Here is a 57,671-nt window from a genome sequence, read left to right on the forward strand (position 1 = left end):
GCCTCACTTAAAGCAATTTTTGCTCCAAATGAGGCATTTTTTATATTCTTTTGCTAATAAAATACAAGCCTACACTGCATTACATATTTTCAGGAAGACCCTCATAAGTTTCGGGCATATAAAAAACCTCACAGCTTTTAATCTGTGAGGTTTTTTAATTTGTCCTTCTTGCTCCTTATCTGAAGATAAGCAAAAACCGAGCCCAAAGGATCATTTTTTTAATTTATCTTTAAATATGCTACGAAATTTATCCACTTTTGGCCTGATTACCATTTGACAGTATGGATTTTTATTCTCATTGTTATTAAAATAAGACTGGTGATAATCCTCTGCGCGGTAAAACTTCGTAAAAGGTTTGATTTCAGTTACGATAGGATGATTAAAGGCGCCGCTTTTATCTAAAGCATTTTTATAGTATTCTGCTTTTTCTTTTTGATTTTCATTGTGATAGTAAATGCCGCTTCTGTATTGCGTGCCTATATCATTTCCCTGCCTGTTAAGCGTTGTAGGATCGTGAGTTTTCCAGAAAACTTCCAAAAGCTCGTCAAAGGAAATGACAGCCGGATCGTAAACAATCTGCAGCGCTTCTGCGAACCCGGTAGTACCAGAGCATACCTCTTCATAAGTAGGATTTTCAGTTTTTCCATCGGTGTAGCCGCTACTTACACTTATCACGCCTTTTACATCCTGGAAAATAGCTTCTGTACACCAAAAGCATCCATTAGCAAAAGTGGCGGTATCTGTTTTTTGTTCCATAACTGATGGTTTAGATTCGGGGGCAGCAAATTTTACTACGCCTGCTTTTTTCTCCTTTTGTGCACAGGCAGTAAAAGACCACAAAATAACAAACAATGCCGGGAACAGGAACTTATTCATAGCTTTTCGATTTATCAATAATGGTTCGTACAGGTTTGTCTATGCCCATTTGCTGCCTTATGAAAAATACATTTTATCTTTCAGATATAACAATGGCTATTCATTAAAGTTTAAACCTGATGATCGCTTAATAAAAGTTTCTCAAAAAGTTGTATGCACCACCTGCACGACGCAAACGAATCTTAAATTGAGCCTGGCTATTCATTTGGCAACCGCTTCAGGGCAAGCAATGGCTGCAAACAACCCTGAAAGCGCACCGGCAAATTCCATAGAAATGACATTCAAAGCATAGCAACCTGCAAAATCAGATGCACTTGCCCTGGCAACTTAGAATTAATATGAACCAGAGAAGTTTAATAGCATTAATTTTGCAGGTTTTTTACAGAGTAATATCAGGCATGAAGTTATATCCCGAATCAGCAGCAGTTCAGCTGGAATTTAACAAGATAAAAGAGCTTTTAGCGGCGCATTGCCAGGGTCATTATGCACAGGAAAAAGCGAGGGAACTGCGTATTCATACCCATAAAAGATTTGTAGACACCGATTTACGGCAGTCACATGAGTTCAGGCAGCTATTGGTAAACGGCATTTATTTTCCTAATGATCATGTGCTGAACCTGACCAAAGAGCTCAGGCTTTTATCTATTGCAGGCGCTGTTTTACAGGGCGAGGATCTGATACAGATCCGCAGGCTGGCGGAGAGTATAGAGAAAATTTTTCGTTGGTTCAACGAAGAAAGGAGTGTAGCGTATCCCGGATTACTGGAAATTATTCAGCACACCTACTACGAAAAGGCTATCGTAGCGCTTATTGATGAAATTGTAGATGAGTTGGGTAATGTTAAAGATTCGGCTTCTGAAGAGCTCAAAGAAATAAGGCTGAACCTTTACCGAAAAAGAACAGAGCTCAGACGGGTATTCGACCGCATTATTTCTAAGCTGAATAAGCAGGGATACCTTGCCGAGATAGAAGAAAGCTTTATGAACGGCAGGAGGGTGGTAGCCGTTTTTGCAGAGCATAAACGTGCCGTAAAAGGGGTATTGCATGGAGAGAGCGACAGCCGGAAAACCACCTTTATAGAACCTGAGGAAACCATGCACCTGAATAACGAGATCAGCGATCTTGAGAACCAGGAGCGCAAAGAAGTGTACAGGATATTAAGGCAGCTAACTTCCAGGTTGTCTCAGCATGCTGCACTGCTAAACATATATTATGCGGTTGTAGGCGAATATGATTTCGCAAGGGCCAAAGCAAAGTTTGCCATAGATATTAATGGCGAATACCCGGTAGTGCACGATAAAGCTTTTGTGCATCTTGTAAATGCCTGTCACCCACTTTTATATTTATACAATAAAAATACTGATAAACCCACGATCCCGGTTTCCATCAGCCTGGATGAAAATCGCAGGATATTGGTCATCAGCGGTCCTAACGCAGGCGGTAAAACGGTTACGATGAAAACTATTGGCCTGTTGCAGATGATGCTGCAAAGCGGGCTTTTGGTACCTGTGCATCCTTCCAGCGAATTTGGTATTTTTAAGCAGCTGATGATTCATATCGGCGATACTCAAAGCCTGGAGTTTGAGCTAAGCACCTACAGCAGCCACCTGATACATATGAAGCATTTTATGGAAAATGCCAGTGGTAAAACACTGTTCTTTATAGATGAGCTGGGTAGCGGCAGCGATCCCAACCTGGGTGGCGCCTTTGCTGAAGTAATATTACTCGAATTGCTCAGGAAGCATTCCTTTGGAGTTGTAACCACGCATTATCTCAACCTGAAAATAATGGCCGGAAAAACTGCCGGTATTGTTAATGGCGCCATGGCTTTTGATGAAAAAAGGTTGCAACCCCAATACCAGTTAATAGTAGGCAAGCCGGGAAGCTCTTATACATTTTCGATTGCAGAAAGAATAGGACTTGATAAAAGACTGATTGAAAAAGCCCGTGGTTTAGTGGAGGAAGATCAATATCGGCTGGATAAGCTGCTGAACCGGACAGAGCAGGACCTGCGGGATATTGCAAAAAAAGATAAAGAGCTGCAACGGCTGATAAAAGAAAATGAGCGCCTGGAAAAAGAAATGAGGCAGGTAATGGACCGCGAGCGGCATAAACAGCAGGTGGCCGTGCTGAAAGAGCAGAACAGGATCAGCGAACAGCGCATTGCCTATCTGAAAGATATGGAGCGGAAGCTGAAACAGATCATTATTGAGTGGAAGAAGGAGGATGATAAGCCCAGGCTTATTAAGCAGATTACTGCATTGCTTTTTAACCAGGGAGACACCAAAAAGGTTAGCAAAATGCAGAAAAAAATAGAAAGCAAATACAGCGAGGTAGGGGGTGAGATAAAAGTGGGGGATAAGGTAAAAATGAAACGCAACCACCAGATAGGTGAAGTGCTTGAAATAAAAAGTAAAAGGGCTGTTGTAAAGATCGGCTTATTACCCATGCAGGTAGAGCTGAGTGACCTGGTAGTAGTGAAGGAAAATGTACCGGCATAAAAACCAGGGTTCATTATTCTGCAGAATTTGCAATAGTATCTGGAGTTTTATTCTTATTGAATATAGGTAATGCTACCATGCTTAATCCGCCCACTATCAGCACTACTAGCACCTGTAATAACCATAGGATCCAGCCCAAAGCCAGTCCAACCGCGGTGTTTAAATGATAAAGTGTCATCGTTTTTTGTACAAGGAAAGCATAAGCGCCTATTCCACCGGGTGTAGCTGCCATGGCCAAACTACCTGCACATAACACAGTGAGCGCTTCTTTAATACCATAAAGCCGGGTTTCTTCCAGCATTAAAAAGCCTACATAAATGCTGCCCGCATATAAAGCCCAGATAGCGATGCTTAAAAGTACAAATTCCCGGCGTCTGTTTAATGATCTGATAGCAATAATACCCTGCCATACATGCAGGGCTATTTTTTTTAATAAAGCCAGCAAACCGGTAAATTTCTTTTTAGTGGTAAACAGCCAAAGAACAATTATTATCATAAAGGCAGCCATACACAATGCCAGGTAAAGCAAAAGGTTCGATTCCCTACCATCTTGCCCGGGCGGGAAAAAAGTAGTGAGAATGGTTGGGTATAGATCGGGCTGCAATAGTAACGCAAGTACAAACGCGGTCAGCAGCGTGATGATATCTACCAGTCGCTCCAGTATAACGGTACCTGCCAGTTTGTCGAAGGGTATTTTTTCGTATTTGGTTAGTGTGCTGCATCGCAGTACTTCTCCTAACCGTGGTACTGCCTGGTTGGCAAAGTAGCCCACCATCACCGCAAAAAACGTATTGAGAATGGAAGGAGAGTATCCCAAAGGCTGAATGATCAGCCGCCAGCGCACTGCCCGCAGCCAGTGACTTAAAACCGAAATAGCCAGACCGGGCAGTATGAGCCAGAAATTTCCTTTTCCAAGCGCCTGGAAAATATGTGTTTTATCATCAGCCGTAAGCCCTTTTAACGACCATCCTATCAAAAAAACACCTAATCCCAAAAAGAAAGCATACTGGAATATGGTAGCTCGTTTTTGGGCCATTAAATTTTTGCAGATTTTTAAAGCTTATTGCCTGATTTAGGAAAGATCACTTGAGGCCGGTGTGTTTTAGCTTCTTCAAAATCCATAATAGCGTAAGAGATAATCACAATAATATCACCGGCCATCCCTTTACGGGCGGCAGGGCCGTTCAGGCAAACTGTGCCGCTGTTGCGCTTGCCACGAATCACATAAGTTTCAAGCCTTTCGCCATTATTTACGTTCACCACCTGTACTTTTTCGTTCTCAATCAAACCGGCAGCGTCCATTAAATCTTCATCAATGGTAATGCTACCCATATAATCCAGATTAGCCTCGGTAAGGGTAACGCGGTGGATCTTGGATTTTAAAACTTCTATTTGCATAGCGGCGCAAAAATAATCATTTGTTATGGAACTACCTTTAGATAACGTAAAGGAAGCGCAAATGTTCGTTTAAGGTTACAGGCAAACGGCTCTGTCATGTTAATCCTTATTGGGGGCACTTTGCAGGAATAAGCCCGATTTTAGCTTTTTTGTTAACAAACAACCCTTTCAATACAACAAAGTTTGTTGTAAATTCGCAACCATTAATTGGGATCAGATATGAAGAAATATTTTTTACTGGCAGGATTTGTTATAACATCAGGATGGGCAATGGCCCAAAATGCAAAGCTCATTGCAGAAAGGTCAGGTAAAGGTGCTGTAGTGATACACGAGGTACAACCTAAAGAAGGACTATACTCATTAAGCCGGATCTACGGTATAAAAGTGGCAGATATAGCTGCCGCTAATGGCTTTGACAGGGATAAGGGACTGGCAGTAGGGCAAAAAGTGAAGATACCTTTAACTTCTGAAAACCTGTCTGCTAAAAAAGGCAAGACACCTGTGTATTATACAGTTGCTGATGGAGAATCTTTAACCGGCATCAGCAACCGCTTTAATAAAATATCTGTAAAAGATCTGAAAAGCTGGAACAGGATAGAGGGTGACGGAGTAATTAAAGGTAAAGATATCATCGTGGGGTATTTTACAGGAACAGCCCCGGCTGCATCAACAGATAAACCGGCAGATCAGAGATCGAATATTCTGGGTTCAAAAAATACAGCTAAAACCCAACAGGCTTTAATAGCAGGGACCAATATCAACATTCGTAAAGGGCCGGCTACAGACCAGCCGGTTGTGGCAACTGCCCAGCAGGATGATGTGGTAGACATCATTAAAAAAGTAAATAATGAGTGGACCTCTATCCGTACCAAAGATGGTGTTGAAGGCTACATAGCCTCGCAGTTTTTAAAAGCATCAGCAAAAGCAGACCCGCCTAAGAAAGTGACCCCTGTAAAAACAGCCACAGTTTCAGGCACTAATATCAATGTACGCAAAGGACCCGCTACCGACCAGGAAGTGGTAGGGATACTGCAGCAGGACGATGTGGTGGATATTATAAAAGAAGTGAACAGTGAATGGACCTCTGTACGTTCTAAAGATGGGGTGGAAGGATTTGTAGCTTCCCGCTTTCTTCAGCCGGGAACTGTAAAAGCCGAGCCGAAAAAGGTGGCAGAACCTGCAAGAACAGTAAAAGCTTATGGTACCAGGATCAATATACGTAAAGGGCCGTCAACTGACCAGGAGGTTGTTGGCCTGGCAGAGGCGGAAGAAGAACTTACTTATCTTAGAAAAGTGGATAATGACTGGTCTGAGGTACGCAATGCCGGTGGAACTACAGGATTTGTAGCTTCTCGCTTTTTATCGTTCGATGGTAAGCCTTCTGTTGCTGCTATAGAAGCAGAAAAAATGGCGCAGGCCCAGGCAGAAGAGGCAAGGAGAATAGCGGATGAGGCCGTCGCTAATGAAAAAGCTATCGCTGCTGCACAAAAGAAGGACGAAGATAAAAAAGCAGCTGCTATCGTGTCGGAAAAAATTACTGCTAAAAATGATGCTGAAGCAACAGCTGTAGCAGATGGAGCAGGATATTTTAAATCAGATTTTGAAAAGTATAAAAATCCCAATCTTATTTCCGAGCATACCCTTTCTTCAGGTATTTTTAAAACCGACAGGGGCTGGAACGATGGTAAGTATTACCTGCTGATGGATAACGCAGCCCCCGGAACTATTGTAAAGCTTACCAATCCTGATAATAACCAATCAGTGTATGCAAAGGTCTTGGGTAAAATGAAGGGTGTACAATACAGCGAAGGTTTTGATATCAGGATCAGCGAGGCAGCGGCAACTAAGCTTAAAACCAATAATCCTGATAAGTTTAATGTAAAGGTGATGTATTAGAATAATGTGATAATAAGCCAATGTGCTAATATGCTAATGAACCAATAAGCTGATGCAAGGAGCTGCCGCTCCGTTTCCCTGTCCGCACGAAACGGAAAGGAGTGAAATGGTAGATATTGAAACCCTTCTTGCGCTAGCCTCCCGGCTAGTGTATTACCGTCACTTTGTCGAAAACAAGCAATATTAGTTACAGTACCTTTTTATTCGCTCTATTTTCTTCTGTCTGACGAGAGAGTAAACATTTTCTGCTTTTTGTAAATGCTCGTAAATGGTTAAACTTTTTTCGTAAAGCACTTTCTTGTCTTTTTCCTGTCCATTCTCGGCAATGAGTAAAAGTATATCTGCCAGTTTGTTTAAGTTATCGTTATTAAAACCATTTTTTGTTGTTAGGGTTTTTATGAAATCGTCATTGTGAATGTGGAGCAGTTCCCGGATATGAAGGTCCAGTTCTCCTTTAAGCGTTTGGTCCATTACTTCATACCATCCGATATTTGTCCATTATTCTTCAGTCCAAGCAGGTCGGAAGATATTTTTCCCAATAACCTTCCGATTTGCTCAATGAGTCTTTGTAAATAATCTTGTTGCTCCATATTATATTCTATTTTTCCTTGCAGATAGAACAAGCTCAGCTACATCAGGCGATAGTTGTTTATCTTGAAAATTTCGCTCAATATCAATTGATTTGTTTGCAAGTTTTACTGCTTTTAGTGCATATTCTGCTGCTCGTAATGAATGGTCTGCCATGTGTGCAGTTGCGACAGCGTGGCCTACGGAGCGTGCTATGGCAATTTCAATTGGATTGGTCAGTTCGTTAGCAACTGTTATTGCGTCAAATGAAGCATTTCTTGCATCGCCAACCGAAGCGTTATTTCTTGTCCATTCTTTTGCTATTTTGATTGTGTTCGTCAGTCGCTCGTCAACGTTCTTTGAAATGAGAGGCAAAACATTTTCAACACATTTACAGGCCCATACAATTAGCTGTTTATCCTGGTCTTTTGTCAAAGGTCCGCCACGATGTGCTGCTACAAATTTTTTATCTCTCATTCCAGATTACAATATTTTTTAATGGAATCTATCCATCCTAACCGGTCTGATTTGACCTGAAAAAATTTGCCTTGAGGTGTTATAAGTATTTTTCCCGGAAAGCCCAGTATGTGATATTTTTCATAAATATCTTTAGTATCCAAGCATACAGGGAAAGTGTATCCTTTATCGAGAATATATTTTTCTACATTATTCTTATTGTCCATCGAAGCTATTGTCATCATCACAATTTTTGCAGAATTCGGAACAATAACGGAATCGTAAAATTTTTGAAGATCGGGGTGTTCTTCCCTGCACGGCCCACACCAGGTTCCCCAAAAATCAAGCAATATCCATTTGCCTTTATGTTTGTTGCTGGAAAAAGGATTATTGTTTAGTTGCGTCAGTACAAAAGGCGGATAATTCTTTGCTTCGTTATTAATGGATTCAAGCCAGTATGTTTCAAAGCTTTTATTATAAGTGCTATTTTTATTGTAGTAGTTTTTCAGGCTGTCTTTGAGGTTAGGGGTTTCGATGGCGTATAATGTAAGTTTCGATAATATTTCTTTTTTATTGCCTACTGCATGATTGATTAAAAAAGAAATGTATTCGTCTTTGTATGATTCATTCCCATTTCCGTTAAAAATAAAAAACTGGTCATAAAAATAAGTTCCAAGCATTTGCTCTTTTATTCCCGGAGAGCTATCGGAAGCGATTTTCAAGTATTCTTCTTTCTTCGAAAGATTATTTGTTTGTTGCGCCTTTATGTAATTTAAGCTTGCAAAATAATATTTATTCCAGGCCCTTTCATCTTGCTCCTTTCTCGGTAATGAATCATAAAATTGGTGGGGAGCGGAATTGAAATAATTATCAATAGTATTAAAATAATCATCTGCCAGGAGTTTCAGCTCTTTTATTTTTACTATTCTATTGTATATAGCCATACCATATCTCGCCACATAATTTTTATACATCTGATTCGAAACAAGTTCTTCATCAAAATATTTTTTGCACCATGATTTTAATAATTCAATTGAATCTGTTGCCAGAGTTTGCGCCCAGAGATAAACAGGTTTGCTACAATCTGCCAAATCTTTGTTAGTATCCTCTGCTGCGCTTTTTACAATTTTATTTATAATACTTATATAATCTTTTTCATTGCGACTATAAATATAACTTTGGGCAATAGTATTATGGATCAGTTGCTTTAATAAATAGGCCTCCCCTTTGTCTGAAGCCAACATTTTAAGGTAATAGAATGCGGAATCATAGTTTGTGGACTTATATTTTTGAAAACTACTAAAATACGTAGTCGGAGAAATATTTTGCGAAAAACACAAACTTGTATTTGAAACAACAGTTGTAAAAAAGAAAAATACACACAGAAACCTATTTCTCATGCTTTAAAATTCTTTGAGATGATTATTTGATATTACCCGCCACAATAATGTCACTGTAAATAAAGGCTGTTTTTATTATACTGAAGATTATAGTACGGACATCTATTCTTCACTCAGTATAGAAGTGAAATTAAATCCTTTTATGCAAATAGTGGTGACCTTTTCGAATTTGAAATGTTCAAAATGCTAAACATAGCACCAGGTACCGATAACTTTTCCCTGTTCGGAAAATGGATAGCACGATAACCTGAAATTATTTTGGTATGACTCTAATATTTTCTAAAACCTATAGCCTCTCAAAAAGTCTTCCGCATTCATTCTTTTTTTACCCTCTAACTGTATTTCCAGCAATTGCAGGTACCCGTCTCCACAGGCTAGTTTCAGGTAGGTTTTACCGTCTGTTTCAAACTCGCCAGCGTTAGTTTTAGGAGTTTCATTAGTTTTCCGGCACTTAAATATTTTAAGCTTTTTACCATTTAAAAAAGTAAAAGCTGCAGGGTAAGGTGATAGGCCGCGGACAAGGTTAAATACTTTTTCCACTGATTTTGAAGGATCCACCTGGCAGGTTTCTGTAAAGATCTTAGGCGCGTGATGAATAACCGTATCGGTTGATACAAGCTGTGGCATTTCTTTCAGGCTGCCGGCAGCCAGTTCTTTCACTGTTCTAACAAGCAGATTGGCTCCTACCGGCATCATTTTATCATGCACTGTTCCGGCTGTATCTTCTTCGGTAATAGGAAAGCTTTCCTGCAACAGGATATCGCCGGTGTCTATCTCATGCTTGAGTTTAAAGGTGGTAACGCCGGTTTCTTTTTCGCCGTTGATAACGGCCCAGTTAATAGGTGCGGCTCCGCGATATTGGGGTAATAAAGAGCCATGTACATTAATGGTACCCATAGGCGGCATGTTCCATACTACTTCGGGTAGCATCCTGAACGCCACGCAGATCTGGAGGTCTGCCCTGAGTATTTTAAGTTGATGTAAGAACTCCGGATCTTTTAGTTTTTCGGGCTGAAGAACTGTTAATGTTTTCTGCAAGGCATATTTCTTAACAGCACTCTGCTGCAGCTCCATTCCACGTCCTGCAGGCTTATCGGGCGCCGTAATGACGGCTACAATGTTACAACCCGCCTGTAAAAGGGCATCCAGGCCTGCTACTGCAAATTCAGGAGTGCCCATATAAATAATCCTTAAATCTTTATAGCGATCCACATTCATGCCCGCGAATATCGGAAAAATAAAAGGAAAGCCCTACCTTCGGTGTCCTGACACAGGGCTGACCTGAGTCAAAGCCCGGCCCTGCAGAATATGCAGGCAAATAGTAGCACCACGGATGATCCCGATAGCTATCGGGATGCGACGCAACAAAGACGCTATGTTTCATTTGCCGGGTTAAATAAAAAAATAATAAACTATAATAGAATGCAACAGGTAAAAAAAGGCGATAAAGTAAAAGTACACTATCATGGTAAGCTAACCACAGGAGAAACATTTGATAGCTCGGAGGGGCGCGACCCGCTTGAATTTGAAGTGGGAGGTGGGATGGTGATCAAAGGCTTTGATGATGGGGTAACCGGCATGGCAGTTGGTGAGAAGAAAACTATCCATATTCCTGTAGATGAAGCTTATGGCCCTAAAAATGATGAAATGCTGATCGATATGCCAAAGGATCGTTTCCCTGAGGATATGCAGGTAGAGGTAGGCATGCCGCTGGTAATGAGCGATCCTAGCGGACAACAGTTCCAGGTAGTTGTAACAGAAATCAAAGATGATGCGATCACTTTAGACGGTAATCACCCGCTTGCAGGAAAAGATCTTGTTTTTGACTTGGAGCTGGTAAGCATTGAGGGGAAAAGCCCGCTTATTATTACTCCTTAACAGTGGCTGATACATTTTTTACAAACCCGGAGCATATTAACAAATGCTTCGGGTTTTTTATACCTGATTATCAGCATAAAGCTGTAAATTTCTCCAGAATGTTTATTATTGTTTTAGCCAGGAGTCTGCTGTACGGCAGGCAGGTGACTTTTTGTAAAATTTTTCAATCATTCTTTGTTTCATTTAAGAATGAAAAACCTGTTTGCAATCAGGCAGGTTTCATGTAAGTTTGTATAAACCTCGAAATACCATTACTAATTAAAAAAATTTTGGATGATCAGTGATTATGATTTTAGTGTAGCAGACCGTTTTTTGAAGTATGTTACTATTGACACGCAAAGCGATCCTCATTCTTCTAGCTTCCCATCGACCGAAAAACAAAAGAATCTGAGCCGCCAGCTGGTGGAGGAGCTGCATCAAATAGGTATTGGAGATGCCCACCTGGATGAATACGGGTATGTGTACGCTACTATTCCTGCTACTACTACTAAGCAGGTACCGGTTATATGTTTTTGCAGTCATGTGGACACATCACCCGATTGTTCGGGTGCTGGTGTAAAGCCTATTGTGCACAAAAACTTTGACGGAAAAGATATTACACTGCCTGACGATCCTGCGCAGGTGATTTCGGTAAGGCAGCATCCCTATTTAAAAAAAAGAATAGGGGACGATATCATAACAGCGTCCGGTGCAACATTACTTGGAGCTGATGATAAAGCAGGGATAGCGGTTATTATGGACCTGGCCCGTTACCTGGTTACACATCCGCAAGTAAAGCACGGCACTATAAAGATCCTGTTTACTCCCGATGAAGAAATAGGGAAAGGGGTAGAAAAGGTCGACCTGCAGAAGCTGGGTGCCGATTTCGGGTATACTCTAGATGGCGGAAAAAGGGGCACTTATACCGATGAAACTTTCAGCGCTAATGGTGTTGCCGTAACTTTTTATGGAGTAAGTGCGCACCCGGGCTATGCTAAAGGTAAGCTGGTGAATGCGATGAAGGTGGCTGGTACTTTCCTGGATTTGTTGCCTAAAGATTCCTTCAGTCCTGAAACTACGGATGACAGGGAAGGCTTTGTACACCCTGTACAGATGGAAGGCACAGTAGAGAAAGCGGCAGTACATTTTATCATCCGTGATTTTGATACCGCCACATTGAAGCTGCACGAAAAAAGATTAGAACAGTTTGCCAAGCAGGCTACAGGACGTTATGAGGGTTCCTCCTATACATTTGAGAGTAAAGAGCAGTACCGCAACATGAAGGATGTTTTAAAAGATCATCCGCAAATTGGTGAATATGTAAAAGAAGCCATGAGCCGTAGCGATATCACTTTCAGGCAGGATAGCGCGCGGGGTGGCACTGATGGCTCGCGTCTTTCCTTTATGGGTTTGCCTTGTCCTGATATTTTTACCGGTGAAATGGCTTTTCATGGCAAGCAGGAATATGTGAGTGTACAGGATATGCAAAAGTCGGTAGAGGTATTGATCCACCTGGTTCAGGTGTGGGAAGAAAAAAGTTAATATTCATTATAAATAAAAATAAGCTGTATGGAATTTTTAAGTTATTGGTGGGTTGTAGTTATACTCATCATTTTATTTAGTGGTTTGTTTACCATTAACCAGGGATATATTGGCGTTATTACTATGTTTGGCAAATACCAGCGCATTGCCAGGCCGGGCCTTCGGTTTAAGATACCTTTAATTGAACAGTTATTTAAAAGGGTATCAACACAAAACCGATCGGTAGAGCTGGAATTCCAGGCGGTAACGCAGGATCAGGCTAATGTTTATTTCAAAGCGATGTTACTGTATGCGGTGCAAAATGCAGATGAGGAAACTATTAAAAAAGTAGCATTTAAGTTTATCAGCGATCGCGATCTTATGCAGGCTCTTATTAAAACGATAGAGGGAAATGTGCGTTCTTTTGTAGCGACGAAAAAGCAGGCCGAGGTTTTGGGGCTGCGTCGTGAAATAGTACAATACGTGAAAGTGGAAATTGATCAGACCCTTGAGGAGTGGGGCTTTCATTTGCAGGATCTGCAAATCAACGATATCACGTTTGATAAAATGATCCTTGATTCTATGAGCAAAGTAGTGGCAAGTAATAATTTAAAAGCTGCCGCCGAAAATGAAGGCCAGGCATTGCTGATCACTAAAACGAAATCGGCAGAGGCTGAGGGTAATGCCATTAAGATCAGCGCAGAAGCAGAGCGTGAAGCGGCTAAACTGCGTGGCCAGGGTATTGCTTTATTCAGGGAAGAAGTAGCCAAAGGGATGTCATCAGCTGCTTCCGAGTTAAGGCAGGCCAACCTGGATACCAATTTTATTCTTTTCAGCATGTGGACAGAAGCCATTAAGAATTTTGCCGAATATGGTAAAGGCAATGTGATCTTTTTAGATGGCAGCACCGAAGGAATGGAAAAAACCATGAAACAATTCCAGGGTTTAATGATGAAGCCGGCTGGTTTTACTGATGATGTGGATAAACCAAAAAATTAATCGTTTTTTGTTATGATTTTTTATTACCTTCGCCACCCCAATTAAAGGCGGTAAGGAGCCCGGGTGGCGAAATTGGTAGACGCACCGTCTTCAGGTGGCGGCGCCGCGAGGTGTGCTGGTTCGAATCCAGTCCCGGGCACAATAAAGAGGTTGTAAGTAATTGACTTACAATCTCTTTTGTTTTTTGCGTGTATCAAATATGTGTCGCTTTTTTACGCTTTTAAACGTTCAAATTGACAATCAATGACAATTGCAAACGCCGCTGAAAATGACCACCCTACGCTGGCTTAAACTGACCATAGCGCGCCGGTCCAAATTGACCATGTCAGGCCGAAGCAAATTGACCACCTGAGGTTGGGTTTTCAGTTCATGTTTTCAGGGGCTGTTCTATCAATAAATTTCACGAAAAAATTTGATTGATAGAATGGCAAATAACCCGATAAGCATGATCAAGATCAGACAAATCCTGCGATTACACACGCAGGGATATAGCAAACTTAAAATAGCGGCCCAGACAGGTATCAGCCGCAATACGTTAAAAAAATACCTTAAAAAGTTTAACTCCAGCGGACTGAGCTTTGAGGAGATCGGTGAACTAAGCGATAAAGACCTCGAAGATCTTTTTGTAAAACAGGAAGACGAGCCTGTCAATAAAAAACTGCAAGCCTTATTTAGCCGGTTCCCGCTGTTGAAAAAGAGCTGAAGAAAAAAGGTGTTACCCGTCATCTGCTATGAGAACAGTACCGCAAGGAAGAGCCGGAAGGCTATAGCCTCCTCAATTTAAGCATTACTATGCGCAGTGGAAAGCGCAGGTAAACCCTGTAATGCGCATGGAACATAAGGCCGGGGATAAGCTTTACGTTGATTTTGCTGGCGATAAACTTCATATAACCGACCCTGCAACCGGCGAGCTAAAGCCTGTGGAAGTGTTTAGCCATCCTGGGCGCCAGTCAGCTTACCTATGCGGAAGCCGTAATGAGCCAACAAAAAGAGGATTTTATAGCGGCCTGTGAAAACTCCCTGCATTTTTATGGTGGCATTCCGGCGGCCATTGTACCCGATAACCTTAAAAGCGCTGTAACTAAGAGCAGTAAGTATGAGCCATCGGTGAACGAGACCTTTGCGGATTTTGCCGAACATTACTCAACGACTGTTTTGCCTACCCGGGCCTATCAGCAGTTCGAGGAGGTAGAGAAAATGACGCTGATGCCACTGCCTGCGCTTCGCTATGAGCTAAAAAAGCAATGTTATGCCATAGTAGCCAAGAACGGGCATATAGGCCTTGGCGCTGACAAGCATTATTACAGTGTTCCTTACCGGTATATCGGCAAAAAGGTCAAACTGCTGTACTCCCGTCATTATTATAACTACGAGCGCATAGCGTTGCATAACCGTGTTAAGAGTCCTTATCAGTATACCACAGACAAAGAGCACCTGGCCTCCACACACCGTTTTGTGAGTGAGTGGACACCGGAGCGCTTCACCTCATGGGCGGCCGGTATCCATGAAGATGTAAAACTGTACATCCTCAAAGTACTGGGGCGTAAACAGCACCCTGAGCAGGCTTATAAAGCCTGTATGGGTATTTTACTTTGCAAAGAAAGTTGGCAACGAGCGGCTCATCAGGGCCTGCCAGCGGGCATTAGGTTATGGAGCCTACAATTACAAAACCATACAAAATATCCTGGACAGAGAGCTGGAACTGAACGCTGCGCCGGACGAAACTGACCAGCTCAAAATGCCTTTTCACGACAATATCCGCAGCGAAGGGTATTACCAATAAAAGCCTTAATGGATGCCGGAGCGCTCGCCGCGCGGGCGGTGTACATTCTAAGGTTAGCATCACAAGTCAGTGATTACAGATAGATCACTTTTTAAAACCAAAAGCAAAAACAATGAACGCGACAACACTTGAAAAAATGCGCAGCATGAAGCTGCTGGGGATGTACCGGGAGTTTAAAACCAACCTGGAGTCCGAACAAATGGTTACCTCTACCCCTGATGAGCTGATCGCCCAGTTAGTGACTGCCGAATGGGACGACCGGCACAACCGTGGCATTGAACAGAAAATCAAAAATGCCCGCTTTCGCTACAAGGCCGAATGCCTGCTCATTACGGGCAGCACCGGTATCGGTAAAAGCTATATCGCCTCCGCTTTGGGTTACCAGGCCTGCAGCTGCGGCTACAGGGTGGTTTATCACAATGTGCCCAAGCTGTTTTCCTAGCTTAAAATGAGCAAAGCAGACGGTTCGTATCTCAAAGAGATCGCTAAGATCGAACGGCAACATCTGCTGATCCTGGACGATTTTGGCCTGCAACCTCTGGATGCTCAGAGCCGCACCGCGCTTATGGAACTCATTGAAGACCGGCATGGAAAAAGTGCTTTGATTATCACCTCCCAGGTGCCAGTGGGCAAATTGCATTATATCATTGGTGAGCAAACCATTGCCGATGCTATCCTGGACCGGATCGTTCACAATGCTCACCGGCTGGAGTTAAAAGGTGACTCCTTAAGAAAAAGAAGAAAACCGGAAACAGAAATTATCTGATAAATTTGTAATCAAACCAGGCCTGAAAACAGGCTGGTGAAATAAAAAAAAATAAACACTTTTTTTGAACACCCTGGACACATACAAACTGAAAATCTTCGCCAGCAAAACAGGTGGTCAATTTAACCGGCGCTCGCAAAATATATTTATTTTATTTTTTTTCATCTTATTTATTTACTCCTGTGCATCACAATCAAAAACTGATGCATATAATTTAAGTTTTGAAGAAGTTATTAAAGATTCAGCAATTGGATGGCGAGGCTTTAATAGAGGTGACAGTTCTTTTTACAAAGCCAACTTAGATTCTTCAACCGTAAAAAAAGGGAGGTACGCGGCTTCGTTATCCTTTGTGAAAGGAGTACCAACTTTCAGTGTTTGGGTTTCTACGGTGAAAGAAAAATTTAAGGGGGACAGTATTACACTTTCCGGCTATATTAAAACCGATGGTGTTACTGATGGTTATGCCGGGCTTTGGATTAGGGTAGATCCAAATGTTGGTTTTTCAAACATGGATAATAAAGGAGTTAAAGGGACGACCAACTGGACAAAATACTCTATTACTGTACCATTAAACTCTGGCAAATACGAGGGGATTAATTTTGGCGGTATGCTCTTTGGAAAGGGGAGAATGTGGGTGGATGATCTTACAATAACTATTGACGGAAAAGATATTTCGACGTTAACCCCAATTAATAATTTACCGGCTGACAAAGACTATGAATTTGATAAGGGGTCTCTAATTAAAATAGATTCGTTAGACCAAAACGAAATTACCACACTCTATCAGTTAGGGATAATATGGGGCTTTTTGAAATATTATCATCCCAGTGTTATTAGGGGAGAATATAACTGGGATTATGAGCTATTTAGAATATTACCAAAACTTTTGAAAGTTAAAAAACAAAGTAGAGACGAGATCTTGTATAACTGGATTAGCGGGTTGGGTAAGTTTGAAGAGAAGAAAGAAAACTCAGAAATTACAAAAGATAGTATTGTTTTGAAATCTGATTTAGCATGGATTACACAATCAGGATTCTCCCCGAAGCTTGCGTCACTATTACAAAACATTGAAAAAGCACAAAGACCTTGTAATCAGCAGTATTATGTTTACAAAACTGGTACTGGCAATGTCAATTTTTTAAACGAGCGTACTTATTCTTATTTACCATATCCTGATGATGGGTTCCGTTTATTATCGCTGTTCAGATATTGGAATATGGTGCAATATTTTTTTCCTTACAGAGATTTAATAGGAAAAGACTGGAAGTTGGAGTTAAAAAAATTTATTCCAAAATATATTAATGCTAAAAATGCGTTGCAATACAAACTAACGGCTTTTGAGTTAGCTGCATCAATACATGACACACATGCTTTTTTTGATTTTGACGCAGATATTAATCAATTTCTTGGAAACTCGTATTTACCTGTTAAATTTAAGTTTATTAAAAACAAACCTGTAGTAGCAGGATATCTTAGTGAGGAGTTAGCTAAAAGTAATAACCTAAAGGTTGGAGATATTATTACGAAGTGGAATAATATACCAATTGCAAACCGGATCGATACACTTTCTAGATATGTACCCGCGTCTAACAATGGTACTTTATTAAGCGATATAGCTTCTGTATTTGCGAGAACTAATGAGCCTGAAATTAATATTGAACTTATCAGAAATGGAAAGAAAATAAATACGATTTCTCTTAGCTACCCAACAGATAAATTAAATTTTGGAGGGAAGTTCTCTTTTTCTCCACCCCCAACTTATAAATGGATTAGTGATAGCATTGGTTATGTTGACCATGGAAAACTGAAAGAGAGAGATCTGTCAGCTATGTTTGAACAATTCAAAAATGCTAAAGGATTGATAATTGATCTTAGGAACTATCCATCAGATAATCTTTTTGGCTCGCTCCCCAATTATCTTTTGTCTAAACCAAAAGAGTATGCAAAAACATTAGTTCCGGATATATGTCATCCAGGATCTTTCTATTTTGAGCAGCCAATTAAAACAGGAAAGCATAACGATAAGAATTTTAAAGGCAAACTTATATTGCTAATAGATGAAACATCGCAGAGTTCTTCTGAGTTTCATGCAATGGCTTACAGAACATACGCTAACTGTATTGTAGTTGGTAATAATTCTGCCGGTGCTGATGGAAATGTATCTGATATTACTCTTCCGGGAAATTTGAAAACACGATTCAGTGGAATTGGAATTTATTATCCAGACGGTACGCCTACACAACGCATAGGTATTCGACCGGATATTATTGTAAAACCAACGATTTCTGATGTAATTGCTCAACGAGATGTCGTTTTGGAAAAAGCGATACAATTGTTATCCAAATAAAAATTTTTTTACAAAAATCGCAAAAGTAGTTTGATGATTTATTTATCTGCCCAACCCGACGAGGCGTATTTTGTTTGGCAATTAGAAATACAACTTTCAAATTTTAAAAAATTCGGAATTAAAAAAGAAAGTATTCATGTTTTAATTGGCTATAACCCAGATATAGGATTAAACTATCTTTTTAGTGATCTTATCAATCGATATGCTAATATTGCATCTTTTTTCTATTACCCGGATAATCGCAAAACTAAAAGATACGCGCCTGGGATTAGACCCCATATTATAAAGCAACATTTTAAAGCAAAAAAGTATCTCAGTAAGGAGGTAGTATTCTATCACGATTGTGATATAGTATTCACAACTGGATTACCTGATTTTGAAAAAATAACACAAGATGATTCTTGGCATTTTTCTGATACAAGAAGTTATCTGGATTCCAAATTTATTTTGGAACATGGCACATCTGTTTTTAAGGATATGTGCGATGTCGTGGGCATAGAGCCCAAATTAGTAATAGATAATGATGAAAGTGCCGGGGGGCGCAAGCTTTAATAAAATATGTGGATTATAGTATTTTAGTTGTCAGGTCTGCAAATTATACAATCATCAGGAGACGCTATATGATTCTATAATGGTATTAATAGTTTGTACCAAAAATGAAATAATAGCTGGAATGCATAAAAGATAAATGAATTCAATGTTAATCGATTCAAAGCGCTTGTTCTGCCCGAAGTTTTAGTGGTATTGATAATTAGCTTTTCCTTATTCATAGATAAATTGGCTTATTTAATTTTTATGAATAAATTGCTGGTGCAATAAATCCCGGTTTATGAAGCCAAACAATGGTACCCCAAAAAGTGAAGGTGATCCGATTATTATTCAATCAACTCCCGTAACTGTTATTACTAATCCTAGTGGCATTGGAGAAAGTATTGTTATTAAGCAGAACAAAAACAAAGTCGATCGAACGAATCTGGAATTAATACTAGACGGGCGTAACACGCTGCTGTTTTTAGACATTGTCATGTTGGTAAACGATCCGGTTCCCACACCCGAATTCAAGATCAATTTTGTTGATAGCGGCTATAAAAATGCCCCACTCTACAGCAATCGATATGGATCTGAATTTCTCAATATTCCAGATGATTATTTTATTCTAGACCAGGAGATTGATACGTCGAAACCTGGTTTATACATCGTCAGGGCAGTTATTAATCCCGCCAGGAAAGATACTACTTTGGATGAGATCGATATCAATTTGGATTATCCCGGATTTTTGATTATCGGAGAAAATGAGGCGCATGCAAGTGAACTACACTGCAAGGCTATGGAAAACCTGGAACTAACAGAGCGACCCCGATCCTTGTCTGGGTCTCCGTTTTTACGAGGACTTCTTGGTTTTTCACCACTGGTAAAATCCTTATTGATTAATGAATTTCAACATGTCATTAATAGTGAAATTACCGGTGCGGATCAACGGAATAAATTAGAATTACCGCAGGGGCATATCACAAAAAACGAGTTATATGTATGGGCGCTACAGAAAAACCGGGATCCGAAATTTGCATCAACAACAATCGCTTTGTTCCTGGCAATAATACCTGTTATATACAGTAAAAAAGCGGCACGAAGTAAAGCAGAACAGCTGTTTATTGACGAAATAAATAGTAGAATACAGTTTAACAGGGCTACTGCTGCTGCAGAAGCAATTGATGCCTATAATGAATGGAAAATAAATGATCGGAAAGCAAACGAGAAAAAGCTTCCTACCTTATTGTATATTTTTTCCATTGGAGAGACACGGCCACCCGATAAATTTTTGAAATATGCTTTGGCCGGTATCCCGGTAAAGTTTCAGGACAACGCGCTAGCTGCCCTGGTTGGCAGCGCTTTGGCAGGATTAGCAGTTTTGGGAACAGGTACCGGAGTAGCGCTGAGTGTATCATCTTTGATGCCTTTTACAGCGCCAATCTTTGGCGCCATTACCAGCGGTGTTGCGATCGTTGCTGCCGGTGTCGCAGCCGGGTTATCAGTTTTGGGTGGGATACTTGTTGGGGCGATAGAGCGAATCGTACATGATAGCACTTATGCAGATAAGCTTGAGCAACTTTATGAAGATGCGGCAGGGAATAAGGAAATAGATTTTATTCAGCTACTGAAAAAGAAAGAAGGTATTGCTGCATTCACAACCAATATGGTTGAAATCACTTCTTTTCAGCACGACTTTCTTCAATCTGGAGCATCTTTGAAGCTTCCTCCGAGGTCGCCCAAAAAAAAGCCAATCAAATAGGTATACATAAAGCTGGGTTTTTTTATTCCCGTCTACTAACAATATACGGTAGCCTAAGGAGTTTTGATAACTTTAAAAACCTGGAAACTCGCCGCAACTATATACTTCGGCCTACCTGGAGAATTAAGACTACCTGTCATTGTCAGACGTAACCACCTTGTTAATAGCTTTACTATCACCGCTGGGCACGGAAAGGGTTGTTTTTCGCGACAAGACATTCATGCTAACCCGGCTGAAAGGTAATGCAGGTAGTTTTCTCAATATTAGTCTTTAATAAATTCAATAGGGAAGTCATTGCCAAAACCGTAGCTGGCCGGTGTTTGCTGGCTTCCGCTGTATTGTTTCATCAGGGCGGGTACGCCCGTATGCATATAATTTTTGAGACCTTCTACCGTGATCATCTTATTGCTGGCTGCTGCTCCTTTCAATGCCTGCAAAAGCACGTAAGTAAAAGCACCATGACCCAATGTGGCGAACTCGTTGGCAAATTGCTGGGCTCCACTCGCAGCCATCCAGTGTGTACCCGTGCTTCGGGCTACCAGTGCAATATTTTTTTGTTGATTCCCGTCTGTGCTTAACATCTGCTGAAAAACTCCCGCACTCTGACAGGCATCCAGAATGAACAATTGTTTCTGGGCCGGGATATCGATGGCATGTTGCTGCAGATCGCGGGCCGCAATGCCATGCTCCTGGAGCGCTGCATCCACGTTTTTAAGATCTGCTACATTGCTCGGCACCAGATAAAACTCTTTATTACCCCCGGCAATAACACCATGACCGGCATAATAAAATACAAATACATCCTGTGGTTTTGCCTGCTGCTGTACACTTCGCATGGCAGTAGTGATGCCTGTTTTATCCGCGGCATTATCTGCAATGAAATAGGTTTTGATATTCGTGAGCACCGTCTTTGCATCTTTTTCTACTTCATCTTTAAAAGCTGTAGCATCGGCGAGTGCATAATTCAGATTCATTTTTGGGTTTTTGTAAGCATTGATGCCTACGACCACGAGATAAAGTGTAGCGTTTTGGTCGATCAGGTCCAGCATAGTTATTTTATCATTAACAACGACCTGCTTTCCGTTGTCAGGGGCGTTGGCCGATTGATACTGGATGCTGATTGCTGCTGGATTGCTTTCCGTTCTTTGGGTATTGAGTGCCACTGCACGTATACTGTTCTTGCCGGGAAGCAGATGGATGCTGTACTTTTTTACAGCTGTTTTTGTTTTGTCATCTTCTACAATGAGATTCCGGCTGACCAGTGTCACTATCTTCCCATTATGAAATAGGCGAATTTCATCTATGGCATCATCAGATGCAGTGGCATTAACCGTAATATCTGCCACTCCTGTTGTATTTTGATAGATGGGCACATCATCTTCCACGGTAAGGTTTCGCTGTGCAGCAGCGTAGGTTATTGAAACATCGGGCGCATCATGAAGCTGGTCGACCGGAATTGGTGCAAACTTCTCTCCGTAAAGTTTGCGACGGAGCACATTGGGTGTGTAATACTGCTCATACATTTTTTCAAGCACGATGGGTTTGCCATTCTTCACAAAATACAATTCCCTCATGCCTGCATCGCTTCCATCAAACAATCCTTCCGGAGTAACAAAAATGTATTCTTTTGTGTTTTCGATGAAATAATAAGTGCCTAATAGCTCACCGGTTTCTACATTCCATACCTGTACGCCTTTTTGGGTGGTAGGTGTAAACATCACCTTATTGTCTTTGGTAAATGAAGCTTTTAAAAAGGCGGCGTTGTTCACTGCTTGTAGCTCTTTCAAAACCTTTCCCTCTTTAGTGATCAGCTGTATATTATAAGTGCCCGCCTGAAACTCGCCCACTTCACCTATGGCAATAATATTATTTTTAATATCCCCACCTAATAGTAAAAAGGGATTATGATGAGGCACTTTAAAACTGGAAGTGTAGGCCGCATCATCTGCCTTATAGATATGCATACTTTCACCTCCACTCATGAATAGGTAGTAACTGTCGTTAATAAAGCTGATACGGCCCGGACAATCGCTGTCCTTATATGGATCACAGATGCGCTTGCTGAACACTGTTGCTTTGGTATCAACATTATAAACAACCAAATAGTTAATGTTACTTTTACTAACGATGCCAGCAAGATATTTACCATCAAAACTGGCAGATGTCTCAGATATCAGCTCGCCGAGGGTTGCGAGTTTTGTGGTCGCGCCGGTGGTCAGGTCAATCGACATCAGGTTTCCTTTTGAATCATCGGTAAAAATCAGTTTGCTGTTAGTTGAATTGAAAAAGAAACGCGTAATCCTAACATCAACAGAGAGTGGTAGCGGAATGGTTTTTATGAATTGGCCTGTTTGCGCATTGATCAACGTGGCTTTGGCATCCAGTGAAACCGCCAGCTTGCCATCGGCGCTGACGATCAGATTTTTCATAGTCTGAATATAATCTTCTGGCTTTAAGGTTTCCAGATCGAATTTCCTCAAGCCCCAATCGTTGGAAGCAATCGTCAGGCTATTGTCAGGCTGCAGCCGCTGGCTTAAAGATGGATAGTAATAGTAGTTCTTGAAGTCGGTTACTTTGTTATTGAATCGTGACTCATACTTACCCGATGCTACGTCGAAAAGAAATAATTCTTTACCGTTATTGTAAAACACTTTCCCGGTACCGGGAAGGGCAGCTACCTGATTGCCATAATAAATGGATTGAATTACTTCAGACTCTGGCTGTGTAACTGTTTTAATAGCGTTGAAAGAGGGTAATTGTAATACTTCAATAACTTTACTTTTCGCCTTATAGTTGGTGGCGAAGAGCACCAGCTGGTTATTAGGGATCAGGCAGAAGCCGGAAGGGTCGTATACCGGCAATTGGGCTCGTACAATGTTTGCTGTTTTAACATCATATACAATCAGGGAGTCATTGCGCATCCCCATCACGGTATTGTCAGAAGCATTGTATGCAAACTGTTTCATCTTAAGAGAGTAGATATCTCCGAACTCTTCTTTCAACAGCACCTCGCCTGATACGATATCTACAATACTCCAGCCAAAGTAATAAAGAATCAGCACCTGGTGGTTTCCTATATCATAGAACTGACATTGTCTAGCAGCACTGTTGGTAACTTCGGTTATCGTTTTTATTTTTTTTCCGGTACTAGCCTCTAATACATAAAAGTAGGGGGAGTTCATTGCATAAATGGCAGTTCCATCAGCGCTTAACGCCGCACCGGAAGTGATACGGCCTTCCCTAAAGATCTCCTTTCCTTCTTTTACATTATAACAGTATAAACCATCATTGGTACAGGCTACTATTTTGTCCGGCTCATCCGTGATCGACAGTGAGTTTACTTCAGATGCAAATAGGCTGATATCGAAATTTATTTCATACAGCTTTTTGTTGCTCGCCAAATCCCAAAGAATAGCTGTTTTGTAGGCCATGGAAGCTACATACCTGCCATTGTTAGATGTAGCCACCTTGTCAATACCTTCACTATGACCGCTAGGTACGGAGAGCGTTACTTTTTGGCAAAAGGCATTCATGCTAACCCAGCTGAAAAATAATATAAGTAGTTTCTTCATCATTATTCTTTAATAAATTCGATAGGGAAGTCGTTGCCAAAGCCATAGCTGGCAGGGGTTTGCTGCGAACCGTTATATTTTTTCATTAGCTCGGGAACACCGGTTTGCATATAATCTTTCACGCTGTTCACCGTGATCATTTTCTCACGTTTGGCTTCCCCCTGAAGGGCTTTCAGTAGCACGTAAGTGAATGCTCCATGTCCAAGTGTAGCAAACTCATTAGCGAATTGCTGGGCGCCACTTGCCGCCATCCAGTGTGTACCTGTGCTTCTCGCTACTACGGCAATATCTCTTTGCTGGGTTCCGTCAGCCTTAAGCATTTCGGAAAAGGCGCCTGCGCTCTGGCAGGCGTCCAGAATGAATAACTGTTTTTGAGCGGGGATATCAATAGCGTATTGCTGCAATTCCTTTGCACTGATGCCCGAAGACTTTAGTGCATCATCCACATGCTTCAGATCGGTAACATCGTTGGGTACCAGGTAAAATTGCTGATTGTCTCCGGCGATGACGCCATGGCCGGCATAGTAAAAAATAAACACATCCCTGGGCTGTGCATTGCGTTTTACCGCTTCCATGGCTGTAATAATTCCTTTCTTATCTGCTGCGCCATCTGTCACAAAGTGGGTTTTTACCGTAGAAAGAATAGTGGTGGCATCTTTCTCAACTTCCTCCTTTACAGCGGTGGCATCGGCCATGGCATAGTTGAGACTCATCCTGGGGTTTTTATAACTGTTGATGCCTACCACCACCAGGTGCAGGGTTGCCTGCCTGTCGATTTTGGCGGTAACAGTCTTGTCTTGTGATACAACAGGTGTTGTGTTGCTTGTTGTTTCCGGAGATTGATACCGGATCAATATGTCGTCAGGTGTACTTTCCGTTCTCTGCGAATTAAGGGCAATGGCACGTACTGTATTATTGCCCGGCAACAGGGATAAGTTGTATTTCCTAACGGTTTCTTTTTTTGCATCATCAGCCACAATCAGGTTTCTGGTGGTTAGTGTAACGATCTTTCCATTATGAAACACACGGATCTCGTCTACCTGATCATCGGGGGCAGTAGCAGTAACCGTAATTTCAGCGCTGCCGGTGGTATTGGTATAAGCAGGTATATCATCGCCAACTTCCAGGTTTCTTTGCTTTTCTGCATAAGCGATAGTGACGGTAGGCGCGGCTTTGAGATCATCAGCAGGCATCGGGTCAAAAACTTCGCCATTTACCAGTCGCTGATATAAATTGGGGGTGTAATACTTTTCATATACCAGTTCTATCGGTATAACGTTCCGGTCTTTTACAAAGTATAGTTTGCGAATGCCGTCTGTTGTTCCTTCAAAACGCCCTGCTTCATCGGCGAATACATAATCGTTGCCATCATTAAACAGAAAAAGAGTGCCCAACAGGCGCCCGGTATCAGCCTGCCATATTTTGATGGTTTGGTCCTGCGCTACGGAGTAAATGATCTTATTGTCAGGTGAAAATAGCACCTTTCGTATACCGCTGTTATGGGCTTTTATCGTATATTTTTTTTCACCGTTGAGATGATAGGCAATAAGCTCGCCGTTGGTAGTTCCGTTTACAATCATCGACAGGTCTCCTGATGCTGTTAGGTTTCCAAAAAGATGAACAGATTTAACACTGGAGAGGATATTGCCTCCCGGTATGCTATAAATGATGGCCTCTTCGTTTCCTGCAAGCAAAAGGCTTTTACCATCGAAGGAAATCTGTACCAGCCGGTGCTCAGCAGATGAAATGTCTTTCGAGAATAATATCTTTTTTGCATGCAGATCCACCACGATGAGCTTCCATATATCGTCTGTTTTGACTGTTGCACTCAGCAATTTTTTGTCAGGAGAATATTGATAGTTGACGATATAATTATATCGAAAAATTTCTTCTTTTGTGTTGGTGGTCAGGTTCCAGCGGTACAAAGCGTTCTTGTCATGGTTTTTTTCAGAACGGTCAGGATAATACGCATACATTCCATCTGCGCTGATACTGTAAAGATCCCTATCTGATTCTGTTGATCTGATCTTTCCGTCGGGCTTGAGCATTTTGCCGGTCGCAATATTCTTTACGTAACTTTTGTTATAGTCCATAACAACGATAGTGTCCCCGGTAGAACTAATGGCTACATTTTCTACATTGGTTTTAATATCGACACTGCGGTCAGCTCTCATTCGAATCAGGTCGATACGTTTGAGAACGCTATCATCACATATAATGTTCAGTTTACCGGTAATGGCATTATATTCCATCGAGCTAAATACATTGAACCCTAGTTTGGCCACCGTTCTTTTGAAGAGACCGGTTACTTTGCCACTTGCCAGTTCGCGCAGGGAGAGATCAGAATAGGATGCCAGAAACACCTTGTTTTGCTTACCTAATAAATATCCTTGTGTTACTTGTTGATATTTTACGGGGCTGAAATTTCCGAAGCTTTTTTCGACCCGAAAGTCGGAGCCATTGTATAATTGCACTTTTGCAGTTCGGTCATAACCTTCGAAAAAAAGAAATTTTTCGTCATTCACAGAAGGTATCAAAGTCAGGTTATTCACTCCCGATGATGCATTTACTGTTTTGAGAAGCGCTCCCGTATTAATGTTTTGGAAGCGCGTGATTGAAGTAATTCCTTCTCCATTCACAGCGCTGGCTATTAATCCGTTTTGTTTTAAATACCAGGTTTCTATTGCTTCTTTCTCAAATGCTTTCTTAAACTTTACCTCTCCGGTTTGCACATTTCTGATCTGCCAGCCAAAGTCGTTCCACAGTATAAAATCATTTCCCTGGTTGGCATAACTTAGTGCGTAAAAACTATTGCTAAATACATGGCCGTTTAAAAAGTCGCTATTGCCCGATAACGTATTAAACCATTTGATACCTTTTTCATCGTTAATCAATACGCGGCTGTCGTCAGGAGTGAAAACGAGTGTACCCGTGTGATAATTGAGATAGTTTACTGACCAGAGCTTTTTACCATTGAGCGTAGAATAACAACAGAGCTCATGATCGGTAGAGTAGATCAGTTTATCTCCCGCATGTGAAATGGCCATAGCTTTTAATTTACCCGCTGGAAAAGTATACAGTTGCCGCCCGGTGGCAGCATCCCACATGATGATCTTTTCATCTTCGGAACTGTACAGATACTTTTGCTGCTCATCAAGTACCACCTGCATGATTGCAAGCGAGTGTCCATTGGGTACAACGATCTTCTCTGGCTGCGAAAAGCAGACTGATACCGCGCAGCTCAGCACCAGGACATATACCAATTTTTTCATGAGCCTTTGCTTATTGTATTTTAAGGTGACTGGTAGAGCCGTTGGTTAATGGTGTTTGATTTCAACCATCAGCGGAACCACATTGCCTCCGCTATAGGTTGTCTGGGTATCGTCATCAGTAACAGTCAGGTTTCTGGTAGCTGTTCCGTTGACGCTAAAGCCAACTTTTTCAGGTTGATATTTAATGATCGATTTGTCCATGAGTTTATTGCCCAGTACTTTTTTGATCTTTGTACTCAGCGCACCGGTAAGCCCGCTCATTTCCACTGCTATCTTTTTTGCGTCCAGTTTTTCGGCCGAATAGAGAATGAGCAGATAATCCGTTCCTTTATTGTTGTCAAGACGTACTACTTTTTTATCGGAAGGGAAGGCAATACTGCTATTTGCGCCAATATGGGTGGATACCATATCGTCAAAAGGAAGGATCAGATTCACCTTTCCGGAAAGATCGGTTGCAAAGGCATAAACATAAGCTTCATTGTCTGTATCGATGTAAAAACGAAAGGCGGTACCACTGGGATAACTGCTGGCCATGGTGTATGCTACCAAATCTTCTTCAGCGGCAGGCTGATCATCATCGACTTCCAGGTTGCGCGTGGAGGTTTGTTTGATAGGCATGTCTTCACCTGTATTGAGGGTAAAGGCCACATGGCCACTTAAAGCAAATTTTTTTTCAACAGGTTTGGGTTTTGGTGCGGGTCCGGGAGCCGGTTTGTTTTCCGCTGGCGCTGGTGTCAGCGGATCGCCAAATACCTGCATGGCCAGCACACACCATTTAGCATAATCATCATATTTTACCCAAACCAATCCTTTATCGGCCCAACCCGTGCCCCAGCTGTTGAGTACCCTGAAGGCGCCGTCATATTTGCCATCGTCATATCCAATCACTACCATGGCATGTCCATTATGTTTCCAATCGCTCAACTGGTCGTCGCTGCTCGTGTTCCATACAGCCGTTTTGATATCAAAGAAACTTTTGGGCAAATGCCAGCCAGTAGAAACAGGTGATCCCTCCAGCAAGGCTTTTTTGGTGACTGCAATCAGGTCTTCTTTGGCAAGCACATACTTATCGCCTTCCATCATTCCTTTCCCTGCAAATAAAATAGCCGCATCTTTTATTTTGTAACGAATGGCCTCCGTCTTAGCAGCCTCGGTTATAGATGTGTTGCATTGATAAGGTACTGTCGTTTGAAAAGGATCACCGCCTGTGATCATTTTTACCAGTGCATTAATAGGATCACTCCCGTTCTGGCAGTCCTTGTCGTCAGGCGATTTTATCTGCTCGTATAAATAAGATGCAGAAAAAGCATATTTGTTGATAATGTTTCTATCTGTTATAGCATGTGTTTTAGCGTACAAGATTGTTGCTACCCCGTGCGCATTGGCAAAAGCTACACAGGTGCCATGGTTCCCCTGATCAGCTGGCGTAGGGCAATACTGCTCCAGCGAGTAAGATGGAGATAAGCCGCGGAAACTTCTGGTAGATAACAATACTTTTTGTGGTGTGGCTGAAATAGTGCTTGCATTAAAGGTAGCCCCGGTTCCTCTGGTGTTTTGCGCGTAGCTGCTAAACTGACCAAGAATAGTTATACCTAACAGCATCCACCATTTTTGACTGACTGTGTACATTGGTTTGGGGTTTAATAAATTGATGATGATCTTTTAAAATCTGTTACGAGATAATGATGGCTGCGGTTTATCCTATTACAATGCTTAAACGTTGCGCCCTTTGTTGAAACTCCCGGAGTGCAGCGGCAGGTTAAAAAAGAAAGGTCAATTGAGTTAAGAGAGTGCCCAAGCTGTATGCTTATTTATATCGACGATAATGATCATCGAAGCACTTTTAATGATTTCTGTTACAATAATGTCCTTTATGACAGATCTTTTTTGCTGTTGAATATGAAGTTGAACGGGTGATATATTCACATCGACTTATGTCAAAAAAGATTAGAAAAAATGTGTCAACCTGAAAGTTGATGCAGTATTTAAATTGCTCAAACTAAAAGCTCTTTTTGAGTAAGAGTGTAACTTAATGAGCCCGGGGCCGATTAGTATTTTGCGGCAAAAGACCCTTTTACTTTAATGCTTTTATGCGTTTCCTCTTCCCCCATTGTGCCGTCGAAAGTGCCTTCTACTTCTTCGGTGGTAGATTTGGTAATGTTGAAATTCACCGAAGTTCCATCTGCCCCAGAAGTATAACCTTTAGCACCGGCGGTATTCAGTATCGTATAGGTAAACTTGGCCGGGTCTGCGCTGGGAAAGTCTTTGCTATTAAAGGAGCCGACTTTTATATTTAAGGGCAGGTAAATTATAAACTGCTCAGCCAGCGCTCCGCCGGTAAGCGCGCCGGAAGCTGAAGAATTAATGCTTATAAAGCCTTGCTTTATAACCGTACTCATCGTTTCTGCTGATTTATATTCAGCATTGTGTGCTCCGGATATAGCGGCAGTCACAGCAGACTTTCCTTTGGAGAGGTTACTACTATTGGGTGTCGTTGTAGTATCATCCTTTTTACAGCTGCTGAGTTGTATTGCTGTGGTAAGTAGTCCGCCAAGGATTAAAATAGAAAATAATTGCTTTTTCATTTTAGTATGTTATTAAGTAGCAAAAGTGGGCAGTGAAAAGATACCTTCCAATACCCTTGTTACGGTATTTTAGCTGCCGGTAGCTACTGCAGGCAAAATATACCGTATGGACGGTAGTATATCCATGCCTGGCCAGAGTAAATTTGTTGTCTGATATATTTTAAGATGAAGGCTGGAGGCTGGAGGATGAATAAGACCCAAAATCCAGGCCTGGTTTAGACAGCGTGTTACTACAAATATTGCAAGAATCCTCTGCAAATAATTATATCGGATTGTCAGGCAATTATCAAAATATAGCAGAATTATAATTAATTTGTACATCTATGGGTTATCGCTTTTATATCAATGCTTTTTTTGCAATAATGCTGATATCCGGTTGTGAAGATAAAGCTACCAGGCGGCGGATGCATAGTGACTTTCCCAACAACAGCACTCCGCCGGATTCTATCCTTAGCGCCGCTAAAAAACTACGCAACGGAACGAAGCAGGAAAAGACTTTAGCCGATATTTATATGAGCATATATTACGGGTGTACCAGTGGTTATCCCCGTTCGAAATATGAGTATGGCAATGCCTTAAAACTTGCATCCAAAATAAATGATTCCTCATTGATTGGTATGTCATATATCGGCCTCGCTCATGCATCTAAAAATCTCGGGGAATATCCTGAGGCCCTTACGTTATTTTCAAAAGCTTTAGCTTACTACAGGTCTGATTCAGTGATCACTCCCGGTATATATGCCAATATTGCACAGGTATTCCAGTTGCAAAACGACCTGAAACAGGCTTCCACTCATTTGCGGCATGCTTTAACCTTCTCAGCCAATAATAAAGACAATATAGGCTATCTGCTCGCGTTACACGCACTGGCAAACGTTCAGGGCATGAGCGGTGCTATAGATAGTGCTTTGATCCTGGATGAAGAGGGCATTGCCATTTCCAAAAAGATCAAAAACCGGGCGACTGAAAGTACTTTTCTGGATAATAAAGCTAATTGTTTTATGTACAGTAATCGTCCTGATAGTGCCCGGTATTACTTTAGCAAGTCACTTCTAATAGATTCCTCTTTAGGTAACAGAAAACAAATGTCGGATACCTGGCTGAACCTTGGCGAATTGGAACGGATGTATGGTAATAGTAAAAAGGCGGAGCTGTTTTTAAAGCATGCAATCAATTTAGCAAATAGTGTTGGCTATCGAAATGGTGTACTTTCAAGTTATCAGAGTTTGTCTCAGGTTTATGCGAAGAGAGGAGAATTTGAGAAAGCACTGAATGCTGAATCTGCTTATAGCCGCATTAAAGACAGCATTATCAATTTGAAAAGAGAAACTGCGGTTGCTGAATGGAAAGCGGTATATGAAACCGAAAAAAAAGAGGATGAAATAAAGCTACAACGCCTCCAGTTAAAACAGAAAAACACAAGTATCTGGTTGATTAGTATTTGCAGTATTCTTCTGTTAAGTATGGTGTATTTCGCTAACAAAAGAAACAAGGAAAGAAAGGAAAAAATATACAGGGAAGCGCTCTTTGCGCGCGACAAAGAGTCAGCCGGTAAAATATTGATTGCTGAAGAGACGGAACGAAAACGGATTGCGGCAGATCTTCACGATGGCGTGGGGCAAACGCTAACAGCCGCCTGGCTCAATCTGCAGGCGGTACACCCACAAATCGAATCTTTTGACAGCGAAAATGCAACGTTGTTACGTACCACCACACAGTTGATAGGCAATAGTTGTGCTGAGATAAGACAGATCAGTCACAATATGATGCCTGATATTTTATTTCAAAAAGGTTTAATACCTGCCATCAGGTCTATGATAAGCACCATCAACCAACAACATTTTTTTGTCAGTTTATCAGCAGAAGAGTATGACATTTCTCTAGACAAAACAACGGAATTAATAGTATATCGCATCATACAGGAATGCGTAAGTAATGTGGTGCGCCATTCCCAAGCCACCGAGCTTTACATTTCAATCAACAAAGAGGAGCAAAATATTGCCGTTATGATAGAAGATAATGGTATCGGCTTCGATCAGAATAGCCAGGAAGATAAAGAGGGCATTGGTATGCAAAATATCCGGTCACGGGTACAATACTTACACGGAAGCGTAGAGTGGAATCATGTGAACCCGGATAAGAGCGGTACTGTTGTGGCAGTTTATATACCCATATATTATGAACCAATCAGTTAAAATAAAAATTGCTATTACTGACGATCACCAAATCGTCATTGACGGTCTGTCTGCTGCGCTCAGAAACTATCCGCACATAGAAATAGCAGCGACAGCTATTTCCGGAAGTCAAATGATGGATATACTAAAAAGTAACGAAATAGATATTTTACTTACCGATATCATGATGCCGGGAATGAACGGTGCTGAACTAGCGCAAACTGTCAGAGGTATTTTCCCCAATATCCGCATTATCGCTTTGAGCATGGATGGGAAGGGCGAACAGGTAGAAAAGATGGCACCTTTTATCGACGCCTATCTTTTAAAACAATGTGGCATCAATGAATTAGTTACTGCTATAGAAACGGTATATGATGGTGGCACCTATTTTGACGCGTCGGTGCAGGAAGAACGCTTAAAATACAGGAGATCGCAGCATTTCATTATTGAAACGGGTATTACGCCGCGCGAAAGACAAATTATTCAGCTGATGGAAAAAGATTTTTCGAATAAAGAAATCGCTACTCAGCTATGCATTTCTATCCGTACGGTGGAAACACATCGTAAAAATATTCTTCGTAAAACCGGTACAACAAATGCGTTAACGCTCATCAAATGGGCTTATGAGAATAAGATGCTCTAGTCGATCATTTATAATTCAGCTCCACCTCCCGTTACGCTGGAGCGATCATCTTAAAGATGATTGCCGCTAATCGTATCGGTATCGATTTCCCCTGTTTTTTACACAATAAGTGATCACCTGGCTCTATAATGTAGAGGCTAATTAGTTGTCCCTTAAAAAGTCTATAAATATTGTTGGTGTTGAGTTATAGTTTAAAAAGTGGTGTCAAAGTTTTCAATAAACAAGTAAATTGAGTCTAAAATCTTGCAGATTTCATGTACAGAAAACCCATCACCACACCGCAGTCCAGCATGTTTTCCAGTCTGGTGGGTATTATTGATCAACAGCATCTGCTGGTATTATTAGCTGACAAAATAAATTGGCACCTGTTCGAGGAAAGTTTTTCCAGGCATTACAGCCAGCGCATCGGTAAACCTGCAAAGCCCATCAGATTGATGGTATCCTTGCTGATACTCAAACAACTTCGTAATCTCAGCGATGAGGACATAGTATTGTATTGGTCAGAGAATCTGTACTTTCAGTACTTTAGCGGGTGCATGACATTTACTCCGGGCTTACCATGTAGCGCCACCGAGTTGGTAGAGTTTCGCAAACGTATTGGTTCAGAGGGTATGGAGTTGATCTTTAAAGAAAGCATACGGGTAAACGATAAAGACAGCAATGATGATACGTTAAGTGTTGACACGACGGTCCAGGAAAAGAACATTGCCTGTCCTACAGATACTAAACTGCACCAAAAGAGTATAAAGAAGTGTATTGGTATTGCCCGAAAGGAGGGTATAGTACTGCGTCAGAGTTACAGGTTTACATTGAAGAGATTAAATGTCCTGCTTCGTTTTCAGCATACAAAGCAAGGAAGTGCGCAGGTCAGAAAGGCGCGTAAGAAGATCAAGACCATCGCAGGTCGTTTACAGCGGGAGTTATGCAGAAAGCTTGCTGAATCTGCATTAGAGCGCTACCAGCATCAACTTGATATTTATCATAAAGTATTACAACAAAAGCGAAGTGACCGTAGTAAGATCTATAGTTTACATGAGCCGGAAGTAAAGTGTTACACAAAAGGAAAGGAGCATAAGAAGTTTGAATTTGGCAGCAAAGCTTCTATCCTGGTCACTTACCGATTTCGGATTTAAGAAAATATTTGGCTCTGAACCTAATAAAGACCTGCTAATTGCTTTTTTAAATGAGCTGTTTAAAGGGCGTAAAGTAATACGCGACCTGGTATATAATCCACAGGAAAACAGCTCTCCGGCAAAGCATTACCGCAAAACCATTTTTGACCTTACCTGCACTCGCGCTGATGGTGCAACTTTTATCATTGAAATGCAGCGGGCCGAACAGAAATTTTTTACCGACCGGGCCGTTTTTTATACTTCCAGTAAATTGTATGAGCAGGGGCCAAAAGGAAGTAAGACCTGGGATTTTGAATTAAAAGAGGTGTATTTTATTGGCCTGATGGACTTTAATTTTGACAACACCGCACCTGATAAATACCTGCACAGGGTAAGGCTGGCAGAGGAAAAAACCGGGCATGCATTTTATAAAAATTGGGATTTATATTCTTAGAACTGCCTAATTTTAACCTGCCCCTGAAGCAAATTAAAACCGACCTGGAGCGCTGGTTGTACGTGCCCCGGAATATGGGGAAAATGGAAAAAATTCCGGTAATTTTGCATAAGAAGATATTTCAGAAGCTGTTCCAGATTTCTGAAGTAGCCAATTTAAAAAAGGAGGAATATATGTTGTACGAAAAAGACCTTTTGGTAAATGGACAGAGTACTCCGTATTGAAAACTGCGGAAGAGCGCGGCGAAGCTAAAGGCGAAGTTAAAGGTAAGGCAGAGATTATTACCAATCTGATTGGTAAATTTGGCTTTAATGACGAACAGGCGGCAAGCGCTGCTGAAGTTTCCCTTGATTTTGTAAAAAAAATACGTGCTTCAATCAAAAAGAAAAAATAGGCATTTAAGTATTATATGCTATAAAAGATTGTTTCCTTTTTTCATTTGTGTTGACTAATTAGAATGATGCCGTGTTCTTACATATTCGGAAGGAGTCATATTAAAATGCTTTTGGAAATTTCTGCTTAATTGTGTTAAAGAGTTGTAACCCACGCTATAAGCCACTTCATTTAGCCGGAGCGATCTGCCCGAAAGTAATTCAACCGCCTTTTTCAGGCGTGTAACATTGATCATTTCGGCCGGAGACATGTCAGAGATAGAGCTGATCTTTCTATAAAGATTAGTCCGGCTCATGTGCATACACTTTGCCAGTAATACCACGTCTAAATCAGGATTGGTAATGTTTTCATTGATATGAGTCTCCAGTACTTCAAGAAAAGCTTTATCGGTTGCTGTATGGGCAACGCTGGTAATATGTGCGGTTGGCGATTGTGCAAAATGCTTTTTTACTTTTTCCCTGTTTTTTAGCAGGCTGTTTATTTGAGCAAGCAGGAACTCCATTGAAAATGGTTTTTCAATGTACACATCTGCGCCGGCATCTAACCCTTCTATTTTTGATTGTAACGTATTCTTCGCTGTAAGCAGTATAACCGGTATATGGCTAAATTCAAAATTAGATTTGATGGATTCGCATACCTGAAAGCCATTCGGCTCTGGCATCATCACATCACATATCACAAAATCAACCTCATTTTTTTGCAATTCGTTCAGGGCATCTTTACTATCAGATATACATATTGTACGGCAATGATCTTTTAACCCGTCTGATAAAATAAAAAGCATATCCTCGTTGTCATCAATTATTAATACGGTTCTCTTTTCTTCCATCAGTTAATTTTTAGTTTCACATATTGTTATATATGGCAATGTTAATTCAAAAGTATTAAAATTATTTGTAGTGGAGTATATCAGCATTCCTTTATGAAGTTCAGTAAGCGATCTGGCCAATGACAGGCCTATGCCCGATCCCGAAGTATTTTTTATATTCAGCCTTATGAAGGGATCAAACATCTTGCTCCTTGATTCTAATGGTACAACAGGTCCGTCATTCATTACTATTATTTTTACATCCTGCTGCCCTGGCACTTCGATTTTAAAGATCACTTGAGCATCGCAGTATTTGATGGCGTTGTCCACAAGGTTGCTTAGTATTTTAGTTAGAGCATCTTTATCTCCCCAGACAATGACGGGATGCGCTACTGTTATCAGGCTGTGTTTTATCTTTTTCTGCTCCATTGCAGGTGTAAACCGGCCCCAGGTATCGGTTATTATTTGATTTAGGTCTGTTTCTGAAAAATAAAGCTGGTAATGTTCTGTTTCTGTTTTCCTGAAATCTAATAGCTGGTTGGTTAGTTCGAACAGGCGCTCTGCATTGCTATTCATTATTTGTAAATGCTTTTGAAATTGTGGTATTTCATTAGCGCTCTTACTTATGGTTTCAAGCGGCACTTTTATTAATGTAAGCGGTGTTTTTATTTCATGAGTGATATTGGTGAAAAATTCCATTTTTGCCTGATAGAGTTCTTTCTCCTTATTCAGCGCAAAAATATCCATTTTGTAGCGTTGCTTTTCCTTTTGACGCTTTACATAATACCTGAAAGAAATCAGGACAATTGCTATAATGACCGCTGCATACAGTAAATAGGCTGCAGGCGATTTCCAAAGCGGGGGTAGTATTTTAATGGTTATGGTTTTTTCATTCGGCATCCATGTGCCTGCACCATTCGTAGATCTGATGGTAATATCATATGTGCCTGGCGAAAGATTGGCGAATGTTATTTTCCGGGTATTACCCACCTGGTACCAGTTGCTGTTATTTATTTTATAGGTATATAATATGTTTAAGGGATCCGTAAATTCCAGAGCTGCAAATTCAATATTGAATGTTGCCTGATCATATGTAAGTTCGATCTGCTTTTTTGTAAGCAGGGGTATGTCATTGGTAAAGCCGGCTTGTGGTGCCGAATTAGTACGCGGAAGCTGTAGTTTTGTTATATATAACGGGGGTATATACTCGGTGGTATGAAAAAAGGCCGGATTAAATTTTATAAGCCCTTTAATACTGCCTGAATAAATATCGCCATTTTCATTTTTGTATACTGACTGATAATTAAACTGATTGTTAAGCAGGCCATTATTTTGTCTGAACACTCTTATTTGATGGGTTTGCTTATCAAGCCAGGCCAGGCCCTGTGAGGTTGGTATCCAGTAATTACCCAGGTTGTCTTTTACAATAGCGTAAACAATATCGCTGGGCAATCCCTGCTCACTATTGTAATACTTATAATTTTTATTATTTAAATTGATGCAGAACAATCCGTCTATAGTACATACCCAGAGCTGGTTGTTTGTATCAGGCATCAGGTAAAGTATGCGGGTATTACGGAGTATATTTTTTTTATCTGTAGGCAGGATTAGGCTTCCTGTATGGTTCTTATTAAAATAAAACACTCCTTTATTATGAGAGCCTATCCATAAAGTGCCGGTGCTATCCTCTGCAATAGCAGAGTAAAATACATTCGCCGGTAATGCCTGCTGCCGGTAAAATCGCCCCTGCTTTATATCGAACCTGAAAACACCGTGAGCAGTACATATCCATATCTCTCCACCGGATGATTGAAATATTTTATTTATAAAATTGCTCTTCAGGTCGTATGGGCCGCTGCCTGCATTAAAATGCCTGACTACTTTTTTTTCCGGTATATCCATTATGTCAAGTCCTCTCTCAAAGGTTCCTATCAGCAGTTGGTGCCCTATAGCCAGCAAGCCATGTATATTCGAGCTTGATAAGCGGTTCAGCCGGTCGGGTTTGTATTTTTTAAATGCATTTTTTGCAGGATCCAACAGGGTAAGTCCTCCGTCTTCTGAACCGATCCATATATTCCCGTACCGGTCTTTTGTGATCTCCCTCACCGCATTGCCGCTTAAAGAATTAGGATCGGAAGTAGGGATGTGTTTTTCAAAAATTAAAGGGGAGTGGGGCAGATAGTTTACACCTCCAAAATAAGACCCTATCCATATACCGCCTTCACTGTCCTTACATAAGGCATAGAGCGCATTGTCCGAAAGTGAGAACGGATTCAAAGATGTTTTCAGTAAATGCCTGTAGCTGCTGTTAACAGGATTATATATATACAGGCCGTTTTCGGTACTTATAAAAAAACTGCTGTCCGAAACCTGCAATATATTTCGTACGAAAATATTTGCCGCTTTTTCTTTGCCATTGATAAGGTGCTTGATAGTTTTTTGAGATCTGTCAAATTCCAGCAGTCCCTCCTTAGAAGTGCCTATCAGTAATTGGTTGTCTTTGAAGGCATGGATGGCCTCTACACTGTTTTGGGGTCTGGCTGATACATTGTATACAGTAGCCTGGTTCCCCTGTAAATAAACAATTTTCCCGTCAACAGAACCTATCCAGATACCTTCTTTTGCATCTTTATAAACTACAGAAACGTAAGTGATGCCCGGTATATATTTTTTTACAGTCCTTCTTTTTTGCGGATCATAATAATAAAGCGCATCCTTCAGTATAAACCAAAGCCGGCCATCAGCGTCATCGCAGATGCTTCGTACTGTTCCATTGTCCACCGGCACCGGCTGCCGGAAGGCGTCGTGAGCCGGATCATACAGGGAAATACCTTTTTCTGTGCCTACCCATAACGATCCTTTGCTGTCTTCATAGAGGCAGTAAACAGAATTACTTTTCAGGCTGTACGGATCGCCCGCCAAATGTTTATACACTTTAAAACTGTTCCCGTCAAACCGGCTTAATCCGTCGGAGGTGCCCAGCCATACAAAACCATATTTATCCTGTAAAGCAGTTATAACAGCGTTATTAGATAAACCGTTCTCCACTTCGTAGTGGCGGAAATAGTAAGGTTGGCTCATACTTATGGATAAGTGTAAGCAGCAAACAAATAATAATGAATAACGACAAATCATAGATCTGAATACTGGTGTAAAAGTGGGACAAATTGATGAATTTTTGGAACAAAATGGAAAAACGTTTTAGCGTAATAGATATAGTTTTGTTTCCTGTTGCTTGAAATAAGCTTGATAAAAACCAGACAATGTTATGTGAGCAGGTGTAAAAAAATAATGATTGTTTGAATAGCGGATCATGATAGCTGTTTATATTTTGATTGCGGGCCAATAATAAATTACATACTGCTGAAAAAATTACTGTAATATGATTGTACAGAATAGCGGCGATGCTGTTTGCACACCCTTTTTTTATTTGTTATTGATTGCTATTGCACTTGCTGCCTGTCGGGGGAAAAGATCACGCTATCCCTGAGGGTGGGCAACCTGAGATCATTTTGATGCAGTCATAAGCAACCCGGCAGGGTACAGTTCTTCCTGTAAAAAATACTTTAGAAAATATAAAACAGATACAAATGAAAAAATCAGGTTCACTATTATTCAAGTGGCTGTTTGGCCTGCTGGCCGTGATGGCTATGGGCGTTGCATGTAAGAAAAAAGATATTGTGGATGAAAGCCGAACGCCTTACGATCCCACTGCAGATGTGCTTGTAACGGATTTCTTTCCTAAAACAGGGGGTAGCGGACAGCAGCTCGTGATTTACGGGAAAAATTTTGGAAATGACACATCCATCGTGTCTGTTAACATTGGGGGCAGGCGGGCCACGGTAATTAGTGTGCACCCTGACGCCATATACTGTTTGGTTCCCGACAGGGCTTATACCGGTGAAATACAGGTAAAAGTAGGAACGCAGGCCGGGCAGGAGGTTGTGATGGCAAAAGAGGCTTTCAATTACCAGAAAAGAATGGTGGTAACCACCCTGGCCGGTAAAAAGGATGAAAGAGATAATTACGATACAAAAAACGGCACTTTCGATGATTGCGGAGGCTTTAATAATCCTTCATGGCTGGTCTTCGACCCTAAGGATCCCGACCTGTTATATATGGGGCAGGACGGTAGCGATGTAAGGCTGCTGAATTTTAAAAACAAAACCGTTACTACGCCCATTACAAGAGGTATGGGTGGCTGGAACCGTATCAGGACAATCGACTTTTCGCTGGATAAAAACTATATGATCATTGCCGACGACCAGGGCGATGCCAATGGAAAAAGCACTTCCATATTATCCCGGGCAAGTGGTTTTAAAGACCCGAAAGTGTTAACCTCGTACAGGCAATGTAACGGAGCGGCTGTTCATCCTGTAAACGGGGAAATGTATTTTAACAGCTATGAAAAGGGGCAGTTTTACAGGTTTGACCTGACCCGGTATTTGACGAATAATGATTTGGGTATTAAAGATTACCAGGAGATGTTCAAGATCCAGGACAATGACTGGGAATTTAATATAAATATAGCGCCAGGCGGGGACTATGCTTATATCATTGTTATCAACCGGCATTATATCTTAAGAACCGATTATGACTGGACTAACAAAACCTTTACAATGCCCTATGTAGTTTGTGGACAACCGCGTTCAGATGGGTGGGTTGATGCAGTAGGTACACAGGCCAGGTTAAATACTCCATACCAGGGCGTATTTGTAAAAAACCCTGACTACGCAGGCAAACAGGATCAGTATGATTTTTATTTCACCGAAATGTACAATCATGATATCAGGATACTCACACCCGAAGGAAAAGTAACCACTTATGCCGGAAGGGGCAGTTCAAGTATTAATAATAATCCTTATGGCCTTATTAATGGCGGGCTTCGCACAGAAGCCAGGTTCGACCGGCCGGAAGGCTTAGCCTATGATTCAGTAAACCATGTGTTTTATGTAGGCGATTGGATGAATCGTTGTGTTAGAAAAATTTCATTAGAAAACTAAAATATGATTGCTATGAATAAATCGCTGATGAGAAAAATTTTTGCTTTTTTCTGGTTGCTTTTTACCGTAATGCCGGCTTTTTCTCAAAACGACCGGATGACTGTTCATGGAAAAGTAAGCGACAGGGAAAGTGGCGAGCCTTTACCGGGAGTAAGCATCTCGGTAATTAACTCGGCCGGGTTGGGTACCTTCTCAACCAAAGAAGGGTTGTACACCATTAAGGTGGAGCCCTATCATAAATTATTGTTCTCGTATGTGGGCTACGATCAGGTGGAAGTACAGATAACGGATAAGGATACGGTGAATGTTTCGCTGCAAAAGTCAACTAACAGGGCTATGGACGAAATTGTTGTTACAGCCACCCGTGTTGAGAAAAAAATTAACGTAACCGGCGCCATTACTACGGTAGATATTGATGCCATCAAAAAAACATCTCCAAGTGCCAGTATCGTAAATTCGCTGGCGGGTAATGTGCCGGGAATTATAGCTATGCAAACTTCCGGGCAGCCCGGAAAAGACATATCCAATTTCTGGGTTCGGGGTATTTCTACATTTGGAGCCAGCAGCAGCGCGCTGGTACTGATAGATGGATTTGAAAGAGATATTAATGAAGTGAATATCGACGATATTAAATCGTTTTCTGTACTAAAAGATGCCTCTGCCACGGCCATGTACGGATCCAAGGGTGCAAACGGTGTGCTTTTGATAACCACAAAACGCGGAATCGTTGGCAAAACCAATATAAGCGGAAAAGTAGAATCATCCTACAATACCCGTACCATCACTCCCGAATTTGTTGATGGAAATACCTACGCCAGTTTAATTAATGAAGCGCAAATAACACGAAACCGGCCTGCTATATATAGTCCGGTAGAACTGGAATTATTTCGTTTGGGCATGGACCCTGATTTGTATCCCAATGTGGATTGGAAAGATAAACTGCTAAAAGACGGGGCTATGACCTACAACGCCAATCTTAACCTGAGTGGGGGTGGTACTACAGCCCGGTATTTTGTATCCGGTGCTTATCTGGATGAGAAAGGGATGTATAAAACCGATGATGCCATCAAAAAAGATTATAATACGAATGCCGATTTTAAAAGATGGACATATAGGTTAAATACCGATGTGAATGTAACTAAAACAACGTTATTGAAATTGGGCGTATCAGGTTCCTTAAGAAAAAGAAACAGCCCCGGTTTGGGAGATAATGATGTGTGGGGCGAGCTGTTTGGTTATACTGCCATTCGCACGCCCATTTATTACTCCAACGGATATGTGCCTGCTGTGGGCACAGGTAATCAAACCAATCCCTGGGTGGCGGCTACTCAAACCGGCTTTAATGAAACATGGGAAAATAATATTCAAACCAATGTTACGCTAAACCAGGATCTGAACTTTATAACAAAAGGATTAAAATTTGAAGGCAGCTTTGGTTACGACACCTATAACAACAGCACTATCGAACGCCGAAAATGGCCGGAGCAATGGAAGGCAGAGCGGTACAGGGATGCTAATGGAAACCTGGTTCTCAGGAACATCTCCGGCCCAAGCGAACTGTTTCAGAACAGTTACTCTGAGGGCAGCCGCAGGGAGTTCCTCATTGCTTTGCTCACTTATAGCCGCACTATAAAAAACAGTCATAATATAGGGGTAGACGCGAGATATACGCAGGAAGCCAGTACATTTACACAAAACCTGGGAGCCGATATTAAAAACGGTATTGCGAAGAAAAACCAGGGGCTTGCAGGGCAGGTATCCTATAACTGGAAAAGTAAATATTACGCCAACTTTAATTTCGGCTATACCGGGTCGGAAAACTTTGCTCCCGGGCACCAGTTTGGTTTTTTCCCCGCAGGTTCGGTGGCATGGAATATTGCCGAAGAAAATTTTATTAAGGAGAACCTGAAGTGGATCAATTTCTTCAAGCTTCGTTATTCCTATGGCAAGGCAGGTAACGATAACCTGGGAGGTGACAGGTTCCCGTATTTATACACTATCGGAGGTGGACTGGGCGGCTATCAATGGGCAGAATATGGGAGCGTTAAAGGTTTCGGAGGAAGAGGGTACACGCAGGTAGCATCGCCGTATGTAACCTGGGAGGTGGCTACCAAGCAAGACCTTGGCCTGGACTTATCGCTTTGGCATGATAAATTTTCGATGACGGTTGACGTATTCAGGGATGAGCGTACAGGTATTTATATGGCAAGAAACTTCTTACCCGGTTATGTGGGCCTTACCAGTACACCAAGGGCAAATGTAGGCGCTGTGCGTTCTACGGGCCTTGACGGAAATTTTACAGTGAAACATGATTTTAATAAGGTAAACGTAACCCTGCGTGGTAATATAACTTACAGTAAAAATGAAATACTGGAGCGGGATGAGCAGCAAAGTGTATATCCCTACCAGCTGCAGAAAGGATACCGGGTTAATCAAACAAAAGGTTTGATTGCATTAGGTCTGTTTAAAGATTATGATGATATCCGTAACAGCCCCGTCCAAACATTTGGCGCTTATCAGCCCGGAGATATTAAGTACAAGGACGTAAACGGAGATGGCGTTATTAATGGTGATGATGTTGTTGCCATTGGCTCTACCAGTACCCCTAATTTAGTATATGGCACGGCCGTTTCTGTAAGCTGGAAAGGGTTAGATATGGGCTTCCGGTTGCAGGGGGCAGGAGAATCGAGTTTCTTTATATATGGAAAAACAGTTTATGCTTTCAGCGAAGGCGAATGGGGTAACATCCTGAAGGGCATGGTTGAAGACAGGTGGGTCTCGGCGGATATTTCGGGCGATCCCGCAACCGAAAACCCCAATGCGCCCTATCCCCGGTTAAGCTATAATGGTAATGGCAATAACTACCGGGCTTCTACCTATTGGCTGCGTAACGGAGCATATGTAAGGCTTAAAAATGTGGATGTCGGCTATACGCTTCCTAAAGAAATGCTCAATAAAATGCACATGAGCAGTTTGCGCGTGTATTGTTTGGCCACAAATCTGTTAACCTGGGCCCCTTTTAAATTATGGGATCCGGAAACAACAAATCCAAGGGGCGAAACTTATCCTTTAGCCAAGTCGGTTACTCTGGGACTAACAATCGGTTTATAATATAAAACGTATTTTGATGAAAAAAATAACAACACTATCCATTTTTATTGTAGTGGCGGCGCTATTCATTTCCTGCAAAAAATATTTGAAGGCCGATCAGTATTTTAAAGATCGGATGACCCTCGATAAATCATTTAATAATGTAGATTACATTGAAGAATGGCTGGCAAACGCTTACTCATACATCACCGGTATCAATGCTGATGTGGCGAGTAAAGGTTACGAACCATTCAACTTTGCCGATGATATGTATTACGGGGACAGGGATGGGGCGTATGATCCACAGAATGCCAGCTCTTTGAATTATAACAAATTTAGTTTGGGTAACTACAATGAGGGCGATGTGCAGTCCTGGACACAATGTTACCAGGGTATCAGGAGCGCCTCTATATTCATACAAAATATAGACCAGTCTACCGTAATAGATGCGAACATGAAAGCAGATTATAAAGCGCAGGCCCGGTTTTTACGTGCTTATTGTTACTGGCTTTTACTCAGAAAGTACGGTCCAGTCCCCATTCTTCCGGAGGAAGGAATTGACTATACAGAAAGTTATTCAGACCTGGCTTTACCCAGGAACTCTTATGAACAATGCGCTGAATATATTGGCAAAGAAATGGCGCTTGCCGCCAAAGATCTGCCGCAGAGCCGTGGCCAGTTAGCAATAGCCCGGCCTACCAAAGGCGCTGCGTTGGCCACCCGTGCCAAAGTATTTTTATATGCGGCCAGCCCCTTGATGAATGGAGGTCAAAAGAGTATGGATTATAAAGCACAACTGGTGGATGATAAAGGAACGCCGCTACTTTCCGCTACTTACGATGAGCAAAAATGGGCCAGGGCAGCCGCTGCGGCAAAGGATGTAATGCAGTTGGGTGTTTATTCCCTGTTTGTTTCACCCTATAAAGCATCGGGTACCATCACTCACCCTGCTACCATAAAACCTCCCTATAACGCTGAGTTTTCGGATAAGGCATGGCCCGATGGATGGGCTGATATAGATCCGTTCGATTCTTATCGCGCCCTGTTTGATGGCGAAGTTCCGGCTTCTTCAAACCCGGAACTGATCTTCACACGTGGGCAGAACCAATCCAGTGAAGGTATTAATGTGATGGTGGCACACCAGTTGCCACGTATAGCCTCCGGATGGAACACACATGGTTTAACGTTAAAGCAGGTGGATGCTTATTATATGGACAATGGCTCCGATGTGCCGGGGAGAGGGTTGGAGTATGGAAGAGGGGATGGCAGCCAGCGGGTAGAAGGCTATGTGACCCAGCAGGATGTTGATGCCGGGAAATATAAACCCCTCGCATCCGGCGTATCCTTACAATTTGCCAACAGGGAACCTAGGTTTTATGCCTCAGTGGCCTATAATGGCACTGTGTGGCACCTCACCAATGAGTCGGAGGAAAAGAACAGGAGACAGAAAGTGTTTTATTATCGTGGCTCGGGTAACGGTTATACCAATACCATGTTCTGGCTGAGAACCGGTATCGGCGTGATGAAATATGTAAACCCGCAGGATACTTATCAAAGCAATAGCCTAAGTAAAATTGTACCTAAATATGAGCCCGCAATTCGCTATGCAGATATATTACTGGCCTATGCCGAATCTTTAAATGAATTAAAAAGCTCGCATAATATACCCAGCTGGGATGGTTCAACCGCTTATACCATCACAAGGGATCTTAATGAAATACGCAAAGGGATTAAGCCCATCAGGATCAGGGCCGGGGTACCCGATTTTTCCGGTACTGTATATTCAAACAGCGATCAGTTACGGACAGCCATAAAACGTGAACGGCAAATTGAATTGATGGGCGAGCAGCAACGGTATTACGATTTGCGCAGATGGGAAGATGCCGCTACTGAGCTAAGCCTTCCTATATATGGCTATAATACGCTTATGACCGAATCTCAAAGAGACCTGTTTCATAAGCCGGTAGCCGCTTTTGCACTTCAAAGTACCTTTGCTTCCAAAATGTATTTCTGGCCTGTTTCAATTGATGAACTGAGGCGGGATGCCCGTTTAACGCAAAACCCGGGCTGGCAAACTTATAAATAATTAAAATATTTACGCGAATGAAAAAGATAGCTGCATTACTATCCATCCTGTTTATTTTTGGATGTATAGCCTGTAATAAGAGTTGGGTTTCTGAACAGTTTACGCAATATGTATCCTTTAAAGCGCCTGTAAACGGTGATAACGTTACGCCTATTTATATCCGCTACAATCCTAACGGCATTGTCAATTATCAATTACCCGTAATAGTTAGTGGCTCCACTAATAACGACAAAGATTTAACGGTACATATAGGGTTAGACCCTGATACGCTGCGTACCTTTAATGAAACAAATTTTCAAAACAGAACCGACATCTATTATAAAGAGCTGGTAAGCCAGTATTTTACAGTTCCCGAAACGGTGTTTATACCAAAGGGAGAAAATACCAGTTTGACAACCATTGGTTTCTCGCTTAAAGATATAGACCTGGTAGATAAATGGGTGCTGCCGCTTACAATAAAACCCTCAGGCGATTACACGCCCAATCCCAGAAGAAATTTTGCAAAGGCATTATTGAGGGTGATACCTTTTAATGATTATTCGGGAACGTATAGCGGTACTGCGCTCAAAGTGTATCTAAAAGGCGAAGAAAGTGGAGCAGCAATAGTGAGTAGCGAAATACAGGGTTATGTTGTGGATGAGAGTACCGTCTTTTTCTACGCCGGTACTGTAGATGAAAATAAGACGGATAGAAAAAAATATAAGATATACGCCCATTTTAATAATCAGACAAAACAAGTTACGCTTACCTCAGATAATCCTGCCATGAAGTTTAAGGTAAATCAAAAAATTTATTTTTCTGTTGAAGACGTTAAAGATGCGCTTCAGCCTTATCTTGTTCACAGGTATGTTACCATTAATAATATTGATTACAACTTTACCGATTATACCTCTGTAACCAATGGCTCCATCGATTATACTGTTCGCGGATCGTTGATTATGGAAAGAAAGATCAATACACAGATACCCGATGAAGATCAGGCAATACAGTGGTAAGTAGGAAGCAGAACAGCAAATGGGGAAGAAGCATCGGATTAATTATTTGTAAATTAAATCAGAATGAAAAAAGCAACCTCTTTATTGGCAATAACGATGTCGGTGTTAATGTGCTCGTTACATGCAATGGCACAAAAACAAAAGATAACCAACAAAAACTTTGAAGGCCTATGGCAGATAAGTATGCAAAAATCACCTGCGGGCGGTGATAAGTTTTTACCGCCCCGATCCAATGATTTTAAAATTTATGATGCCAATGGAAATTTCAGGCACATTATTTATACAGGTAATAAGTACGCGGAGCTTTCAAACGGGAAAATTGAAATCACTTCCGATTCTACTTATACCGAGCATTTAAACAGGCATATTGGAGTTCCGCCCTCTGTAAAAGAAGGAAAAGTCGTATTCCTTTTTTTAGACGAGCATACGTTCTTAATGAAATGGACTTTGAATAACGCTGCCGGCCAGGAGATATACGAAAGGGTAAAGTAGCATTATGATACCGGTGCGGGAGCCCTGTAATGCTTCCCGATTATTTTTGTCGCTCTCTGCGCCGCCTGTTCTTTTTCAATGTTCGAGGGCTTGTTCCCTTTTTTTGTCAACTCAAAAGGATTTTGAAGAATGAACTGTTTTGACTAATTATTGAGACGTCTTACAGCTTTTTTTCACTGTTTTTTGAGGATTTTTGTTCTTTGTACCTTAGCGCCCCTGCCTGCCGCAGGCAGGTTTGTGGTTCATCCCATTAAAGCCATGAATACAAAACCCAATTTATAAAGTAAAATTTTTTTTGAATGATGAAGTGTTTTTTTAAGTCCCTGGTTTTTTTAGTAGTTGGTTTGTCTTTTCTTACGGGGTATGGTCAGGGGCGTAAAGCGCCGGCCTATCCTTTAATTACACACGATCCGTATTTTAGTATATGGTCATTTACTGACGAGTTGAACGCATCACCCACCAAACACTGGACAGGAGCTGATCAGTCATTAGTAGGTTACGTAAAGGTAGACGGGAAAATATATCGTTTCTTGGGTGCGGAGGCAAAAAGCTATAATGTACTGCTTCCTGCATCGGAAGATAAAACCTACAGTGTAAAATATACTCTAACAGCGCCGGCAGGCGACTGGTATGCTACCAGTTATAACGACAGTAAATGGAAGCAGGGCGCAGCTCCCTTTGGCGATGATAAGAGTATTGCCAAAACAGCCTGGAGCTCCGGTGATCTTTGGGTGCGCCGGGAGTTTACCCTCTTGAATAATGAAGAAGAAGATCTGTATCTGAAATTGAATCATGACGATAATATCACGGTTTATTTAAATGGAAAGCAGATCTATACTAAAGAGGGTTGGGTGCATAAATACATATATGTGCCCGTTAAGAATGCGTCGTCTGTTCTGAAAAAAGGAAAAAATATATTAGCCGTTCATGTCAAAAACACAGCGGGTGGCAGCCATCTTGATTTCGGTCTGGTGAAAGAAAGAAAAACCTTACCGGCAGCTGTTGCCGGCGCTGTTCAAAAAAACGTGGAAGTAAAAGCCAGCCAGACCATTTATGATTTTACCTGCGGACCGGTTGACCTGAAAGTAACCTTTACCTCACCACTGGTATTGAACGACCTGGATCTGCTGGCAAGGCCGGTATCCTATATCAGTTTTGACGCCCGTTCCAATAACGGGATGGCGCATGCGGTAGAGGTTTTACTGAACACTTCCTCTAACCTGGCAGTAAATACGCCTGCCCAGGAAGTGGTCGCCAGTAAGTATGCCGCAAAAGGATTGTCTATCCTGAAAGCTGGCACCATTTCCCAGCCTGTACTGGCAAAGAAAGGCGATGACCTGCGTATAGACTGGGGCTACGTTTATGTGGCGGTTCCGCAAAACACCAGCAGCCTTCAATTTCTGTCCAATTCTGAGGCGGTTGCGTTGAGTGCCTTTGCAAAGAGCGGCAGCAAACCTGCGGCAGCAAAGCTAACCGGTAAACAGCTATCGCTTGCTACGATCCTTAACATGGGCAAAAGCACACAGGCTTCCGGGAAAATTATGCTGGGCTACGATGATATATGGTCCATACAATATTTTGGAAAGAACCTGCGCCCGTGGTGGAATAAAGAGAATAACTCCAGCATAGAAGACCAACTGGCTAATGCCAACGCAGGCTATAATGCAATCCTGCAAAAATGTACCGAAGTAGATAAAACCATTTATAACGATGCTTTAAAAGCCGGGGGAGAAGCATATGCCAGGTTGTGTGAGATCAGTTACAGGCAGGCTGTTTCGGCCCACAAGCTGGTGCAAAGTCCGCAGGGAGAGCTGCTCTGGCTGTCGAAAGAAAATTTCAGTAACGGTTGTATTAACACGGTAGACCTCACGTACCCTTCTGCCCCTTTGTTCCTTGTATATAATCCTGACCTGGAAAAAGGAATGATGAATGGTATTTTTTATTACAGCGAAAGCGGGAAATGGAAAAAGCCTTTTGCAGCGCATGATATAGGAACCTATCCATTGGCTAACGGGCAGGTGTATGGAGAAGATATGCCGGTTGAAGAATCCGGTAATATGATCATCCTGGCGGCCGCTATCGCAAAAGTAGAAGGTAATGCAGAATACGCGAAAAAACACTGGGGTACCATAACAACATGGACCGATTACTTAGTGAAAGATGGTTTTGATCCTGCGAACCAGTTATGTACCGATGATTTTGCAGGGCATCTTGCACGCAATGCGAACCTTTCTTTAAAAGCCATTATGGCTATTGAGAGTTATGCAACGCTGGCAAAGATGCTGGGTAAAAATAACATTTACGAAAAGTACCACAGTATTGCAAAGAAAATGGTGCCCGAATGGATGAAATTAGCTGATGACGGGGATCACTATACGCTGGCTTTTGAGAAAAAAGGTACTTGGAGCCAGAAGTATAATATGGTATGGGATAAAGTTTTACAATTCAATATTTTCCCTGGCGAAGTTTTTGAAAAAGAAATGGCATATTACCTGAAAAAGCAGCAAGCTTTTGGCCTGCCCCTGGACAGCCGTAAAACCTATACAAAAAGCGACTGGATTGCGTGGACAGCCTGTTTAACAGGTAATGACAGCGATTTTGAAGCGCTGATAAAGCCTGTTTACAAATATGCGCTGGAAACACCTACCCGTGTGCCTTTAGGAGACTGGTATGAAACTACCAATGGTAAGCAGGTGGGCTTCCAGGCAAGAAGCGTGATAGGCGGCCATTGGATGAAAGTGTTGGATCGCAAATTGAACAGGTAATTAGTCGGAGCTTATATGTAATGCGATAAGAATATCTATAGATTGAAAGACTGTTACATGGGGATACTGTTGCATTTATAAGGCAGATTTGAACTGCTGCCTTCGGGCAGTATGTTGATAGGACTATTGTCTGTAATGGCGTTATATTTGACAGCAGAATGTAAAACAGATGAGCTTTAATAAAAAGGAAGGCGAAACAGAGCTGAATGATTTACCCGGGCAGTATGCTGAAATGGTGCAAAAGCCTGGCTGCAATGGGCCGAAAACATGAATATGTTCCCCAACCTTAATCATATCAATCTTCTGTTATAATATAATTTAGTTATGAAGGTTCAACTTTTAATTTTTTTGTTATTGCCGGCATCTCTGTTTGCCCAGACAGCCGATTTGGTAAAGTATGTAAATACCCTTCAGGGCACTAATTCAAAGCATGAGCTTACAAGGGGAAATACCTACCCTACAACGGCATTGCCTTTTGGTATGCATACCTGGACGCCGCAAACCGGCAGCAATGGGGACGGATGGAAATACCAGTATTTCAAAAAGACAATAAGAGGGTTTCAGCAGGCACATCAATGTAGCTCCTGGACGAATGATTATGCTGTATTTTCATTTATGCCGGTAATGGATAACCTGGTAGTAAATGAAAACGACAGGGCACTGGAGTTCAGACATGAGCATGAAACAGCTAAACCGCATTACTATAAGGTGACTTTTGATAATAATATTACTACCGAGATGAGCCCCACCGAACGCGGTGCTCACCTGCGGTTCAGCTTTCCGGAAGGCCATAAAAGCTATCTGGTGCTGGATGGATATACAAGGGTTAGTGGCGTGAAAATATTTCCGGCAGAAAGAATGATCACTGGATATGTAAACAATGGTCACGGATTTCAGAAAGGTTGGAAAAGCTATTTTGTTGCCGTATTTGACCAGCCTTTTAAAAGTTATGGAGTATGGGAAAACAGGCACAATAAGGTGAGAGAAAATATTAATTCGGATGAAGGAGATGGGGTAGGTGCTTATATTCAGTTTAAAGAAGGAGTAAAGGTACAGGTTAAAGTAGCCTCGTCTTATATAAGCGAAGAACAGGCCATGCTGAACCTTACAGCAGAATTAGGGAAGGACAGGCAGCTTGAGGATACAAAAAAACGGGCCTGGAAAATATGGAATGATCATTTGTCGCGGATCATGGTGGAAGGCGATTCGGAAGAAGATAAGGCTACGTTCTATTCCTGCTTTTTCAGGGCCAGCCTGTTTTCCCGGAAATTTTACGAGATCAATAAAAATGGCAGGCCCTGCTATTTCAGCCCATACGATAGCAAAGTGCATGACGGTTATATGTTTACCGATACCGGTTTCTGGGATACCTTCCGGGCGCAATTCCCCTTAAACGTACTGTTGTATCCAACCATGCACGGCCGCTATATGCAGGCATTACTGGATGCGCAGGAGCAATGCGGATGGCTGCCCTCCTGGAGCTTTCCCAATGAGCAGGGCAGTATGATCGGCAATCATGCCATATCGCTGCTGGCCGATGCCTGGGTAAAAGGCGTGCGTACTTTTGATCCGCAAAAAGCGCTGGAAGCCTATCATCATGAAGCTAACAACAAAGGGCCGTGGGGGCCTGCAAATGGACGCGACGGATATAAGGCCTATAATAGTTCAGGCTATGTTCCTTATCCTGAATACAGAGAGGCAACTGCCAAAACGCTGGAATATGCTTATGATGATTTTTGCGGGTATCATCTTGCAAAGCTCACGGGTAATGAAAAGTATGCGGAAGCCTTCGGCGCAAAAATGTACAATTATAAAAATGTTTTTAATCCTGCCAGCGGTTTTATGGAGGGAAAGGATAAAGAAGGCAACTGGAAGAAAAATTTTGATCCCACAGAGTGGGGAGGCCCTTTTACTGAAGGCAATGCCTGGCATTGGGTATGGTCTGTATTTCATGATATAAAGGGTTTGATCGCTTTGATTGGGAGCGATGAGCAGTTTTGTGCAAAGCTCGATTCGGTTTTTGCTGTTCCCAATACGGTAAATGTGGGCACTTATGGTGGCCTGATCCATGAAATGACCGAAATGGTAATGGCCAACATGGGACAATATGCGCACGGTAACCAGCCGATACAACACATGGTCTATTTGTATAATTACGCAGGCCAGCCGTGGAAAGCTCAATACCACGCAAGGGAAGTGATGAAACGTCTTTACAATGCCACAGAAGATGGTTATCCTGGAGATGAAGACCAGGGGCAAACCTCTTCATGGTATGTGTTAAGCGCTTTAGGCTTTTACAGCGTTTGTCCCGGAACAGATGAATACGTAATCGGTAGCCCTTTGTTTAAGAAGGCTACTATTCAATTGGAGAACGGTAAAAAGTTTGTGATAGAGGCCAAAGGAAACACCAGTAAGGCAGTTTATATTAACAGCAGCCATCTGAATGGAAAGCGGTACACTAAAAACTTTATTACCTACAAGGATATTATAAAAGGAGGCGTACTGAAATTTGAAATGGAACGGATGCCAAATACCCAAAAAGGCACTGGCCTAAATGACAGGCCCTTTTCCGTATCGGCGTTGACGTCTGAATAAAGCTTTACGGTTGGTTAATAACGTACGGTGGCACATTCTTCGTAGCGCCTATTGCAGCGATCTGCCCGAGAAATAATACCTGGCGATCCATTTCATTACTTCAATATCAGCCCTGCCAAAGGTGGAATGTTTAACGTGATCCGGTATTTTTTAGTTGCTGCGTCAAGAAGCTCTGTCCTGATATCTTTATTAAACACATCTCCCGTACCATCGAATGCTTTAGCGTCTGAATTAAATAGTTCTTTCGTATATTCTTTGCCGTAAGTTTCAATAACCCAGTCATAGTGCACTGCAGGGGTAGCATTTAAAATAATCAGAACATCATCCTCCGCTTTTTCCCCTTTACGTTTATATACCATGATACATTCGTTCCTGTGGTTCAGGTCTACCCACTCAAACCCACTTGTTTCAAACTGTTGGCTATATAATGCTTCTTCTTCTCTGAGTATTTTATTTAATGCTTTAAGGCAGGCCTGGGCGCCTTTATGGCTGTTATGTTCCAGTAAATGCCAGTCTAATTGCGATTTATAATTCCATTCGCTGGTTTGCCCGAACTCGCTGCCCATAAACAATAATTTACCGCCGGGGTGGGTCCACATATAGGTAAAGAATAATCGCAGGTTGGCAAATTTTTGCCACAGATCACCGGGCATCTTAAACACGAGGGGACTTTTGCCATGTACCACTTCATCATGGCTGATAGGCAGCATAAAGTTTTCATCATAGTAATACATCATGCTAAAGGTAAATTTGTTCTGATGATGACTTCTGTATATGGGATCGAGCTTGAAGTAATCAAGAGAGTCGTGCATCCAGCCCATCATCCATTTCATTCCAAAGCCAAGCCCGCCTTCAAATGTGGGCTTTGATACGCCCGGCCAGTCGGTAGCTTCCTCTGCAATGGTTTGTACGCCACGAAAATCCCTGTACACCATTTCATTCAAATGCCTGATAAACTCAATCGCTTCCAGGTTACCATCGCCACCGTGCTCATTGGGTTCCCATTCGCCTTCGTTACGTGAGTAATTCAGCTTTAGCATCGAGCTTACCGCATCCACCCTTATCCCGTCAATATGAAACATTTCGAACCAGAACCTTGCATTGCTGATGAGGAACGACTTTACTTCTCCTCTTTTGTAGTTGAAAATATAGCTGTTCCAGTCCGGGTGAAACCCTTTGCGCATATCTGCATATTCGTAGGTATGATTGCCGTCAAACATAAAAAGGCCATGCGAATCATACGGAAAATGAGAAGGTACCCAATCGAGGATCACACCAATGCCTTCCTGGTGAAACGCATCTATCAGCCGCATTAAACCCTGAGGATCGCCAAACCGCGATGTAGGCGCATAATATCCAGTGATCTGGTAGCCCCAGCTTCCGTCAAAAGGGTGCTCAGCTACCGGCATAAACTCTACATGCGTGAATCCCATTTCCTTAACATAAGGTACCAGCTTTTCTCTTATTTCGTCGTAGGTAAGGTATCTGTGCTCATCTGCCGGATCGGGCCTTTGCCAGCTGGCCAGGTGCACTTCGTAAACGCTCCAGGGTGCATTTAATGCATTATGCTTTTCTCTTTTTCGCATCCACTCCTCATCTTTCCATTCATAATGCATATCCCAGGTAATAGATGCCGTTAATGGTTTTACCTCCCAGAAGTTGGCAAAGGGATCACCTTTGTCCACCAGGCAGTTGTTAGCTCCTGCAATATGGTATTTATACACTTCTCCCAATTGTAACCTGGGTATAAATCCTTCCCATATACCGCTTTTATCCCATCTGGGTGTTAGCGGATGCGATAGTTTATTCCAATCATTAAAATTGCCGGTAACGAATACAAACTTTGCACTGGGCGCCCATATGCAAAAATACATTCCCCAAGTGCCGTTTACCTGTAAAGAATGAGATCCGAATTTTTCGTAAAGGCTGTAATGGGTACCGTTTTGGAAATTTCTGATATCTTCATCGAGGAGGAGTGAATAATTCCAGACAGGTTTTGATGTATCGATAAAATGCTCCTTTTCGAAATTTTCCTGTATGGTTTTTAAGTTAGTAGCCATTGCAAATGTTTGAAGCAATTTACGATAATTATAGCAGCAAGCCGGTATAATTTCATTGGGGGCATTCGAGGTAGTACCATCCGGTAAAACCTCGTACCAGGGGAGCAGGTTGAGGTAAGGTTCAGTTGCAAGAAAACTTTCCTGCATTGCTGAAATTTTTTGACATTTTAAAACCTGCCATTTACCGGAGAATTACCCTTGTTCACCGGTTTAATATAGATCAGGTTCTTTCAAAAGGTATATTTTTGATTGGATTCGGGGAATCTGCTATCTACGTAATTTTCGTATATATTCGGTTCGGTCGGATCATTTTAACAAAAGTTTGTTTATAAGTATAATTTTTTTGCTTTTTGTTTATGCATTTTTGCTCATCAGGCATCTTAATAGGCTTATAATTAATATAATTACTCTATGAGAAGGTTCTTAACGCTGCTTTTGACTATTATTGTAACTGCTTCAGCTTTTTCACAAACCACGAATATAAAAGGAATGCTTGTGGATTCTACCGAGAAGAGAAGCTTACAAAATACGGTTGTTGTATTGTTGAACAGTAAGGATTCTGTTCTGGTAGATTTTACGAGAGCAGGGGCACAGGGTGCTTTTGAGCTGAATGCAGCAGACACCGGGAGTTATATTTTGCTGGTTACCCATCCTTACTTTGCTGATTATACCGATAAGCTGCAGCTGCAGCCTGGTAAGCCTTTAGATCTTGGGGCCATTAATATGCTGTCTAAAAGCAAGCTGCTGGAAGAGGTAGTGGTAAAAGGTGGCGCGCCTATAAGAATTAAGGGAGATACCACTATTTATACTGCCGATAGTTTTAAAGTACGGGAAGGTGCTAATGTAGAAGAGCTGCTGCAGAAGCTGCCAGGTGTGCAGGTAGATCGCAACGGGCAAATAACGGCGCTTGGCGAAAAGGTAGAACGGTTCCTGGTAGATGGAGAAGAGTTCTTTGGAAGCGATCCCGGCATTGCCACAAAGAATTTAAGGGCAGATATTGTGAAGGATGTACAGGTATATAAAGGGAAAAGTGACCAGGCCGCTTTTACAGGCATTGATGACGGCCAGAGCAAACAAACCATGAATCTTGTATTAAAAGAGGATAAGAAGAAGGGATACTTTGGGAAATTGGAAGCAGGGGGCGGGCTAAAAAACAATCAACTGCCTGGCGATCAGGATAAGTTTAATAATGCACTGATGTTTAATGCCTTTAAAGCAAAAAGAAAAATTGCGGTATACGGCATTATGAGCAATACAGGCAAGCTGAACCTGGATTGGGACGACCGGAGTAAATATGGTGGCGGCACCGACGTGCAAACCACCGATGACGGAGGCTTTTATATGACATCGATGGGCGACTATAATCGAAGTGATGGTATCCCCACCAACTGGAACGGAGGCATACATTATAATAATAAGTTCAACCAGGATAAGCAAAGCCTGAATGCGGGGTACAGGGTTACTAAAATAAACGCCCCCACCCGTACCCGTACCTATTCAAGGAACTTTTTACCCGACTCTACATGGCTGGGCTATAACGACAATAACTCGTACAGCTCTAATTTGAAACAGGGTGCCAACCTGATTTTTGAAACCAAGCTGGATTCGATGAATACCCTGAAGCTGACAGCACAGGGAAATATGAATAATAATGAGTCTGATTATAATTATTATAGTGAGAACAGGAATGTGGACAGCGCCTTTATCAATACCAATAACCGGCAGGGAAAAAATAAATCAGATAACAGGAATATAAATGCGAACCTGCTCTGGATGCATAAGTTTAAAAAATTGTACCGGACTATTTCTGTGAACGGGGGTTTTAATTATACAGAATCCAACGGTGAGGCATTGCTGTATTCAAAGCTGGATTTTTACAAAAATGGCGCTATTGACAGCACTGTTACTATAGACCAGAATACGCTGTCTGACAATGTGTCGAACAACGTAAACACGCGCATTGCTTATACAGAGCCTTTAATGAAAGATGTTTATCTGGAGCTGAACTATGCGTTTAACATGGGTAAAAATACGAATGATCGAAATGTTTATGCAAAAAGCGGTAGTGGTTATAACAACCTTATAGATTCTTTGAGTAATAATTATGAGTTTAACTCCATAAGCAATGCACCGGGCATAAGCTTCAGGTATAGTAAAAAGAAAATAAACCTTTCGGTTGGTACTTCCGCGGCGTTTACCACTTATGAGCAGATAGATCTTACCAGAAATATTACAAGAGATTACAGTTTTGTGAACCATAGCCCAAGAGCGAATATCACCTATAAGATAAAGCCAAGTGAATCGCTTAACTTTTATTATAACGGATACGGGCGGGCACCTTCTTTAGATCAGTTACAGCCGATACCTAATAATTCGGACCCGTTAAATATTTATGTGGGAAATCCTTCTTTACATCCTTCTTTCAGTCATAATTTCAGCCTTTACTACAACAGTTTCAAAATGTTGACCGAAAGAAATATATGGGGATATATGAATTATGGGTTTACACAAAATGCCTTTGTGCAATTCAGTGAGTTCAATGAAGGGGTACGCAGGTATTACACAGTCAACACGAATGGAGTGGCCAATTTTAACTCAAGTCTCAGCTATGGCTTTAAATTGAAGAGCTTAGGCATGCGGTTAGGCTTTTCCGGAGGATATAATTTTAACCGTAATGTTGACTTTGTGAGCAATTTTACGGCAAATAACGGGCGAAGCCAAAAGAATACCAGTACCACAAACGGCTACAGGTTCGGGCTTGATGTTTATAAAAGTGTAGATGGTAAATACGATTTTGGTATTTCCCCCGAGGCAGCATACAATACAACAAAAGCTACTGTAAGCACTACTGCCAATGCGGAATATTGGAGCGGGCGTTTAAATTTATGGGGGAATGTGCAGTTGCCGTTGAAGTT

37 protein-coding genes, 1 tRNA gene and 2 pseudogenes (1 of these 40 running past the window's edge) are annotated in these 57,671 nt (G+C 41.7%); 26 read left to right on the forward strand and 14 right to left on the reverse strand.

The features are described from left to right. Positions 1-210: 210 nt before the first annotated feature. Positions 211-876: a peptide-methionine (S)-S-oxide reductase MsrA gene (gene msrA, locus ACYVBM_RS05075; protein WP_460684545.1), complete on the reverse strand. Its 666-nt coding sequence runs from the start codon at positions 874-876 to the stop codon at positions 211-213. 398 nt (positions 877-1,274) lie between these two features. Between msrA and ACYVBM_RS05080 the strand changes: the two genes are divergently transcribed. Next, complete coding sequence (locus tag ACYVBM_RS05080) at positions 1,275-3,377, forward strand: endonuclease MutS2 (protein WP_460684696.1); 2,103 nt, start codon at positions 1,275-1,277, stop codon at positions 3,375-3,377. A gap of 13 nt (positions 3,378-3,390) precedes the next feature. Here ACYVBM_RS05080 and ACYVBM_RS05085 read toward each other — a convergent pair whose 3' ends face one another. After that, the gene (locus ACYVBM_RS05085) at positions 3,391-4,413 is read right to left on the reverse strand and encodes a lysylphosphatidylglycerol synthase transmembrane domain-containing protein (RefSeq protein ID WP_460684546.1); all 1,023 of its coding nucleotides are present in this window, start codon (positions 4,411-4,413) and stop codon (positions 3,391-3,393) included. A gap of 17 nt (positions 4,414-4,430) precedes the next feature. Further along, positions 4,431-4,775, reverse strand: coding sequence for an aspartate 1-decarboxylase (panD, locus tag ACYVBM_RS05090; RefSeq protein ID WP_460684547.1), 345 nt, complete (start codon positions 4,773-4,775; stop codon positions 4,431-4,433). Positions 4,776-4,994: 219 nt separating this feature from the next. Between panD and ACYVBM_RS05095 the strand changes: the two genes are divergently transcribed. Further along, a complete protein-coding gene (locus ACYVBM_RS05095; protein ID WP_460684548.1) occupies positions 4,995-6,671 on the forward strand; it encodes an SH3 domain-containing protein in 1,677 nt (558 codons plus the stop codon). 183 nt (positions 6,672-6,854) lie between these two features. Here the strand turns inward: ACYVBM_RS05095 and ACYVBM_RS05100 are convergent, their stop codons facing one another. The 4 genes from ACYVBM_RS05100 to fmt all read right to left on the reverse strand — a co-directional run bounded on the left by ACYVBM_RS05100 (position 6,855) and on the right by fmt (position 10,312). After that, complete coding sequence (locus ACYVBM_RS05100) at positions 6,855-7,142, reverse strand: hypothetical protein (protein ID WP_460684549.1); 288 nt, start codon at positions 7,140-7,142, stop codon at positions 6,855-6,857. A gap of 120 nt (positions 7,143-7,262) precedes the next feature. Then, positions 7,263-7,715, reverse strand: coding sequence for a putative immunity protein (locus tag ACYVBM_RS05105; RefSeq protein ID WP_460684550.1), 453 nt, complete (start codon positions 7,713-7,715; stop codon positions 7,263-7,265). Continuing rightward, entirely contained in the window at positions 7,712-8,938 is a 1,227-nt protein-coding gene (locus tag ACYVBM_RS05110) for a TlpA family protein disulfide reductase (RefSeq protein ID WP_460684551.1), read from the reverse strand. The genes ACYVBM_RS05105 and ACYVBM_RS05110 overlap by 4 nt, the downstream gene beginning before the upstream one ends. 435 nt (positions 8,939-9,373) lie before the next feature. Continuing rightward, the gene (fmt, locus tag ACYVBM_RS05115) at positions 9,374-10,312 is read right to left on the reverse strand and encodes a methionyl-tRNA formyltransferase (protein ID WP_460684552.1); all 939 of its coding nucleotides are present in this window, start codon (positions 10,310-10,312) and stop codon (positions 9,374-9,376) included. Between the two features lie 204 nt (positions 10,313-10,516). Between fmt and ACYVBM_RS05120 the strand changes: the two genes are divergently transcribed. From ACYVBM_RS05120 to ACYVBM_RS05170, 11 genes and pseudogenes are all read left to right on the forward strand, one after another. After that, a complete protein-coding gene (locus tag ACYVBM_RS05120) occupies positions 10,517-10,972 on the forward strand; it encodes an FKBP-type peptidyl-prolyl cis-trans isomerase (protein ID WP_460684553.1) in 456 nt (151 codons plus the stop codon). 273 nt (positions 10,973-11,245) lie between these two features. Further along, entirely contained in the window at positions 11,246-12,493 is a 1,248-nt protein-coding gene (gene pepT, locus ACYVBM_RS05125) for a peptidase T (RefSeq protein ID WP_460684554.1), read from the forward strand. A 27-nt stretch (positions 12,494-12,520) separates the two neighbouring features. Beyond that, positions 12,521-13,471, forward strand: a complete 951-nt coding sequence (locus ACYVBM_RS05130; protein WP_460684555.1) for an SPFH domain-containing protein — start codon at positions 12,521-12,523, stop codon at positions 13,469-13,471. A gap of 57 nt (positions 13,472-13,528) precedes the next feature. Further along, positions 13,529-13,610, forward strand: a tRNA-Leu gene (locus tag ACYVBM_RS05135). 306 nt (positions 13,611-13,916) lie between these two features. Beyond that, positions 13,917-14,174 carry a helix-turn-helix domain-containing protein gene (locus ACYVBM_RS05140; RefSeq protein WP_460684556.1) on the forward strand — a complete coding sequence of 86 codons (258 nt, stop codon included), beginning with the start codon at positions 13,917-13,919 and terminating at the stop codon, positions 14,172-14,174. Positions 14,175-14,301: 127 nt separating this feature from the next. After that, positions 14,302-14,484, forward strand: a complete 183-nt coding sequence (locus ACYVBM_RS05145) for a hypothetical protein (RefSeq protein ID WP_460684557.1) — start codon at positions 14,302-14,304, stop codon at positions 14,482-14,484. After that, positions 14,447-15,199 carry a Mu transposase domain-containing protein gene (locus ACYVBM_RS05150; protein WP_460684558.1) on the forward strand — a complete coding sequence of 251 codons (753 nt, stop codon included), beginning with the start codon at positions 14,447-14,449 and terminating at the stop codon, positions 15,197-15,199. The genes ACYVBM_RS05145 and ACYVBM_RS05150 overlap by 38 nt, the downstream gene beginning before the upstream one ends. Before the next feature lie 254 nt (positions 15,200-15,453). Then, positions 15,454-16,020 (forward strand): annotated as a pseudogene (locus ACYVBM_RS05155) (ATP-binding protein). A gap of 64 nt (positions 16,021-16,084) precedes the next feature. Continuing rightward, complete coding sequence (locus ACYVBM_RS05160; RefSeq protein WP_460684559.1) at positions 16,085-18,367, forward strand: S41 family peptidase; 2,283 nt, start codon at positions 16,085-16,087, stop codon at positions 18,365-18,367. A gap of 33 nt (positions 18,368-18,400) precedes the next feature. After that, positions 18,401-18,919, forward strand: a complete 519-nt coding sequence (locus ACYVBM_RS05165; protein WP_460684560.1) for a hypothetical protein — start codon at positions 18,401-18,403, stop codon at positions 18,917-18,919. Between the two features lie 277 nt (positions 18,920-19,196). Next, entirely contained in the window at positions 19,197-20,657 is a 1,461-nt protein-coding gene (locus tag ACYVBM_RS05170; protein ID WP_460684561.1) for a hypothetical protein, read from the forward strand. A gap of 263 nt (positions 20,658-20,920) precedes the next feature. Here ACYVBM_RS05170 and ACYVBM_RS05175 read toward each other — a convergent pair whose 3' ends face one another. The 4 genes from ACYVBM_RS05175 to ACYVBM_RS05190 all read right to left on the reverse strand — a co-directional run bounded on the left by ACYVBM_RS05175 (position 20,921) and on the right by ACYVBM_RS05190 (position 30,086). Next, entirely contained in the window at positions 20,921-24,232 is a 3,312-nt protein-coding gene (locus tag ACYVBM_RS05175) for a caspase family protein (RefSeq protein ID WP_460684562.1), read from the reverse strand. Continuing rightward, complete coding sequence (locus tag ACYVBM_RS05180; protein WP_460684563.1) at positions 24,232-27,501, reverse strand: caspase family protein; 3,270 nt, start codon at positions 27,499-27,501, stop codon at positions 24,232-24,234. The genes ACYVBM_RS05175 and ACYVBM_RS05180 overlap by 1 nt, the downstream gene beginning before the upstream one ends. 45 nt (positions 27,502-27,546) lie before the next feature. Beyond that, a complete protein-coding gene (locus ACYVBM_RS05185; RefSeq protein ID WP_460684564.1) occupies positions 27,547-29,130 on the reverse strand; it encodes a C1 family peptidase in 1,584 nt (527 codons plus the stop codon). 419 nt (positions 29,131-29,549) lie between these two features. Beyond that, positions 29,550-30,086, reverse strand: a complete 537-nt coding sequence (locus ACYVBM_RS05190; protein ID WP_460684565.1) for a hypothetical protein — start codon at positions 30,084-30,086, stop codon at positions 29,550-29,552. Between the two features lie 323 nt (positions 30,087-30,409). On the opposite strand from ACYVBM_RS05190, the gene ACYVBM_RS05195 reads away from it, so the two are divergent. The 5 genes and pseudogenes from ACYVBM_RS05195 (at position 30,410) to ACYVBM_RS05215 (ending at position 34,863) form a co-directional block, all read left to right on the forward strand. Then, positions 30,410-32,281, forward strand: coding sequence for a tetratricopeptide repeat-containing sensor histidine kinase (locus tag ACYVBM_RS05195; protein ID WP_460684566.1), 1,872 nt, complete (start codon positions 30,410-30,412; stop codon positions 32,279-32,281). Beyond that, entirely contained in the window at positions 32,265-32,903 is a 639-nt protein-coding gene (locus ACYVBM_RS05200) for a response regulator (protein WP_460684567.1), read from the forward strand. Before ACYVBM_RS05195 ends, ACYVBM_RS05200 begins: the two co-directional genes overlap by 17 nt. A 254-nt stretch (positions 32,904-33,157) precedes the next feature. Then, the gene (locus ACYVBM_RS05205; protein WP_460684568.1) at positions 33,158-34,036 is read left to right on the forward strand and encodes an IS5 family transposase; all 879 of its coding nucleotides are present in this window, start codon (positions 33,158-33,160) and stop codon (positions 34,034-34,036) included. Then, a pseudogene (locus tag ACYVBM_RS05210) lies at positions 33,990-34,693 on the forward strand (Rpn family recombination-promoting nuclease/putative transposase). The gene ACYVBM_RS05205 and the pseudogene ACYVBM_RS05210 overlap by 47 nt, the downstream one beginning before the upstream one ends. Then, the gene (locus tag ACYVBM_RS05215) at positions 34,690-34,863 is read left to right on the forward strand and encodes a hypothetical protein (RefSeq protein ID WP_460684569.1); all 174 of its coding nucleotides are present in this window, start codon (positions 34,690-34,692) and stop codon (positions 34,861-34,863) included. Before ACYVBM_RS05210 ends, ACYVBM_RS05215 begins: the two are co-directional and overlap by 4 nt. A 54-nt stretch (positions 34,864-34,917) precedes the next feature. Here ACYVBM_RS05215 and ACYVBM_RS05220 read toward each other — a convergent pair whose 3' ends face one another. Together ACYVBM_RS05220 and ACYVBM_RS05225 are read right to left on the reverse strand one after the other, a co-directional pair. After that, positions 34,918-35,691 (reverse strand): response regulator transcription factor, encoded by a 774-nt coding sequence (locus ACYVBM_RS05220; RefSeq protein ID WP_460684570.1) that lies wholly within the window; start codon positions 35,689-35,691, stop codon positions 34,918-34,920. A 3-nt stretch (positions 35,692-35,694) separates the two neighbouring features. Further along, positions 35,695-38,751, reverse strand: a complete 3,057-nt coding sequence (locus ACYVBM_RS05225) for a ligand-binding sensor domain-containing protein (RefSeq protein WP_460684571.1) — start codon at positions 38,749-38,751, stop codon at positions 35,695-35,697. A 509-nt stretch (positions 38,752-39,260) separates the two neighbouring features. Here ACYVBM_RS05225 and ACYVBM_RS05230 point away from each other — a divergent pair. From ACYVBM_RS05230 to ACYVBM_RS05260, 7 genes are all read left to right on the forward strand, one after another. Further along, on the forward strand, positions 39,261-40,673 hold the full coding sequence (locus ACYVBM_RS05230) for an IPT/TIG domain-containing protein (RefSeq protein ID WP_460684572.1): 1,413 nt from the start codon (positions 39,261-39,263) through the stop codon (positions 40,671-40,673). Between the two features lie 27 nt (positions 40,674-40,700). Beyond that, positions 40,701-43,784 carry a SusC/RagA family TonB-linked outer membrane protein gene (locus ACYVBM_RS05235; RefSeq protein ID WP_460684573.1) on the forward strand — a complete coding sequence of 1,028 codons (3,084 nt, stop codon included), beginning with the start codon at positions 40,701-40,703 and terminating at the stop codon, positions 43,782-43,784. 16 nt (positions 43,785-43,800) lie between these two features. Then, complete coding sequence (locus tag ACYVBM_RS05240) at positions 43,801-45,849, forward strand: RagB/SusD family nutrient uptake outer membrane protein (protein WP_460684574.1); 2,049 nt, start codon at positions 43,801-43,803, stop codon at positions 45,847-45,849. A 17-nt stretch (positions 45,850-45,866) separates the two neighbouring features. After that, a complete protein-coding gene (locus ACYVBM_RS05245; protein WP_460684575.1) occupies positions 45,867-46,844 on the forward strand; it encodes a DUF4973 domain-containing protein in 978 nt (325 codons plus the stop codon). A 63-nt stretch (positions 46,845-46,907) separates the two neighbouring features. Next, complete coding sequence (locus tag ACYVBM_RS05250) at positions 46,908-47,336, forward strand: DUF4488 domain-containing protein (protein WP_460684576.1); 429 nt, start codon at positions 46,908-46,910, stop codon at positions 47,334-47,336. A 302-nt stretch (positions 47,337-47,638) separates the two neighbouring features. Next, positions 47,639-50,101 carry a glutaminase family protein gene (locus tag ACYVBM_RS05255; protein ID WP_460684697.1) on the forward strand — a complete coding sequence of 821 codons (2,463 nt, stop codon included), beginning with the start codon at positions 47,639-47,641 and terminating at the stop codon, positions 50,099-50,101. Positions 50,102-50,425: 324 nt separating this feature from the next. After that, complete coding sequence (locus ACYVBM_RS05260) at positions 50,426-52,696, forward strand: GH92 family glycosyl hydrolase (protein ID WP_460684577.1); 2,271 nt, start codon at positions 50,426-50,428, stop codon at positions 52,694-52,696. Positions 52,697-52,791: 95 nt separating this feature from the next. Here ACYVBM_RS05260 and glgB read toward each other — a convergent pair whose 3' ends face one another. Continuing rightward, on the reverse strand, positions 52,792-54,903 hold the full coding sequence (gene glgB, locus ACYVBM_RS05265) for a 1,4-alpha-glucan branching protein GlgB (protein ID WP_460684578.1): 2,112 nt from the start codon (positions 54,901-54,903) through the stop codon (positions 52,792-52,794). A gap of 264 nt (positions 54,904-55,167) precedes the next feature. Between glgB and ACYVBM_RS05270 the strand changes: the two genes are divergently transcribed. Further along, positions 55,168-57,671 carry the 5' portion of an outer membrane beta-barrel protein gene (locus ACYVBM_RS05270; RefSeq protein ID WP_460684579.1) on the forward strand. Its footprint extends 283 nt past the window's final position, so 2,504 of the gene's 2,787 nt are visible here — the first part of the coding sequence; it begins with the start codon at positions 55,168-55,170; its stop codon lies beyond the right edge, outside the window.

It is taken from the genome of Niabella aquatica (genome assembly GCF_054779315.1).

Bases quoted from the DNA above. Each gene is read 5' to 3' on its own strand.
- msrA (WP_460684545.1), bottom strand. From the start codon at position 876: ATGAATAAGTTCCTGTTCCCGGCATTGTTTGTTATTTTGTGGTCTTTT.
- ACYVBM_RS05080 (WP_460684696.1), top strand. From the start codon at position 1,275: ATGAAGTTATATCCCGAATCAGCAGCAGTTCAGCTGGAATTTAACAAG.
- ACYVBM_RS05085 (WP_460684546.1), bottom strand. From the start codon at position 4,413: ATGGCCCAAAAACGAGCTACCATATTCCAGTATGCTTTCTTTTTGGGA.
- panD (WP_460684547.1), bottom strand. From the start codon at position 4,775: ATGCAAATAGAAGTTTTAAAATCCAAGATCCACCGCGTTACCCTTACC.
- ACYVBM_RS05095 (WP_460684548.1), top strand. From the start codon at position 4,995: ATGAAGAAATATTTTTTACTGGCAGGATTTGTTATAACATCAGGATGG.
- ACYVBM_RS05100 (WP_460684549.1), bottom strand. From the start codon at position 7,142: ATGGACCAAACGCTTAAAGGAGAACTGGACCTTCATATCCGGGAACTG.
- ACYVBM_RS05105 (WP_460684550.1), bottom strand. From the start codon at position 7,715: ATGAGAGATAAAAAATTTGTAGCAGCACATCGTGGCGGACCTTTGACA.
- ACYVBM_RS05110 (WP_460684551.1), bottom strand. From the start codon at position 8,938: ATGTTGGCTTCAGACAAAGGGGAGGCCTATTTATTAAAGCAACTGATC.
- fmt (WP_460684552.1), bottom strand. From the start codon at position 10,312: ATGAATGTGGATCGCTATAAAGATTTAAGGATTATTTATATGGGCACT.
- ACYVBM_RS05120 (WP_460684553.1), top strand. From the start codon at position 10,517: ATGCAACAGGTAAAAAAAGGCGATAAAGTAAAAGTACACTATCATGGT.
- pepT (WP_460684554.1), top strand. From the start codon at position 11,246: ATGATCAGTGATTATGATTTTAGTGTAGCAGACCGTTTTTTGAAGTAT.
- ACYVBM_RS05130 (WP_460684555.1), top strand. From the start codon at position 12,521: ATGGAATTTTTAAGTTATTGGTGGGTTGTAGTTATACTCATCATTTTA.
- ACYVBM_RS05140 (WP_460684556.1), top strand. From the start codon at position 13,917: ATGATCAAGATCAGACAAATCCTGCGATTACACACGCAGGGATATAGC.
- ACYVBM_RS05145 (WP_460684557.1), top strand. From the start codon at position 14,302: ATGGAACATAAGGCCGGGGATAAGCTTTACGTTGATTTTGCTGGCGAT.
- ACYVBM_RS05150 (WP_460684558.1), top strand. From the start codon at position 14,447: ATGAGCCAACAAAAAGAGGATTTTATAGCGGCCTGTGAAAACTCCCTG.
- ACYVBM_RS05165 (WP_460684560.1), top strand. From the start codon at position 18,401: ATGATTTATTTATCTGCCCAACCCGACGAGGCGTATTTTGTTTGGCAA.
- ACYVBM_RS05170 (WP_460684561.1), top strand. From the start codon at position 19,197: ATGAAGCCAAACAATGGTACCCCAAAAAGTGAAGGTGATCCGATTATT.
- ACYVBM_RS05175 (WP_460684562.1), bottom strand. From the start codon at position 24,232: ATGATGAAGAAACTACTTATATTATTTTTCAGCTGGGTTAGCATGAAT.
- ACYVBM_RS05180 (WP_460684563.1), bottom strand. From the start codon at position 27,501: ATGAAAAAATTGGTATATGTCCTGGTGCTGAGCTGCGCGGTATCAGTC.
- ACYVBM_RS05185 (WP_460684564.1), bottom strand. From the start codon at position 29,130: ATGTACACAGTCAGTCAAAAATGGTGGATGCTGTTAGGTATAACTATT.
- ACYVBM_RS05190 (WP_460684565.1), bottom strand. From the start codon at position 30,086: ATGAAAAAGCAATTATTTTCTATTTTAATCCTTGGCGGACTACTTACC.
- ACYVBM_RS05195 (WP_460684566.1), top strand. From the start codon at position 30,410: ATGGGTTATCGCTTTTATATCAATGCTTTTTTTGCAATAATGCTGATA.
- ACYVBM_RS05200 (WP_460684567.1), top strand. From the start codon at position 32,265: ATGAACCAATCAGTTAAAATAAAAATTGCTATTACTGACGATCACCAA.
- ACYVBM_RS05205 (WP_460684568.1), top strand. From the start codon at position 33,158: ATGTACAGAAAACCCATCACCACACCGCAGTCCAGCATGTTTTCCAGT.
- ACYVBM_RS05220 (WP_460684570.1), bottom strand. From the start codon at position 35,691: ATGGAAGAAAAGAGAACCGTATTAATAATTGATGACAACGAGGATATG.
- ACYVBM_RS05225 (WP_460684571.1), bottom strand. From the start codon at position 38,751: ATGAGCCAACCTTACTATTTCCGCCACTACGAAGTGGAGAACGGTTTA.
- ACYVBM_RS05230 (WP_460684572.1), top strand. From the start codon at position 39,261: ATGAAAAAATCAGGTTCACTATTATTCAAGTGGCTGTTTGGCCTGCTG.
- ACYVBM_RS05235 (WP_460684573.1), top strand. From the start codon at position 40,701: ATGAGAAAAATTTTTGCTTTTTTCTGGTTGCTTTTTACCGTAATGCCG.
- ACYVBM_RS05240 (WP_460684574.1), top strand. From the start codon at position 43,801: ATGAAAAAAATAACAACACTATCCATTTTTATTGTAGTGGCGGCGCTA.
- ACYVBM_RS05245 (WP_460684575.1), top strand. From the start codon at position 45,867: ATGAAAAAGATAGCTGCATTACTATCCATCCTGTTTATTTTTGGATGT.
- ACYVBM_RS05250 (WP_460684576.1), top strand. From the start codon at position 46,908: ATGAAAAAAGCAACCTCTTTATTGGCAATAACGATGTCGGTGTTAATG.
- ACYVBM_RS05255 (WP_460684697.1), top strand. From the start codon at position 47,639: ATGAAGTGTTTTTTTAAGTCCCTGGTTTTTTTAGTAGTTGGTTTGTCT.
- ACYVBM_RS05260 (WP_460684577.1), top strand. From the start codon at position 50,426: ATGAAGGTTCAACTTTTAATTTTTTTGTTATTGCCGGCATCTCTGTTT.
- glgB (WP_460684578.1), bottom strand. From the start codon at position 54,903: ATGCAGGAAAGTTTTCTTGCAACTGAACCTTACCTCAACCTGCTCCCC.